Origin of the sequence: Geobacillus sp. LEMMY01 (genome assembly GCF_002042905.1) — a bacterium.
GTDB lineage: Bacteria > Bacillota > Bacilli > Bacillales > Anoxybacillaceae > Geobacillus > Geobacillus proteiniphilus.
The window spans coordinates 1-56514 of sequence record NZ_MVKA01000010.1; the positions used below are offsets into that span (position 1 = coordinate 1).

Below are 56514 nucleotides of genomic sequence, written 5' to 3' on the forward strand. Positions count from 1 at the left end.
CTKGATGAAGGATAGGACCCACAAAATCAGCCGTCAAATCGTTCGTTTTGCCCTCGCCAACGGTGTTGGCGTGATTCGAATGGAAGAGTTGACGGGGATTCGCAAGCGGGCAACATCGGCCAAAGAAGCGGGACGAAGCCTTCACTCTTGGGCGTTTCATCAACTGCAAATGATGATTGCCTATAAAGCCGAAATGGCGGGCATTCGGGTCGAGTGGGTGAAGCCGACCTACACGAGCCAAACGTGTAAATGTGGACATCGGGAAAAGGGAAATCGCAATGGCATCCACTTTCAGTGTAAAAAATGCGGATACACCCTCCACGCCGACTTAAATGGCGCCATCAACATCGCCAAAGCGATTTCGGGCTTCGCCGCCTAACCTAGCGCACTGGTCACAGGTGCGCCGCCCATTGGGGTACATCTTAACCCGATGGGACGGGGTGATGGCACACCCCTGAACTTGGGCGTTGTCCGAACCAGAAATGGATGAGGGCGTGAGCGACCCAAGAATCCCACGTCCTTTAGGCGTGTGGAGTGTCAAGTCGAAAGTGATTCGGTATTGCGATCTTGAAGAATTGGAAGGATAGATGCCAATGACGAACATTGTGTTTATGGGAACACCTGACTTTGCCGTGCCGATTTTGCGCCAGCTTCTTCATGACGGCTACCGCGTTGCAGCGGTCGTCACCCAGCCGGATAAGCCAAAAGGGCGGAAGCGCGAGCTCATTCCGCCCCCGGTGAAAGTGGAAGCGGAGCATCACGGCATCCCGGTGCTGCAGCCGACGAAAATTCGCGAGCCGGAGCAATACGAACAAGTGCTGGCGTTTGCGCCCGATTTGATTGTAACGGCGGCGTTCGGGCAAATTTTGCCGAAAGCGCTGCTTGATGCACCAAAATACGGCTGCATCAACGTCCATGCCTCGCTTCTGCCCGAGCTGCGCGGCGGGGCGCCGATCCATTACGCCATTTGGCAAGGGAAAACGAAAACGGGCGTCACGATCATGTATATGGTGGAGCGGTTGGACGCCGGCGACATGTTAGCGCAAGTCGAAGTGCCGATTGCCGAAACGGATACGGTCGGCACGCTCCATGATAAATTGAGCGCCGCCGGGGCTAAACTACTATCAGAAACGCTTCCACTTTTATTGGAAGGAAAAATTACGCCCGTTCCGCAAGATGAGGAGAAAGCGACGTATGCGCCGAACATTCGCCGCGAGCAGGAGCGGATCGATTGGACGCAGCCCGGCGAAGCCATTTACAACCATATTCGCGCCTTCCATCCGTGGCCGGTCACGTATACAACGCAGGATGGGCACATTTGGAAGGTTTGGTGGGGTGAAAAAGTGCCGGCGCCCCGTTTGGCGCCGCCGGGCACGATTTTGGCGCTCGAGGAAAACGGCATTGTCGTGGCCACCGGCAATGAGACAGCCATTCGCATCACCGAATTGCAGCCGGCCGGAAAAAAACGGATGGCGGCGGGCGAATTTTTGCGCGGCGCCGGCAGCCGGCTGGCGGTCGGCATGAAGCTAGGAGAGGATCATGAACGTACGTGAACTTGCTTTAGATACGCTGTTAGCCATTGAACAAAAAGGAGCGTACAGTCATTTGCAATTAAACGAAGCCATTCAAAAAGGACGCCTTGACGGGCGCGATGCGGCGCTGTTGACCGAGATTGTCTACGGCACGGTGCAACGGCGCGATACGCTCGATTATTATTTGGCGCCGTTTTTGCGCAAGGCGCGCCGGCTTGAGCCGTGGGTGCGCGTGCTTCTTCGGTTGACGCTGTATCAAATGGTGTATTTGGACCGTGTTCCCGACCGCGCCGCCGTCTTTGAAGCGGTTGAAATCGCCAAACGGCGCGGCCATCGCGGCATCGCTTCACTTGTCAACGGCGTATTGCGGGCCATCGGCCGCGAGGGGCTGCCGTCGATCGAGGCGGTTGATGACGCGGGCAAGCGGCTCGCCCTTGCCACCAGCCATCCCGAGTGGCTCGTCCGGCGCTGGATCCAGCAATATGGTTATGAAGAAGCGGCGCGCATGTGCGAGACGAATTTGCGCCCGCCGCAATCAACGGCCCGCGTCAACCGGCTGCGTGCGACTGTCGAAGAAGCACTCGAGCGGCTGCGCGCTGAAGGGATGCAGGCAATCCCTGGCCATGTCGCTCCGGAGGCCATCCGGGCGGAAAAAGGGAATTTGGCTCATACGGAGACGTTTCGCGCCGGTTGGCTGACGATTCAAGATGAAAGCTCAATGCTTGTCGCTCGAGCGCTCGACCCAGCCCCCGGCGAGCGGGTGCTTGACTGCTGCGCGGCGCCGGGCGGGAAAACGACCCATATCGCCGAGCGGATGGACGGGCGCGGCGAGGTCGTTGCTGTTGATATCCACGAACATAAGGTAAAGCTGATCGAACAGCAGGCCAAGCGGCTCGGTCTTGACAACGTTGCGACGCTCGCCCTTGACAGCCGCCGGCTCGGCGAGCGGTTTGCCCCGGAATCGTTTGACCGCGTTTTGGTCGATGCGCCGTGCACTGGATTCGGCGTCATTCGCCGCAAACCGGAGATCAAATATACGAAAGGGAGAGACGATGTCGCCGCGCTTGTCGAGATTCAGCAAGCCATTTTGCGGGCGGCCGCCCCGCTTTTGAAAAAAGGCGGTACGCTTGTCTACAGCACATGCACGGTGGAGCGCGAGGAAAATGAAGAAGCCATCGCCCGCTTTTTAGCGGATCATCCGGACTTCTTCCTCGACGCCAGCCTTCCCGAGCGGATGCCGGAACCGGTGCGGCCGCATGTGAAAGGCGGCATGCTTCAGCTGCTGCCGCATCATTTTGACTCTGACGGGTTTTTTATCGCCCGACTGCGAAAGAAGGTGTAAAAGCATGGAAATGGCTCGTCCGGCTGCCCGCCGCTCTGTCGGCGAAACGCAGCCTCCGTTGCCATCGATTTATTCGCTCACGCTAGACGAATTGAAGGAATGGCTGGTCGCTCAAGGCGAAAAGCCGTTTCGGGCCACGCAAATTTACGAGTGGCTGTATCAAAACCGCGTCACCGATTTTGCCGACATGACGAATTTGCCAAAGCGGCTGCGCGAACAGCTAGCGTCATCATTTTCGATCACGACGTTGAAAACCGTGGTCAAACAAACGTCTAAAGACGGAACGATCAAATTTTTGTTTGAGCTCCATGACGGCTATTCGATCGAGACGGTGCTCATGCGTCATCACTACGGCAATTCGGTGTGTGTCACGACGCAAGTCGGCTGCCGCATCGGCTGCACGTTTTGCGCTTCGACGCTCGGCGGACTGAAGCGTCATTTAGAGGCGGGCGAGATCGTCGCCCAAGTCGTGCAAGTGCAAAAGGCGCTCGATGAAACGAATGAACGCGTCAGCAGCATCGTCGTCATGGGCATCGGCGAGCCGTTTGACAACTACGATGCGCTCATCAAGTTTTTGCGCATCGTCAATCACCCAAAAGGGTTGAACATTGGCGCCCGCCATATCACCGTTTCCACCAGCGGCATCATCCCAAAAATTTACCAATTTGCCGATGAAGGAATGCAAATCAACTTCGCCATTTCGTTGCATGCACCGACGAATGAGCTGCGGACGAAACTCATGCCGATCAATAAAGCGTACCCGCTGCCCAAGTTGATGGAGGCGGTTCGGTATTACATTGAAAAAACCGGCCGGCGCGTGACGTTTGAATACGGATTGTTTGGCGGGGTGAACGACCAGCTTGAGCACGCCGAGCAGTTGGCCGAGCTGATTAAAGGGCTGAAATGCCATGTGAATTTGATTCCGGTTAACTACGTGCCGGAGCGCAACTATGTGCGCACGCCGCGCAGCCAAATTTTCGCCTTTGAACGGGCGTTGAAAAAACATGGAATCAATGTCACCATTCGCCGCGAACATGGACACGACATCGATGCCGCCTGCGGACAGCTTCGCGCGAAGGAGCGAAAAGAGGAGACGAGGTGAATCGGATGCGAGCCGTTTTCCGAACTGACATCGGCCAAATTCGCGAACATAACGAAGACAGCGGCGGCGTATTTGTCAATCAAAGCGGCCAATATTTAGCGGTCGTCGCTGACGGGATGGGCGGCCATCGCGCCGGTGATGTGGCCAGTTCCATGGCGGTGGCGTATTTGCAGGAGCGATGGGAGAAAGAGAGTGGCCTTGCTTCGCCGGCTGAGGCGGAGCAATGGCTCAAGACGCAGATTGCGGCGGCGAACGAACAATTGTTTCACCATGCCCGTTCCCACCCGGAATGTCAAGGAATGGGGACGACGGTCGTCGCCGCCGTTTGCGCTAATTCGTTTGCGACGGTTGCCCATATCGGCGACAGCCGCTGCTACGTGCTCAACAAAAGCGGAATTCAGCAGCTGACCGACGACCATTCGTTGGTCAATGAGCTCGTCAAAAGCGGGCAACTTTCCAAAGAAGCGGCTGAGCATCATCCGCGCAAAAACGTGCTGTTGCGGGCGCTCGGCACGGAACCGGCGGTGAAAATCGACGTTAAAACAGTGGCGCTCGACGAGGACGACATGTTGCTGTTATGTTCGGACGGGTTGTCCAATAAAGTGCCGGAAGCGGACATGATACATATTTTGACGGGTGCCGGCACGCTGGAAGAGAAGGCGGAGGCGCTTATCCAGCTCGCCAACGGGCGGGGCGGAGAAGACAACATTTCGCTGGCGGTCATCGATGTTTCAGCGGAACGTGAAGGTGGGTGATCGGCGTGCTCATTGGAAAGCGATTGAATGACCGCTATAAAATCATCAGCCTCATCGGCGGCGGCGGTATGGCCAACGTGTATTTGGCCCGCGATATGATTTTGGAGCGCGATGTTGCTGTCAAAGTGCTCCGCCTTGATTTTGCCAATGATGATCAGTTCATCAAACGGTTCCGCCGCGAGGCGCAAGCGGCGACGAGCTTAAACCATGAACATATCGTCTCCATTTATGACGTCGGCGAAGAGGAAGGCGTCTATTACATCGTCATGGAATATGTGCGCGGCGCGACACTGAAGCAATACATCCAGCAGCACGCTCCGCTTCCGGTCGAACGGGCGCTTGGCATCATGGACCAGCTGACATCAGCGATCGCCCATGCCCATGAGAACGGCATCATCCATCGCGACATTAAACCGCAAAACATTTTGCTTGATGAGCACGGCAATGTGAAAGTGACCGACTTCGGCATCGCTGTGGCGATGAGCGGCACGACGATCACGCAGACCAACTCGGTGCTCGGTTCGGTTCATTATTTGTCGCCGGAGCAGGCGCGCGGTGGCATCGCTACTGAAAAATCGGATATTTATTCACTCGGCATTGTCATGTTTGAACTCGTCACCGGTCGGCTGCCGTTTTCCGGCGAATCAGCCGTTTCGATCGTGTTGAAGCACTTGCAGGCGGAAACGCCGTCGCCGAAGGCGTGGAATCCGGACATCCCGCAAAGTGTGGAAAACATTATTTTAAAAGCGACGGCGAAAGACCCGTTTTACCGCTATGCATCCGCGCGCGAAATGAACGAGGACATTCGGACAGCGCTGGATCCAAGGCGGCGCAACGAGCCGAAATTTACCATACCCGATGACGATGAGGAAGCGACGAAAGCCGTTCCGATGATCAAACATGTGGAAAGCGCGGCGTTGGAGCAAGAGACGCTTGTGTACGAAGAAAAAACGAGCGAACCGGTTCATACGATCGACGAACCGAAACCGAAGCGGAAGCGGGTATGGATTGCATGGCTTGTGGCTGCCTTGCTGTTCATGGGAGCTGTCGGCGTCAGCGCGGTCACATGGATTCCGGACCTCATTTTTCCAAAAGAAGTGACGATGCCGAACGTGGTCAACAAAAACTATGATGACGCTGTTGAACAGCTGTCGTCTCTCGGTTTGGAAATCAAAGATACGATCGATGTGGAAGATGATCAAATCGAAGAAGGAAAAGTCGTGCGCACCGATCCGGAAGCCGGCATGACGGTGAAGAAAGGGGCCGGCGTCATTATTTATAAAAGCATTGGAAAAAAGAAAATCGAATTTCCAAGCTTCATTGGCGATGATATTGCTGCGGCGGAGGAGGAGCTGCGCGCCGAAGGGTTTGCCCGCATCACACGCAGCGGCCGCTACAGCGACAAGCCGGAAGGGACGATTTTGGATCAATACCCGTACGCCGGTGATGAAGTCGTGCCTGATGAAACGGAAGTGATGTTCACCGTCAGCCTCGGGCCGGAGAAGGTCACCGTTAAAGATTTGACCGGCTATACGGAAAAAAGCGTGCGCGACTACGGCGCGGATCAAGGGCTGCGCATTGACGTGAAGTACGAGTATTCAGACGAGGTGCCGGAAGGGCTTGTCATTTCGCAAACTCCAGCGGCGAACGAGCAGGTAAAAAAAGGGGAAACCATCACTGTCGTCATTTCCCGCGGGCCGGAGCCGAAGCCGTCCAAAACGGTGGTGAAAGAGATTATGATCCCGTATGAACCGGCGATGCCCGGGCAAATTGTTGAAGCCCAGCTTTACATCCAAGATGCCACCCACAATATGTCAACGCCATACAAAACATACCGGCTGACGGCGCCAGCGACCGAGATGGTCGAGTTTGAAATTCCATATGGGGAGACCGCTTATTACCGCGTCATTGTCAACAATGTCGTCAAAGAGGAAGGGTCGATCCCATACCCAAGAAAATGACGGGAAAAAGGGGTGAGGCTATGGCGGAAGGACAAATCATTAAAGCGTTAAGCGGATTTTATTACGTCTTGTCCGAAGGCCGCGTGTTCCAATGCCGCGGGCGCGGTGTGTTCCGCAAGAAAAAAGTGACGCCGCTCGTCGGCGACCGCGTCGTTTTTCAGGCGACGAGCGAAACGGAAGGCTATATTTTGGAGATTGGCGAGCGGCAAAATGAGCTTGTGCGGCCGCCGATTGCCAACGTCGAGCAGGCGATTTTAGTCTTTTCGGCTGTAAGCCCGGACTTCAGCGCCAAGCTGCTCGACCGCTTTCTTGTCTTGGTTGAATCGAAACGCATCACGCCGATTATTGTCATCAGCAAAATCGATTTGTTGGATGGCGAATCGAAAGAAGAGATCGCCCGCTACGTGCATGATTACCGGCGCATCGGCTACGACGTGATTGAAACGTCAGCAGTGACCAAGGGCGGCCTCGATGAACTGGCGTTGCGCCTTCGCGGCCGCGTCTCCGTCGTCGCCGGGCAGTCCGGCGTCGGCAAATCGTCCCTATTAAACGCGCTCCGTCCGGATTTGCGGTTGAAAACGGGCGACATTTCCACCCATTTAGGGCGCGGCAAGCATACGACCCGCCATGTCGAACTGCTTGAGGTCGCCGGTGGGCTTGTCGCCGACACCCCAGGGTTTAGTGCACTTGAGTTCGACCAGATCGAGCTTGACGAATTGCCGCATTATTTTCCTGAATTCCGAACATACGGGGAAGGGTGCAAGTTCCGCGGCTGCCTTCATATCGCCGAGCCGAAATGCGCTGTGCGTGAGGCGGTCGAGGCTGGGGAGATTCCATCGTACCGCTATGACCACTACGTTAGTTTTGTTGCCGAAATGAAAGAACGAAAGCCGAGGTATTGAACATGATTCGAATTGCGCCATCGATTTTATCAGCCGATTTCGCCCGCCTGGCTGAGGAAATTCGTTCGGTCGAGGAAGGCGGGGCGGATTGGATTCATGTCGATATCATGGACGGGCATTTCGTGCCGAATTTGACGTTCGGTCCGCCGGTCGTGGCCGCCATTCGACCGGTGACGAAGCTGCCGCTTGACGTCCATTTGATGATCGCCGACCCGGACCGATACATTCCGGCGTTTGCGAAAGCGGGCGCGGATGTGATTTCCGTCCATGTTGAGGCGTGCATGCATTTGCATCGGACGATTCATTTTATCAAAGAACAAGGCGTCAAAGCCGGGGTGGTGCTCAATCCGCATACACCGGTCGAGATGATCCGCCATGTGATCGCTGATGTCGATCTCGTCTTGTTGATGACGGTCAATCCAGGGTTTGGCGGACAGGCGTTCATTCCGGCGGTCGTGCCAAAAATCCGTGAGGTCGCCCGGATGGCCAGCGAACAAAACAAAGAGGTCGATATTGAGGTCGACGGCGGCATCAATGCGGAAACGGCGCCGCTTTGCGTGGAAGCCGGGGCGAGCGTGCTTGTCGCCGGCTCGGCCATCTACAATGAACGGGATCGAGCCGCCGCCATTCGCACGCTTCGCGAAGCGTGCGCCAACTAGCCAAAAGGCAGCGCCGCTTTTGCCATCTTATCGAGCCGCAGGGTGATGAGAGCAAAGAAAAGGACGGAAGATGGCCGCCTCGGCCCTTGCCGAAAGGGGGAAACGCATGTGTTGATTCATATTGTCGGCGGCGGTCCGCGCCACCTTCTTCCCGATTTGCGCTCGTATGATGGGAGCGATGTGCAGTGGGTCGGCGTCGACCGCGGCACGAAAGCGCTGCTGGATTTCGGACTCCGTCCGGTGCGGGCGTTTGGCGATTTTGATTCGCTGCCGGCAGAGGAGGTCAAGCGGCTAAGGGAGATGCTGCCGGAGCTTGACATTTGGCCGGCGGAAAAAGACAAAACGGATATGGAGATCGCCCTTGACTGGGCGGTTAGGCAGACAGATGGGGCCATCCGTCTGTTTGGGGCGACCGGCGGGCGGCTTGACCATTTGTTTGGCAACGTTGAGCTGCTGTTAAAGTACGCCGGGCGGCCCATTGAACTCATCGACCGGCAAAACGTGCTCACCGTCCATCTGCCCGGCGTGCATACGGTCGCGCGCGACGAGCGATACCGCTATGTGTCATACATCCCGATTTCCGAAACGGTGGCAGAGCTTACGCTTATCGGATTTAAATATCCGCTAACAAACTGTCATATTTCCCGCGGTTCGACATTATGTATTAGTAACGAACTTATCCAATCTTCCGGTACTTTTTCGTTTTCAGAAGGCATATTAATGATGATAAGGAGCAGCGATTTTGCCGGCTGCCCGTAGTCGCGCTTGGCTTATGACGGAATATAATGGATAAGGAAATGGCGGGAAGCTCGTTATGATCGGTGTGAGGAGGGAATCGGGATGAAGTTTTATACGATCAAGCTGCCGAGATTTTTAGGCGGAATCGTGCGGGCGGTGTTGAACGCATTTAAAAAAGGATAAGAAAAAAGCACCATTTTTGGTGCTTTTTTGTTGCCGCCGAACAAAAGGAGGGTTGCAACCTTTTGGGGCGGCTTCTTTTCGTTAGGCCGTTAGACGCGTTTCACTTTTCCAGATTTCAGCGCGCGCGCCGAAACCCAGACGCGTTTCGGTTTGCCGTCAACTAAAATGCGCACTTTTTGCAAGTTGGCTTTCCATGTGCGGCGGCTGGCGTTCATGGCATGCGAACGCGAGTTGCCGAACGATTTCTTCTTGCCGGTCACAAAGCATTTCGCCATCGTTTTTCCCTCCTTGCTTTCACATCCCTCTAAAAACACTATTATAATTTACCATACAACCGTAGGGATTGCAATAGACGTGCGGTTTTCTTTCAAGAAACTGTCCTTGACATATATTTCAGTTTTCGGCTAAATAATACTAGTGGGCGGACGGGAAGCGCTTTGAAAACAGAAAGCGTTATAGTACAATAGGGGTAGCTGTGCGAGATACGCAAAGGGGGAACGAGCATGTCGATCGAATGGCAAACGAAATACGGGCGCATCGAAGTTGCCAATGAAGTAATTGCGATGATCGCGGGGGGAGCAGCCGTCGATTGCTACGGCATTGTCGGAATGGCGTCGAAAAACCAAATTCGCGATGGGCTGTCGGAAATTTTGCGCCGGGAGAATTTTTCCAAAGGGGTTATTGTCCGCGAAGAAAACGGCGAGGTACATATCGATATGTACATCATCGTCAGCTACGGAACGAAAATTTCCGAAGTCGCCCATAACGTGCAGTCGAAAGTGAAGTACACGCTCGATCAGACGCTCGGGCTGGTGGTTCAGTCGATCAATATTTACGTTCAAGGGGTTCGGGTGTCAAACCCGTAGTAAGGAGGAGTTAGCCGGTGACAATGAGGACGCTTGACGGAAGACGATTTGCCGATATGGTGCAGCAAGGGGCCGCACATTTGGCGAACAACGCCAAGACGGTCGATGCGCTGAACGTCTTTCCGGTTCCAGATGGCGATACAGGAACGAACATGAACTTGTCGATGACGTCCGGGGCGAAAGAAGTGAAGGCGAACGCCTCCGACCATATCGGCAACGTCGCCGCGGCGCTGGCGAAAGGGCTGTTGATGGGGGCGCGCGGCAATTCCGGCGTCATTTTGTCGCAGCTGTTCCGCGGATTTGCCAAGGCGGTGGAAGGCAAACAGCAAGTGAACAGCTTCGAATTCGCCGCCGCTTTGCAGGCTGGGGTTGATACAGCTTACAAGGCGGTGATGAAGCCGGTTGAGGGGACGATCCTCACCGTTGCCAAAGAAGCGGCGCGCAAGGCGGTGGAGGTGGCAAAAAAAGAACGCGACGTGATCGCCGTGATGGAAGCGGCGCTCGCCGAGGCGAAAGCGGCGCTGCAGCGCACGCCCGAATTGCTTCCAATCTTAAAGGAAGTCGGTGTCGTCGACAGCGGCGGTCAAGGGCTCGTATACATCTATGAAGGGTTTCTTGCTGCTCTGAAAGGGGAAATCGTGAGCGCCGCACGCGCTGAGGCGCGGATGGACGATTTAGTGAAAATGGTGCACCATCAAAGCGCGCAAAGCCATATTCATACCGATGAGATCGAGTTTGGCTACTGTACGGAATTTATGGTCCGTTTTGAGCCGGACAAGCTGGCCGAGCACCCGTTTTCCGAAGAAACGTTCCGCCGCGAGTTAAGCCAGTTCGGCGACTCGTTGCTCGTTGTCGCTGATGACGAGCTCGTTAAGGTGCACATCCATTCGGAAACGCCGGGTGAGGTGCTGACATACGGTCAACGCTACGGCAGCTTGATCAATATTAAAATTGAAAACATGCGCGAACAACATGCCAACATCGTCGGCAAGGAGGCAAAAACGCTGCCTGGTGTTGCCAAAGAGGAAGCAAAGCCGTACGGTATCGTCGCCGTCGCCATGGGCGCTGGCGTGGCTGAACTGTTTCGGAGCATCGGTGCACACGCCATCATTGAAGGTGGGCAAACGATGAACCCGAGCACGGAAGAAATCGCTGACGCCATCCGCCTCGCTAACGCGGAAACGGTGTTTGTGCTGCCGAACAACAAAAACATTGTGATGGCGGCAAAACAAGCGGCGGAGCTTTCCGAACAGCGGGTGATCGTCATCCCGTCGAAAACGGTTCCGCAAGGTCTGGCGGCGTTGCTGGCGTTCAATCCGGCGCAATCGGTCGAGCAAAACGAGCGGGCGATGACGGCGGCGCTGTCGCGAGTGAAAACGGGGCAAGTGACGTTTTCCGTGCGCGATACGACGATTGACGGCATCGAGATTCAAAAGGGCGATTACATGGGGTTATTGGATGACCGCATTATTGCCGCTGACAAAGACAAACTCGCCGTAACGAAGCGGCTGCTTGATGCGCTCATTGATGAAGAAAGCGAAATCGTGACCATTTTGTACGGCGAAGACGCAACGGAGATCGATGTGGAAACAGTCGTTGCCTATTTGGAAACGAAACATGACGGGGTCGAAGTGGAAGTGCATAACGGAAAGCAGCCGCTGTATCCATTCATCATTTCCGTCGAATAATATGTTAGAATAATAGAAGGGAGCATTCCCTTCTATTTTTCTTATTTTTCTGTTTTGTGGAGGAATAGCGGAGATGAAATACAAAAGCGTCTTTGATATCATTGGCCCGGTGATGGTCGGGCCGTCAAGTTCACATACGGCCGGGGCGGTGCGCATCGGTTTGGTTGCGCGCAAGTTGTTTGGCCGAAAGCCGACGTGGGCGCGCATTTCGTTTTACGGCTCATTTGCCGAAACGTATCGGGGGCATGGCACCGACGTTGCCATTGTCGCCGGGCTGCTCGGGTTTGACACGTTCGATGAACGTCTTCCGAATGCGCTTGAGATCGCCCGTGAGGAAGCGGTGGACGTTTCGTTTTCTGCCGAGGAAGCGATTCCGCATCATCCGAATACGGTGCGCCTGCGGATTGGCGATGACGAAGGCGAGCTTGAGCTCGTCGGCATTTCGATCGGCGGCGGCAAAATCGAAATCGTCGAATTGAATGGGTTTGCCTTGAAGCTGTCCGGTCACCATCCGGCGCTGCTCATTATGCATAACGACCGGTACGGGACGATTGGGGCGGTGGCTTCGGTGTTGGCGAAACAGAAAATCAACATCGGCCATATGGAAGTGTCGCGCAAGGAGAAAGGGAAAGAGGCGCTCATGGCGATCGAAGTCGATCAGCCGCTGACCGATGATCTCATTGGCGAGCTTGAGCAACTGCCGAACATCATCCAAGTGGCCAAACTCGTTGATTAGGAAGAAAACGGTTTCGTGTCTGTTAGCATTTGGATAGACATCGCTGTAATGGAGAGAGGATAGGTGAGCATGAATGTTTCGCAATGTGGCTGAACTTGTGGCGTTGGCCGAAAAGGACAACATCAAAATCGCTGAAGTGATGATCCGTCAAGAAGTGGAAGTGAGCGGGCGAAGCCGGGAAGAGATTATCGCCCAAATGGATCGCCATTTGGCCGTCATGGAGCGTGCCGTCGAGAAGGGGCTGCGAGGGGTTGTATCCCGTTCCGGACTGACGGGCGGCGATGCGGTGCGGATGCAACGCTATATTGCAGGCGGCCGTTTTTTGTCCGGAGAGACGATTTTAGACGCCGTCAGCAAAGCCATGGCGACCAACGAAGTGAACGCGGCGATGGGCGTCATTTGCGCCACGCCGACGGCTGGGGCGGCCGGCGTCGTCCCGGGGACGCTGTTTGCCGTGAAAGAGAAGCTGCGGCCGACAAGAATGGAAATGATTGAGTTTTTGTTTACAGCCGGGGCGTTTGGCTACATTGTCGCCAACAACGCCTCGATTTCCGGCGCCGCCGGCGGCTGTCAAGCCGAGGTTGGGTCGGCGGCCGGCATGGCCGCCGCGGCGCTGGTTGAGCTGGCCGGTGGGACGCCGAGCCAAGCGGCCGAAGCGATGGCCATCGCCTTAAAAAATATGTTGGGATTAGTATGCGACCCGGTTGCTGGCCTGGTCGAAGTGCCGTGCGTCAAGCGGAACGCGATGGGGGCGGCGAACGCCATGATCGCTGCGGATATGGCGCTAGCCGGCATTAAAAGCCGCATCCCGTGCGATGAAGTGATTGAAGCGATGTATCGCATCGGTGCAGCCATGCCGGTGGCGCTCAAAGAAACGGCGCAAGGGGGGTTGGCCGCGACGCCGACTGGCCGCGCCATTGCGGCCCGCATTTTCGGCGCTTCTGCGGCATCGAAGTGAACGAAGCGATGCAACAGCCGGTGGCGGCGGTCAAAGGCATCGGTGAAGAGACGGCGGCGGCGCTTGCCGACATCGGCATCGCGACGGTCGGTGAGCTGCTTGCGTACGCCCCGTACCGCTATGATGATTACGAACAAAAAGATTTGGCCGCCGTCCGCCATGAAGAAAAAGTGACAGTGGAAGGGAAAGTATACAGCGCCCCGCTGTTGACGTATTACGGAAAGAAAAAATCGCGCCTTTCCTTCCGCATGCTGGCCGATCGCTACTTGATCACCGTCGTTTGTTTCAACCGTCCCTATTTGAAGGAAAAAATCGCCCTGAACGAGACGGTGACGGTGATCGGCAAATGGGACCGGCATCGGCAAACGATCAACGCCTACGAGCTTCGGTTCGGACCGGCTCCGGAGACCATCGGCATCGAGCCGGTTTACTCCGTGCGCAGCCCGCTGACGGTGAAAACGATGCGCCGGTTGATGAAAGCGGCGTTCGAACAGTTTGGCGAGCACATCCCCGACCCGCTGCCGCCCGCTTTGCGCCGCGCTTATCGCCTTGTCGACAAACAAGAAGCGCTCCGCGCCCTTCATTTTCCGCGCACGCGCGAAGAGTTGCATCAGGCGCGGCGCCGGCTCGTCTATGAGGAGTTTTTGTTGTACCAGTTGAAAATGCAGGCGCTCCGTCGGTTGATGCGCGATGAGCGGCGCGGCGTCGTTCACTCGTTTTCTGAAGAGCGGCTTTCGTCCTTTCTTTCCGGATTGCCGTTTGCTTTGACGAACGCCCAGCGCCGCGTCATCGGCGAAATTTTGGCGGACATGCGCTCGCCGCGGCAAATGAACCGGCTTTTGCAAGGCGACGTCGGTTCTGGCAAGACGGTCGTTGCCGCTGTCGCCCTTTACGCCGCCGCTTTGTCCGGGTTTCAAGGAGCGCTGATGGTGCCGACGGAAATTTTGGCTGAACAGCACGCCCGCTCGCTCGCCGAGCTGTTTGCCGATACTGATGTGACTATCGCGCTCTTGACAAGCTCAGTGAAGGGAAAGCGGCGCAAAGAGGTGCTTGCCGAACTGGAAGAAGGAACGATCGATATCGTCGTAGGCACGCACGCCTTGATTCAAGAAGGAGTGCAGTTTCGCCGGCTCGGCCTTGTCATTACGGACGAGCAGCATCGGTTTGGCGTCGAACAGCGCCGCATTTTGCGTGAGAAAGGGCATGCACCGGATGTATTGATGATGACGGCGACGCCGATTCCGCGCACACTCGCCATTACAGCGTTCGGCGACATGGACGTATCGGTGCTCGATGAAATGCCGGCCGGACGAAAAAAAGTCGAGACGTATTGGGTGAAGCATCATCAGTTCGCCCGCGTGCTCGATTTTATCGAAAAGGAATTGCGCCGCGGTCATCAGGCGTATGTCATCTGTCCGCTCATTGAGGAGTCGGACAAATTGGATGTGCAAAACGCTATCGATGTCCATAGCCAACTTGTCCATTATTATCGCGGGAAATATGAGATCGGCCTTATGCACGGCCGGCTGTCGGCCGACGAAAAAGAACGCGTCATGCGGGCGTTCAGCGAAAACCGCATCCATGTGCTCGTCTCGACGACGGTCGTTGAAGTCGGCGTGAATGTACCGAATGCGACGGTGATGGTCATTTACGACGCCGAACGGTTTGGCCTCGCCCAGCTCCATCAGCTGCGCGGGCGGGTTGGGCGCGGCGACGCCCAGTCGTACTGCATTTTGATCGCCGACCCGAAATCGGAAGTCGGCAAAGAACGAATGCGCATCATGACGGAAACGGCCGATGGGTTTGTGTTGGCCGAAAAAGATTTGGAGCTGCGCGGTCCGGGCGATTTTTTCGGTACAAAACAAAGCGGGCTCCCGGAATTCCGCTACGGCGATCCAGTGCATGATTACCGTATTTTGGAAGTCTCCCGCCGCGATGCCGCCAAACTCGTTTCCTCGGCCGCGTTTTGGCGCGATGAGGCGTACGCCGGGCTGCGCGCTGAGCTGGAAGCGTCCGGCATACTCGACGGGGAAAAGCTAGATTAATAGACAGGAAGGAGGCGTTTTCGCATTCGCGCCCCGTTGTTTTTTATGGTGATTGATTCACTTTTTGGCTAGTTTGCGCCTATATTTTCACCCCTCGGATGGGGGAAGCAAGAGATGCCTGTCCGACGGTTTCGTTTGTGGGCCTTGAGGATAGAGCGGAAAGCCGTTTGGCGGGGGCGTCGGATCCACAGCGGCCGACAGCATGTGGCCGCTTTTCATTTTTTGTGCTTGCATTTCGTTTTTTGATATTATATATTACTTTTAGTACCTAGTCATAAAATCGGACGGTGTCACGAATCAATGAGAAAAAGCAAACGCGAACGGCAACGGTTGTTGCAGGAGACGATCCGGGAAAACCCGTTTATCACCGATGAAGAGCTCGCCGAAAAATTTTCGGTCAGCGTGCAGACGATCCGCCTTGATCGGCTTGAGCTGTCGATTCCCGAACTGCGTGAGCGCATCAAGAATGTCGCCCGCCAGTCGTTCGCTGATAAAGTGCGGGCGTTGCCGCTTGAAGAAGTGATCGGCGACATTATTGACATCGAGCCGGATGCGAGCGCCATTTCGATCTTCGATGTGAAAGAGGAGCACGTCTTTCGGCGCACCCGCATCGCCCGCGGCCACCATTTGTTCGCTCAGGCCAACTCGCTCGCCGTCGCCGTCATCCATGATGAACTGGCGCTGACAGCGAAAGCGACCATTCGTTTTGTGCGCCAAGTGAAAGAAGGGGAGCGGGTCGTAGCCAAAGCGAAAGTGACCGGCAAAACGGCGCACGGGCGCACAATCGTCGAGGTGAACAGCTACGTCGGCCAGGAGCTCGTCTTTTCCGGGACGTTTGAAATGTACCGTTCAAACATAGAGAAAAAGGATGGGGACAGCAATGAATATCGCGGTTGATGCCATGGGCGGAGACCATGCCCCGGGCGAAATCGTGCGCGGGGCGCTGAGAGCCGCCGCCCATTTCCCTGACATCGAGATTACGCTGATTGGCGATGAAGCGAAAATTCGCCCGCATGTGACGAGTGAAGAGCGCATTTCGATCATCCACACCGAGGAAGTGATCGAAGCAGATGATGAGCCGGTGCGGGCGGTGCGGCGCAAAAAAAATTCGTCGATGGTGCGCATGGCGGAAGAAGTGAAAGAAGGGCGCGCCGCTGCCTGCATTTCCGCCGGCAATACCGGGGCGCTCATGGCGGCCGGACTGTTTGTCGTCGGGAGGGCAGCCGGCATCGACCGCCCGGCGCTCGCCCCGACGCTGCCGACGTTGGATGGGCGCGGCTTTGTCTTTCTGGATGTCGGCGCCAACGTCGATGCAAAGCCGGAACATTTGCAGCAATACGCTTTGATGGGGCATGTGTACGCGAAGAACGTGCGCGGCGTCGAAAACCCGCGCATCGGCTTGCTGAACGTCGGAACGGAAGACCAAAAAGGAAACGAAACAACGAAACGGGCGTTTGCCTTGCTCAAGGAAACGAACCTTCATTTCATCGGCAATGTTGAAGCGCGCGACCTGCTGCAAGGAGTGGCTGATGTTGTCGTCGCCGACGGCTTTGCCGGCAATGTTGCGTTAAAAACGATTGAAGGGACGGCCTTGGCGCTCTTTTCCTTGCTCAAGCAGACGCTGACAAGCGGCGTCGCGGCGAAGCTGGCCGCCGCCGTCCTCAAACCGAAGCTCGCCGGGCTGAAAAAGATGATGGACTACTCGGAGTATGGCGGCGCGGCGCTGTTTGGCTTAAATGCTCCGGTCATTAAAGCGCACGGGTCGTCCGATGCCAATGCTATTTTCCATGCCATCCGCCAAGCGCGAGAGATGGTGGCTCATGATGTCATCGGTACGATCAGAGCGGAGCTGGAACGGGCATAATCGGTAAAGGAGGAATCAAAAATGGGGAAAATCGCCTTTTTATTTCCGGGCCAAGGCTCGCAGACGGTCGGCATGGCAAAAGACGCCGCCGACCATGACGACCGCGCCCGTGCCGTCATCGCGGAGGCTGACGAGCGGCTTGGATTCGCGCTTTCCAAGCTCATGTTCAACGGGCCGCAAGAAGAGCTGACGTTGACATATAACGCCCAGCCGGCGCTGCTAGCCGCCAGCATCGCCTTATGGCAGCTCGTTGACGGCGCTGGCCTTAAGGCTGACTATGTCGCCGGCCACAGCTTAGGCGAATATACGGCGCTTGTCGCCGCCGGCGCCATGTCGTTTGCCGATGCCGTTTACGCGGTGCGCCGCCGCGGCGAGCTGATGGATGAAGCGGTGCCGGCCGGTGAAGGGACGATGGCGGCGGTGCTTGGGATGGACGCCGAGGCGCTCGAAGCGGTGACAAATGAAATCGCCGCCCAAGGCGACCCGGTCGAGCCCGCCAACTTCAACTGCCCGGGACAAATCGTCATCTCCGGCTCGAAAGCCGGAGTGGAAAAAGCGGCGCAGCTGGCGAAAGAACGCGGCGCCAAACGCGTCATTCCGCTTGAGGTGAGCGGTCCGTTCCACTCCGCTCTCATGAAGCCGGCGGCAGAAAAACTGAAAGCGGTTCTTGACAGTTTGGTGATTCGTGACGCCGCCATTCCGATCATCGCCAATGTGACCGCCGAGCCGGTGACGAAAAAAGAGGACATCGCCCGCCTTCTCATTGAACAACTGTACTCGCCGGTGCGCTGGGAGCAGTCGGTGCGCACGCTTCTTTCGCTTGGCGTCGACACGTTTGTCGAAATCGGTCCGGGAAAAGTGTTGTCCGGCCTTGTGAAAAAAATCGACCGCAACGCCCGCGTTTATGCGGTGAACGACCTCGCTTCCTTCGAAGCGACCGTTGCGGCGCTGAAAGGGGAATAAAGCGATGCTCGAAGGAAAAATTGCGCTCGTCACCGGGGCGTCGCGCGGCATTGGCCGGGCGGTCGCTCTGGAGCTTGCCCGCCAAGGGGCGAACGTTGCCGTCAACTACGCCGGCAACGAGGCGAAAGCGAATGAGGTTGTCGAGGCCATCCGCTCGCTCGGCCGCGAAGCGATCGCCGTGCAGGCGGACGTCGCCCGCGCTGAAGATGTTGAGCGCATGGTGAAAACGACGATTGACCATTTTGGCCGCCTCGATATTTTGGTCAACAACGCCGGCATTACGCGCGACAATTTATTGATGCGGATGAAAGAAGAAGAATGGGATGCCGTGATGAATACGAACTTAAAAGGGGTATTTCTTTGTACGAAGGCGGCAACGCGCCCGATGATGAAACAACGCTATGGGCGGATCGTCAACATCGCTTCGATCGTCGGCGTGATCGGCAATCCAGGGCAGGCGAACTATGTCGCCGCCAAGGCCGGCGTCATCGGGCTGACGAAGACGGCGGCGCGCGAACTCGCCAGCCGCAACATCACCGTTAACGCCGTCGCACCAGGATTTATTACGACCGATATGACCGAAGCGCTCAGCCCGGAGCTGAAGGGGGAAATGTTAAAACAAATTCCGCTTGCTCGCTTCGGTGAGCCGGATGACGTCGCCCGCGTCGTCGCTTTCCTCGCTTCCGACGCCGCGAGCTACATGACCGGACAGACGCTTCATGTTGACGGCGGCATGGTCATGCCATGACAAAACGCCGCTAGTATTTTTCTCTTCCATCGACTATAATCATGAAGGGAGGTGAACACAATGGCAGACGTATTGGAACGTGTAACGAAAATCATCGTTGACCGGCTGGGGGTTGACGAATCGCAAGTGACGCTTGAGGCGTCGTTTAAGGACGACTTGGGCGCTGACTCGCTCGACATCGTCGAACTCGTCATGGAACTTGAAGACGAATTCAACATGGAAATTTCCGATGAAGAGGCGGAAAAAATCGTCACAGTCGGAGACGCTGTGAACTACATAAAAAGTCGTCTGTAATGCCGCTTTTTTGCAAAGTCCCGTTGCTTCGAACGGGGCTTTCTCTGCTTTTTCAGGGATGCTCGGCGGGCCTTGCGGAAAAAGCGCACGATTCCCGCTCGCTTAGCGGACCGGAGAACGGATATAATAGAAGAAGACAAGGCCATTTTGTTCTGGAACGAAGTCGGAGGGCATTTTTATGTCAAAACAAAAAGATAAAGAGCGCATCTATGAAAAGAGGCGGGCGAAGTTTCAAGAGCTGCAAAAAAAAATCGGCATCACCTTTCGAAACGAAAAGCTGTTGATTCAAGCGTTCACCCATTCATCGTATGTGAATGAGCATCGGCGGCGGCTTCACGAAGACAATGAACGGCTTGAGTTTTTAGGTGATGCCGTGCTGGAGCTGACCGTTTCTCAATATTTATTTCAAAAGTTCCCGCATATGAGCGAGGGGCAATTGACGAAGCTGAGGGCGGCCATCGTCTGTGAGCCGTCGCTTGTGAAATTTGCCAACGCCCTGTCGTTCGGCGAGCTCGTCTTACTCGGCAAAGGCGAGGAGCTGACCGGCGGGCGGACGCGTCCGGCGCTCTTGGCAGACGTCTTTGAGGCGTTCATCGGCGCTTTGTATTTGGATCAAGGAATGGATGCGGTCATCCGCTTTTTGGAGCAAACGATGTTTCCGAAAATTGATGAAGGTGCTTTTTCTCATGTGATGGATTTTAAAAGCCAGCTGCAGGAATTGGTGCAGCGGGACGGCAGCGGAACGCTTGAATACGCCATTTTGGAGGAAAAAGGTCCGGCCCACAACAAGGAGTTTGTCGCCCGCGTAGCGTTAAACGGCCAAGAGCTTGGCATCGGCGTCGGCCGCTCGAAAAAGGAAGCCGAACAGCATGCGGCGCAAATGGCGCTCGAAACGTTGCGGGCTGCCGACCAGCAGTGAAGGCTGGCGCTGTTACGTCAGTCTTTTTTCTGTGAACGTGCGAGGGGATGGAGAGCAAACGCTGCTCATGGGTGTTTCGATGAACATGCGCGCCTTGAGCGGGGGAAGAAAGGCGTTTTTTTCGATAGTTCGTATGGTAGGATGAAAAGATCGAACGTCCCGGTTCCCCAAAATGGCTCCGGGGTGTTTGTGGTGGATCACAGTGGAAAGATGGTGAGGCGTCATACCATGTTCCTGAAACGATTGGATGTGATCGGCTTTAAATCGTTCGCTGACCGTGTATCGATCGAGTTTGTCCCTGGTGTGACGGCGGTCGTCGGTCCGAACGGGAGCGGCAAAAGCAATATTACCGATGCGATCCGTTGGGTGCTCGGTGAGCAATCAGCGAAATCGTTGCGCGGGGCGAAAATGGAAGACGTCATCTTCGCCGGCAGCGAATCGCGCAAGCCGCTCAATGTGGCTGAAGTGACGATCACACTCGACAATGAAGACGGCTTTTTGCCGCTTGAGTACCAGGAAGTGAGCGTGACCCGGCGCGTCTATCGCTCGGGGGAGAGCGAGTTTTTCATCAACCGCCAGCCGTGCCGTTTGAAAGACATCGTCGATTTGTTTCTCGATTCCGGGCTCGGCAAGGAGGCGTTTTCCATCATCGGCCAAGGCCGGGTCGAAGAGATTTTAAGCAGCAAACCGGAAGAGCGGCGCACGATTTTTGAAGAAGCGGCCGGCGTGTTGAAGTACAAGCTGCGGAAAAAAAAGGCGGAGGCGAAGCTAGCGGAGACGCAAGACAACTTGCACCGCGTCAACGATATTTTGCACGAGCTCGAACAGCAGCTTGAGCCGCTCCGCATGCAGGCGTCGCTCGCCAAAGAGTTTTTGGAAAAACGCGAAGAGCTCGAGCGATTTGAAGTGGCGCTGATGGTTCACGACATCGAGCGGCTGCGCGGGCAATGGAATGAGTTGAAGGAAGCGCTTGATGGGCACCAGCGGGACGAAGTGGCGCTGGCGGCGGCGTTACAGAAAATGGAAGCCCAAATCGAACAGCTGCGCGATCAAATGACCGCCATTGACGAATCGGTCGACGGTTTGCAGCAAGTGCTGCTTTTAGCCAGCGAAGAGCTTGAGAAGCTCGAAGGGCGGAAAGAAGTGTTGAAAGAGAGGAAAAAGCATGCCGCGAGGCGAAAAGCGCAGCTGGACGACATAACGGCTGCACTGGCTGCGAAACGGCGCCGCTTGACGGAGCAGCTGCATGCCGAGCGGGATGAACTCGCCCGGCTTGAGGCGGCCGCCGCAGCACTCGAGCGGGAGCTGAAAGAAAAACAGGCTTTGCTTTCGGCGCATGAAGCCGACATTGAAGAAGAAATCGAGCGGCGAAAAGGTGATTACATCGACCTTGTTCATGAACAGGCGGCGTTGAAAAATGAACGTGCACATGTGGAGCAGGCGCTTGGCAAGCTGCATGCCAAACGGACGGCGCTCGATGAAGCGAACCGCCGCCATCTCGCCGAACGTGAACAGCTCGAGCAGAAGCGGGCGGCCTTATGGGCCGAGCAGACCCGCCTCGAACAGGCGCTGGCGGAAGCGCATAATAGACAAGCCGCTCTCGCCGCGGCGCTCGCGGCGCAAAAAACGGAGCTCGAGCAGCACGAAGCGCAGCTGCATCAGGCGCGCCAATACCGGCAGCAAACCAAAGCGCGCCAGCAATGGTTGGAAGAGATGCAACATGACTACGCCGGCTTTTTCCAAGGGGTGAAGGAAGTACTAAAGGCGCGCGACCGGCTGCCCGGCATTCATGGCGCCATTGTCGAGCTCATTCGCGTGCCGGACCGCTATGAAACGGCGATTGAAACAGCGCTCGGCGGGGCGATGCAGCATATCGTCGTTGACAGCGAACAGGCGGCGCGGCAAGCGATTCACTATTTGAAAACGAACGGCTACGGGCGCGCGACGTTTTTGCCGCTTGACGTCATCCAAGCGCGCGCGCTTTCCGAACGGGAGCGGGCGGCGATTGACCGCCATCCGGCGTTTGTCGGCATTGCGAGCGAGCTCGTCGAATACGACCGCACCTATAGGGCGGCGATCGCCCATTTGCTCGGCCATGTCATCGTGACAGCCGATTTAAAAGGCGCGAATGAGCTGGCTAAGCTTCTTCAGTACCGTTATCGTCTCGTGACGCTGGACGGCGATGTCGTCAGCCCCGGCGGGGCGATGACCGGCGGCGGAGCGGCGAAAAAGACCGTGTCGCTGTTAAGCCGGAATCGCGAGCTGGAAACGCTAGCCGCTAAGCTTCAGGAAATGGATGAAACGATCGCTCGGCTTGAGCGGGCTGTTGCGGCGAAACGACGCGAGCAGGCGGAGCGGGAAGCGCAGGCGGCTGCGCTGCAAGAGGAGATCGCGGCGCTGCAAGAAGCGTTGCAAAGACAAAAGGACGAGCAACGCGAGCTCGAATGGCAGAAAAAACGGATCGACGAGCGGCTCGCTTTGTATGATGAGGAAAAAGCGAACGATGAGCGCGAAATGGCAGAACTGAACCGCCGCCTCGGCGCCATTGACAGGCAGCTTGAGCAGCTTGCCGAGAAACTGCAGGCGATCGATGCCGACATCAACCGGCTGCAGGCGCAAAAACAGACGGAGCAAACGACGAAAGAGACGCTCCAGGCAGTGATCACCGAGCAAAAAATCGCCTTGGCGGAAACGAAAGAGCGCGTGAAACATGCGCGCCGGAAAGTCGAAGAGCTCGAAACGGAGCTTGCCGAAACCGCCCGCGAGCTTGAGGAGGCTGAACAAGAACGGGCCGCCTTGGACGCAGAAATGGAGGCGCCGGCATGGAATGAGGCAGAGCTTGAACAGCAACGACAGCAAAAGCTCGAGGACAAGCAAAAAACGATTGAACTGATCGCAAGCCGCCGCGAACAGCGGCTCGACTGCCAACGGCAGCTCGAGCATTTGGAGCGGGAATGGAAGGAAGCAAAGCGGCAGCATAAACAGCTCGCTGATGTCGTGAAAGACGAAGAAGTGAAGTTGAACCGGCTTGACGTGGAGCTTGAGAACTTGCTTGTCCGTCTGCGCGAAGAATATGGGCTGTCGTTTGAAGCGGCTCGCTCCGCGTACCCGCTTGAGATCGGCGCCGATGAGGCGCGCAAGCGGGTGAAGCTGATCAAGCGCGCCATGGAGGAGCTCGGCACCGTCAACTTGGGGGCGATCGATGAATACGAACGAGTTTCCGAACGGCACCGCTTTTTAAGCGAGCAAAAAGCCGATTTGGAAGAGGCGAAGGCGACGCTCCACCAAGTCATTGATGAAATGGACGATGAAATGAAAAAACGGTTTTTCGCGACGTTTGAACAAATCCGCGCCCATTTTGGCGAGGTATTTGGCGAGCTGTTCGGCGGCGGGCGCGCCGATTTGCGGCTGACCGACCCGAACGACTTGCTTGAGACTGGGATCGACATCGTCGCTCAGCCTCCGGGGAAAAAGCTGCAACATTTAAGCTTGCTTTCCGGCGGCGAACGGGCGCTGACGGCGATCGCCCTCTTGTTTTCGATTTTAAAGGTGCGTCCGGTGCCGTTTTGCGTCCTTGATGAAGTCGAAGCGGCGCTTGATGAAGCGAACGTGCAGCGGTATGCCCAATATTTAAAACGGTTCAGCCGCGACACGCAGTTTATCGTCATCACCCATCGAAAAGGGACGATGGAAGAAGCGGACGTGCTGTACGGCGTCACGATGCAAGAATCGGGCGTCTCAAAGCTCGTTTCCGTCCGTTTGGAAGATTCGAAGGAGCTCGTGCGGTCATAATGGAAAGGAGGCGCTTTGGATGGGTTTTTTTCAAAAATTGAAAGAAAAATGGACAAAGCAAGCGGATGCCGTAACCGAAAAGTTTAAAGAAGGGCTGTCAAAAACGCGAAATTCGCTCGCCGGGAAAGTGAACGACCTCATCGCCCGCTATCGGAAAGTGGATGAAGAGTTTTTTGAAGAGCTTGAGGAAATTTTGATCGCCGCCGATGTGGGCGTCACGACCGTCATGGAACTTGTCGATGAGCTGAAAATGGAAGTGAAGCGCCGCAACATTCAAGACCCGGCGCAAATGCGCGACGTCATCGCCGAAAAGCTCGTTGACATTTACCGCGCCGGCGCCGATGACAAAGAACTTTCCGCTTTGAATATACAAGAAGGCGGGCTGACGGTCATTTTGTTCGTCGGTGTCAACGGCGTCGGCAAAACGACAACGATCGGCAAGCTCGCCCATAAGCTGAAATCGGAAGGGAAATCCGTCTTGTTGGCCGCTGGCGACACGTTCCGCGCCGGGGCGATCGAGCAGCTCGAAGCGTGGGGCGAGCGCGTTGGGGTCGACGTCATTAAGCAGGCGGCCGGCTCCGATCCAGCGGCGGTCATGTATGATGCGATTCAAGCGGCGAAAGCGCGCGGCGTTGACGTATTGTTATGCGACACGGCCGGGCGGCTGCAAAACAAAGTGAATTTAATGAAAGAGCTCGAAAAAGTGAAACGCGTCATCAGCCGCGAAATTCCGGGCGCTCCGCATGAAGTATTGCTTGTGTTGGATGCGACGACCGGGCAAAACGCGATGAGCCAAGCCAAGCTGTTTAAAGAAGCGACCGATGTGACCGGCATCGTGTTGACGAAGCTTGACGGCACGGCGAAAGGCGGCATCGTGCTCGCCATTCGCAACGAGATGGCCATCCCGGTGAAACTCGTCGGCCTCGGCGAGAAGATGGACGATTTGCAAGTGTTCGATCCAGAACAGTACGTCTACGGATTGTTTGCTGATTTGCTGGAATCATAAACAAGCCAACAGAGGGTGCTCCCAAAGGTGTTGTGCGCTCGTTTGCCCGTTCTCGCTTGACACTCTACGGAAAAGACGGTACACTACATTTTTGTAAAGGTATTTTACTTAACAATGAGGGAGGGAGAGTCCGGTGCTGGAAAAAACGATGCGCATGAACTATTTATACGATTTTTACCAAGCGCTGTTGACGCCGAAACAGCGCAACTATATGGCGCTTTACTACTTGGACGACTACTCCCTCGGGGAAATTGCCGAACAATATGAGGTGAGCCGCCAGGCGGTGTACGATAACATCCGGCGTACAGAAGCGATGCTGGAACAGTATGAAGAGAAGCTCGGGCTGCTGCGAAAATATGAACGGCGGCGGCAGATCATCGAGCGGCTGAAAGACTACATCAGCCGGCACTACGGCGCTGACGCCGAATTGGCGGCGCTCGTCAATGAGCTTGACGAACTCGACTAGGGAGGGAAACCGCCATGGCGTTTGAAGGATTGTCTGAACGTTTGCAGCAGGTGATGAACCGCATCCGCGGCAAAGGGAAAGTAACCGAAGCGGATGTCAAAGAGATGATGCGCGAAGTGCGCCTTGCCCTGCTCGAAGCGGACGTCAACTTTAAGGTCGTCAAAGATTTTATTAAACGGGTGAGCGAGCGGGCTGTCGGGCAGGAAGTGATGAAAAGCTTAACGCCGGGACAGCAAGTGATCAAAATCGTCAAGGAAGAACTGACGGCGTTAATGGGCGGCGAGCAAAGCCAAATTGCTGTTGCCAAGAGGCCGCCGACCGTCGTCATGATGGTCGGGCTGCAAGGGGCCGGGAAGACGACGACGACCGGGAAGCTGGCCAACTTGTTGCGCAAGCGGCATAACCGGAAGCCGTTGCTTGTGGCCGCCGACGTTTACCGCCCGGCGGCGATCAAGCAGCTCGAGACGCTTGGCAAGCAGCTGAACGTGCCTGTCTTTTCGTTAGGCGAGCACGCCAATCCGGTTGAAATCGCTAAACAGGCGCTCGAGCGGGCGAAAGAAGAGCATTATGATTACGTGCTCATCGACACGGCCGGCCGCCTCCACATTGATGAGGCGTTGATGGATGAGCTGAAGGAAATGAAAGAAGCGGTCAAGCCGGATGAAATTTTCCTCGTCGTTGACGCCATGACCGGGCAAGATGCCGTCAATGTCGCACAAAGCTTCCATGAGCAGCTCGGCATCACCGGCGTCATTTTGACGAAGCTGGACGGCGACACGCGCGGCGGGGCGGCGCTGTCGATCCGCGCCGTGACGGGAGCGCCGATCAAGTTTGCTGGGATGGGCGAAAAACTTGACGCTTTGGAGCCGTTCCATCCGGAGCGAATGGCGTCGCGCATTTTAGGCATGGGCGATGTCCTGACGCTCATCGAAAAAGCGCAGGCGGCCGTCGACGAAGAGAAGGCGAAAGAGCTCGAACAAAAAATGCGCACGGCCACCTTCACGCTTGACGACTTTTTGGACCAGCTCGGCCAAGTGCGCAAGCTCGGACCGCTTGACGAACTGATTAAAATGTTGCCGGGCGCCAACAAAATCAAAGGGCTCGCCAACATTCAAGTCGATGAAAAGCAAATTGCTCGCGTCGAGGCGATCATCCGCTCGATGACGAAAGAAGAGAAAATGCATCCGGAAATCATCAATGGCAGCCGGAAACGACGGATCGCCAAAGGAAGCGGCACGACTGTGCAGGAAGTGAATCGGCTTTTGAAGCAGTTTGACGACATGAAAAAAATGATGAAAATGATGACGAATATGCCAAAAGGGAAAAAGAAAGGATTCCGTTTTCCATTTATGTAAATGAAGATCTGTTAAGCGAAAAACCTTTACAAACGGAAAAAGAATTGTTAATATACTATCTTGTGTGAACTATATACGGAGGTGCGTACTGACTATGGCAGTAAAAATTCGTTTAAAACGCATGGGGACAAAGAAAAAACCGTTCTATCGCATCGTGGTAGCTGATTCGCGCTCGCCGCGCGACGGTCGTTTTATCGAAACGATCGGCACGTACGATCCGGTCGCTGAGCCGGCGCAAGTGAAAATCGATGAGGAATTAGCGCTCAAATGGCTGCAAAACGGCGCCAAACCGTCGGATACGGTGCGCAGCTTGCTGTCGAAGCAAGGCATTTTAGAGAAGTTCCATAACTCATATTTCGCAACCTTTGCATAATATACAAAAAACAACCTGGATATTCGCATAAAAATAATTTTTTATACAAAAATTGTAAAATAATTAATTTTTATTCGGTCAAATCGGGCTTATTTCGAATTTTTATTCAGGGTGCGAAATGTGAGCCATAACTTGAAATACGGCAAATAAGCGAGATGCACATGAAGCCGCTCATTGAAACGATCGTCAAGGCGCTTGTCGATCATCCGGAGGCGGTGGCGGTTGAGCGCCGCGAAGAAGAGACGGCTGTCATCTACGAGCTGTCCGTGCATGAAGACGACACTGGCAAAGTGATCGGCAAACAAGGGCGGACGATCCAGGCGATTCGCACGGTCGTTGCCGCCGCCGCGGCCGGATCGCCAAAGCGGGTTGTTGTGCAAGTGAAAGACAAAGGGTGAGGATGTTCCTCTCCCTTTTTTGATATGATGCCAAAGGGCGCGGAAATGGCCCGGGTGCCGTTCATTCCGTGTCAAAAAAGGGGGAAGAGGATGAAGCTCATTCAAACGGTTGAGGTGCGGCAAATCGTCACTGAACGGAGCAAACAAGAGCTTGCCGCCGCGTTTTTGGCGCGCAAGCAGCAGCTCGAGCGCGAGTGCGACCAGCTTCGTTTTGAACAGAAACGAATGGAGAAAAGCGGAAACTATCCGCCCGCTTTAGTGAAACAATATTTTGCCAAAGAGATCGACGAGCGGATGGAGAAAATGAAACTGCTTGAGTTTCAGCTCGAACAATTACATATGCTACCGTTAGGGAGCGAATTGAAAGAGCGGGAAGTCGAGGCGCTCGTTGAGGTGAACGTCGGCGACCGTTGGGAAGAGGTGACAAAAACGCGCGCCATCATCATTGAAGACGGCGTCGTCAAAGAGATTCGCTAAGAAGGGATGAAAGCGATGGAACGATGGTTTAATGTCGGAAAAATCGTCAATACGCACGGCATCCGCGGCGAAGTGCGCGTCATTTCGCGCACCGACTTTCCTGAAGAACGGTATAAAAAAGGAAACAAGCTGTACATTTTCCGCGAACGGGACACGGAACCGATTGAAGTCACGGTGAAAAGCCACCGCGTCCATAAATCGTTTGACTTGTTGTCGTTTGAAGGCTATGACAGCATCAACGACGTTGAACGGTTTAAGGGGGCGATTCTGAAGGTGCCGGAAAGCCAGCTCGGCGAACTCGCGGAAGGGGAATATTATTTCCACGAGATCATCGGCTGCACTGTCGTGACAGAAGGCGGGGAGACCATCGGCGCGGTAAAGGAAATTTTGACTCCAGGGGCGAACGACGTCTGGGTCGTCCGGCGCGAAGACGGATCGGAAGCGCTCATTCCGTACATTGACGAGGTCGTTTTGCACGTCGATCCGGAGCGGAAAACGATCATCATCCGGCCGATGGAAGGGCTGCTCGAATGATGCGGATCGATATTTTAACGTTGTTTCCCGGCATGTTTTCCGGGGTGTTGAACGAGTCAATTTTAAAGAAGGCGCAAGAAAAAGGGGCCGTCGACATCCGCCTTATTGATTTTCGCGAGTTTGCCGACAACAAGCATAAAACGGTCGACGATTATCCGTACGGCGGCGGCGCCGGCATGGTGCTCAAGCCGCAGCCGATTTTTGACGCGGTGGAACACGTGACGGCTGGATCGCCTGGCGCCCGCATCATTTTGCTTTGCCCGCAAGGCGAGCGCTACACGCAAAAAAAGGCGGAAGAGCTGGCGAAAGAAACGCATTTGGTGCTCATTTGCGGCCATTACGAAGGGTATGACGAACGTATCCGCCAATATTTAGCAACCGATGAAATTTCGATCGGCGACTATATTTTAACAGGTGGGGAACTCGGCGCCATGGTCATTGTCGACAGCGTCGTCCGTCTTCTCCCCGGGGTGCTCGGCAATGAGGCGTCGCCGGTCGATGACTCGTTCAGCTCCGGATTGCTTGAGTATCCGCAATACACAAGACCGGCCGATTTCCGCGGCATGAAAGTGCCGGATGTATTGCTGTCAGGCAACCATCAGCTCATCGCCGAGTGGCGCGAGAAGGAATCGCTCCGGCGCACGTTTTTGCGCCGTCCGGACTTGCTCGATGAATATCCGCTTACAGACAAGCAAAAGCAATGGCTGAAAGAGTGGGAAAAGGAGCGCGAATAGCTATTGCCTGAGTCAACAGTTTATGCTATCATGTCTTTTGTGTGACCTTAAGCGATCTGCTTGAGGACGGAAAACGATGTTCCGCTGCAATGAAGAGATCATTGGCATGAACATCTGTGGAAGGAGTGGATCATGATGCATCATTTAATCCAAGAGATCACGAAAGAACAACTGCGGACGGATTTGCCGGATTTCCGCCCGGGCGACACGGTGCGGGTTCATGTGAAAGTCGTCGAAGGCAACCGCGAACGCATCCAAGTGTTTGAAGGGGTCGTCATTAAACGGCGCGGAGCGGGCATCAGCGAAACGTTCACCGTCCGCAAAGTGTCCTATGGCGTCGGCGTTGAGCGCACATTCCCGGTGCATACGCCGAAAATCGCCAAGCTGGAAGTCATCCGCCGCGGGAAAGTCCGCCGCGCGAAATTGTACTACTTGCGCGAACTTCGCGGCAAAGCGGCGCGCATCAAGGAAAATACGAACGCAGCGCAATAATGGACAACGGTGGATCGTAGCGGAAAAGGAGCTTGCTTTCAAGCTCCTTTTTTCACTACCGTCAATGATGATTTACGGTAGTGATCCACGACTGCAAACTTTGATTTAGGTGGGTGGACAATGGAACAGAAAAAAAGCGAATGGCGCGAATGGATGAAAGCGATCGTCGTTGCCGTCTTGCTCGCCGGGGGCATCCGCTACTTTATTTTCGCTCCGATCATCGTCGACGGCTATTCGATGATGCCGACATTACATAACCATGAGCGGATGATCGTCAATAAACTGGCGTATAAAATCGGCATGCCGCACCGTTTCGATATCATTGTTTTTCACGCCGAAGAAGGGAGAGACTATATTAAGCGGGTCATCGGCCTGCCGGGCGACCGAATTGAATACAAAAATGATACGCTCTATATCAATGGCAAGCCGTATGAAGAGCCGTATTTGGACGAGTATAAAAAGCAGTTGTCCGACGGCGGTCCGCTGACGGAATCGTTCACTTTGGAGGAACTGACCGGGCGAAGCACGGTGCCGCCGGGGCATTTGTTTGTCATGGGCGACAATCGCCGTTTCAGCAAAGATAGCCGCCATATCGGCTTCATTCCGATGTCAAAAGTCGTCGGCAAGGCGAATCTTGTGTATTGGCCGTTGGCTGACGCCCGGATTGTGAAATAAACGAGGCAGGTGATGCCAATGACAGTGATTCAATGGTTCCCCGGCCATATGGCGAAGGCCAAGCGGGAAGTGCAAGAAAAATTAAAGTTGATCGACGTAGCGTTTGAGCTGCTTGACGCCCGTGTGCCGATGTCCTCGCGCAACCCGATGATCGACGAGATTCTCGGACAAAAGCCGCGCCTCATTTTGCTCAATAAGGCTGATATGGCCGATGAGGCGGTGACCGAACAGTGGATCCGCTATTTCCACGATCAAGGGCGGCTGGCTTTGCCCATCGATGCTCAAAGCGGAACAGGAGTCCGGCAAATCGCGGCGGCAGCGAAAGAGATGGTGAAAGACAAATTCGAGAAAATGCGGGCGAAAGGGATTAAAAACCCGCGCCCGGTTCGGGCGCTCATCGTCGGCATCCCGAACGTCGGCAAGTCGACGCTGATCAACCGGCTCGCCGGCCGCCATATCGCGAAAACCGGCGACAAGCCGGGGGTGACAAAAGCGCAGCAATGGATCAAAGTCGGCAAAGAAATGGAGCTGCTTGATACCCCAGGCATCCTATGGCCGAAATTTGAGGATGAGGACGTGGGCTACAAGTTGGCGGTGACCGGCGCCATTAAGGACGAAATTTTAAACTTGCAGGATGTCGCCGTCTATGCGCTCCGCTTTTTGTCGACTCACTATCCCAACCGGCTTGCGGAGCGCTACGGCCTTGATGACATTCCTGATGACATCGTCGCCTTGTTTGACGCCATCGGAAGGCGGCGCGGCTGCTTGACGTCAGGCGGCGCTGTTGACTACGATAAAGTGGCTGATATCGTTTTGTATGACATCCGCACGGAAAAATTAGGCCGCTTAAGCTTTGAAACGCCCGCTTCACGGACGTAGCGCGTCCGGCGGGCGTTTTTTGCCGGCGGTGCTTTACGGTCGGCCAAACAGAGCCGATAGTATAAGTAGAAGAGGGAGAGGAGCATGAAGCGGTATACGGTGAAAGACATTGAAGCGCTGCTTCCGAAGCTTGGCGCGGACGACCCGCGCTGGGAGATGCTGCGGCAGGATGAGCGAAAAAGCGTGCAGGCACTTCTTGCCCGTTTTGAAAGGCAGAAAGCGCGCCGGCACGCCATCGAGCAGCGGTGGGAAGAACTGATGCGTTATGAGCGGGAACTATACGCCGCTGGCGTTAGACGGATCGCCGGCATTGATGAGGCCGGGCGCGGCCCGCTGGCCGGCCCGGTCGTCGCCGCCGCGGTCATCTTGCCGAAAGACGCCTATTTGCCGGGGCTTGACGACTCGAAGCGGCTGACGCCGGAAAAGCGCGAGGCATTGTTTGCGCAAATTGAAGCGTGCGCCGTCGCCATCGGCATCGGCATCGTCAGCGCGGCGGAGATCGATGAAAGGAATATTTACGAAGCGACAAGGCAAGCGATGGCGAAAGCGGTGAACGCCCTTTCCCCGCCGCCTGAACATTTGCTCGTTGATGCGATGGCGGTGCCGTGCCCACTGCCGCAACAGCGCCTCATAAAAGGAGACGCCAACAGCGCTTCGATCGCCGCTGCGTCGGTCATCGCCAAAGTGACGCGCGACCGGTGGATGAAAGAACTGGATCGCCGCTATCCACAATACGGGTTCGCGCGCCATATGGGCTACGGAACGCCGGAACATTTCGAGGCGATCCGCCGCTATGGCATTACGCCTGAGCACCGTCGTTCGTTCGCACCGGTGAGGGAGGTGCTGAAGGCGAGCGAGCAGCTCTAGAAGAAGGGATGGGACGAAATGGTCGAGCGCATGGAGCGGACGATGCCAACGACCGCTGTCCGCGACGCGACATCCAGCCGGCGGTTTCAGCCGGGGCAGGCCGTCGTTGGCCGAGTGGAGCGGGTCGAGGAGATGGAAACCGGGGAGCGGGCGGCACTCGTCCGCGCTGGCGGACAGCTTGTGCGCGCCCGTTTGGAGGCGCCGCTTGCCGTCGGACGTTTGTATTTGTTTGAAATTCACGAACGACAAGGAACAATGTATTGGAAAGCCATTCCCCTTTCCGAACTGGCGTCTGCTCCGTCAGGTGAAGAGGCGGTGCGCCGGTGGCAAAAAGCGTGGAAACTGCCGGATGCGGCGCTGCCGGTGCTCCGTCAAGCGCTGAAAGCTGGCGCGGCTGCAACGAAAGAGGAAATTGCCGCACTGACTGAAGCGGTGAAAGAGACCGGCCAGCCGGACGCGGCCGAAGACGTGCTCGCCCATTTGTTTCGCCGCCGGCTGCCGCTCTCTTCAGCCGTGTTTCGCGCGCTATGGGCAGCTAAAACCGGGGTGCCGCTCGCTGATGGTTTGGGGAAACTGAAAGCGGCCATTGCCGCCCTTTCCGCCCATCCGGCGGCGCTTGAGCTCAGCCGGGCGATGGAGAAGTTTCTTTCACCGCCGCTGTCCGCTTACGAGGCGGCCGTGCGTTTGTTGCTGTCGGAGGAGGAAGAGGCCGAAACGGCCCGCGCGCTTCTTGCCCGCCTTGGGCTCGCCCCGTTGCCGGAGGCCCGCCGCTTGGCGCTTCGGGAGGCGGTGCAACGCCGCCGGTTTGCCGATATCATTCGGCAGCTCGACTTGACGGACGAGGAGGCGTTTTTGGAACGGTGGGCCGCTCTCGATGCTGCCTATCAAAGCGGGGCGCTGCCCGCCGCGGAGGCGAAGTTGTGGGCGGCCGCTCGAGCGACGAAAGATCCGGCGCTGTCGCTGTTTTGCTGGCTGAGGCGAGCGGCCGGGCGGCTTGGGCTTGAAGACGAGGCGGCGCTCGTCCGTGTTGGGAAAATCGAGGATTTGCCTTCTGCCCCGTCGTTGAAACGGCTGCTTCTTCGCTTTCTTCATGAACCGGGGAGCGAAGGGGCCAAGCGGGCGGCCGAAGCGCTTCTCGACCAGCTCGATGGCATGGCCATCGCGGCTGGCGGCGATGGGCTCATTGAGCACGTATGGCTTTCGTTTCCATTGCCGCTTGGCGGCCGCAGCAGCGATTTTGCTGTGTGCTGGCAAGGAAGGAGGAAACAAGGCGGGCCGCTTGATGCCGATTACAACCGCATTGTTTGTTGCCTGACGCTTGAAGAGCTGGGAGAGGTGATCGTCGATATGCGCGTGCAAAGACGGATCGTCCACATCTCCATTTTTCACGATGATCCGCGGTTGGCGGTTGTTGCCGCTCGGATGGCTCCGCTTGTCAAAGAGCGGTTTCAGGCGCACGGCTATGCGCTTTCAGGCATTGATGTAAAGGCAACGCGTTCCGCCCCTCCTCCGCCTTCCGTTTTTCTGTTTGCCGACAGTTGCAGCGAGGTGGATTGCCAAGCATGAACGAGGAGCGGAAAAAAGCAGTCGCCTTGTCTTACGATGCGGCACTTGACGCAGCTCCGATCGTCAAGGCGAAAGGGGTTGGCAAGGTCGCCGAAGCGATCATCGCCACCGCCCGGCAACACGGCGTGCCGATTCGCCAAGATCCGACGCTTGTTGAGCTGCTGGGCAAAGTGGAGATCAACGAAATGATCCCGGAGGAGCTGTACGCCTTAGTGGCTGAATTGTTCGCGTTTTTGTATCGGCTTGATCAAGAAGCGAAAGAAGAAAGGGTGGGGGAGGGATAATTTTCCTATTCCCCGCTTTCTTAATTTTGCGGCGAAACGGTGGACAAGCGCGAAATGTTAGGTATAAAATGAAAGCGCTAAGACTTTTTTGATTTTATACATAGGAGGTTGGCGCATGAACATTCATGAATACCAGGCAAAAGAAATTTTGCGAAGCTATGGTGTAAGCGTGCCGAACGGCCGCGTCGCGTTCACGGTGGATGAAGCGGTCGAAGCGGCGAAAGAGCTCGGCGCGCCGGTGTGTGTCGTCAAAGCGCAAATCCATGCCGGCGGGCGCGGCAAAGCGGGCGGGGTGAAAGTGGCAAAAAGCCTCGAGGAAGTCCGTACATACGCCAGCGAATTGCTCGGCAAAGTGCTTGTCACCCATCAAACCGGCCCGGAAGGAAAAGAAGTGAAACGGCTGTTGATTGAAGAAGGGTGCGACATCCAAAAAGAATACTACATCGGCCTTGTCGTCGACCGCGCCACCTCGCGCGTCGTTTTAATGGGCTCGGAAGAGGGCGGCACGGAAATCGAAGAAGTCGCGGCGAAAACGCCGGAGAAAATTTTTAAAGAATACATCGATCCAGCCGTCGGGCTGCAAGCGTTCCAAGCGCGCCGATTGGCTTTCAACATCAACATTCCGAAGCATCTCGTCAACCAAGCGGTCAAATTTATGATGGGCTTGTACCAAGTGTTTGTCGATAAAGACTGCTCGATCGCCGAAATCAATCCGCTTGTCGTCACCGGCGACGGCAAAGTGATGGCGCTTGATGCGAAGCTGAATTTCGATTCGAACGCCTTATACCGCCATCCGGATATCCTTGAATACCGCGACTTGGATGAAGAAGATCCGAAAGAAGTCGAAGCGTCGAAATATGACTTAAACTACATCGCTCTTGACGGCAACATCGGCTGCATGGTCAACGGCGCCGGCTTGGCGATGGCGACAATGGACATCATCAAATATTATGGCGGCGAGCCGGCCAACTTCCTTGATGTCGGCGGCGGCGCCAGCGAGGAAAAAGTAAGGGAAGCGTTCAAAATCATTTTGTCCGACCCGAACGTCAAAGGCATTTTCGTCAACATTTTCGGCGGCATTATGAAATGCGATGTCATCGCGAGCGGCATCGTCGCGGCGACGAAGCAAGTCGGCTTGACGCTTCCGCTTGTCGTCCGTCTTGAAGGAACGAACGTTGAGCTCGGGAAAAAGATTTTGCAAGAGTCGGGCTTAAACATTATTGCGGCCGAATCGATGGCGGACGGCGCGCAAAAAATCGTCGAGCTAGTACGTTAAGAAAGCGAGGGATACACGTGAGCGTTTTTGTCAATAAAGACACGAAAGTGATCGTGCAAGGGATTACCGGTTCGCAAGGGCTGTTCCATACGAGACAGATGATCGAATACGGCACAAAGATTGTCGGCGGCGTCACGCCGGGCAAAGGCGGCACGGAAGTCGAAGGCGTGCCGGTGTTTGACACTGTTTCGGAAGCGGTTGAAAAAACAGGGGCGAACGCCTCGGTCATTTACGTTCCGCCGGCATTTGCCGCGGATGCCATCATGGAAGCGGTTGACGCTGGACTCGACCTTGTCGTTTGCATCACCGAAGGCATCCCGGTGCTCGATATGGTGAAAGTGAAGCGGTACATGGAAGGCAAAAAGACGCGCCTCATCGGCCCGAATTGCCCGGGCGTCATTACGCCGGAAGAGTGCAAAATCGGCATTATGCCGGGCTACATCCATAAAAAAGGACATGTCGGCATTGTTTCCCGTTCCGGCACGCTGACGTACGAAGCAGTTCACCAACTGACGCAAGCCGGCATCGGCCAGTCGACGGCGGTCGGCATCGGCGGCGACCCAGTCAACGGCACGAACTTCATCGATGTGCTCAAGGCGTTTAATGAAGACGAAGAAACGTACGCTGTCATTATGATCGGCGAAATCGGCGGCACGGCGGAAGAAGAAGCGGCCGAATGGGTGAAAGCGAACATGACGAAACCGGTCGTCGGCTTTATTGGCGGGCAAACGGCGCCTCCGGGCAAACGGATGGGCCATGCCGGCGCGATCATTTCCGGCGGCAAAGGCACGGCCGCAGAGAAAATCAAAAAAATGACCGAATGCGGCATTAAAGTGGCGGAAACGCCGGCCGTGATCGGAGAAACACTCATTTCTGTGCTGAAAGAACGCGGCTTGTACGAAAAATGCAAAACGCACTAATGGTTTGGCCCCGCACGTCTTCGTGCGGGGTGTTGCGTATCATGTCTATAGATGCAATTTGAAGCTTTACCATTTGCCGCTTTTACAGAGCAATTGGATCGACTGTCGGGCGACCGAACAACGCCGCTTCTAGACCCATGTATGGGTCTGTGAAGCAGGTGGTTGTTCGGTCTTCCGTCACGCCAAGGCGTGACGAGGAAGCCTGCGGCTTGCCTCCGACAGTCGAAAAAATAGACAGGCGACTTTTCCGTCAAGGATAGTTGCACCTATATATCCATGCTGAAGGTGAAAAAAGAAAGGGGAGCAGTATGTACGATACGGTCCGCGACCGACTCATCCATCTCCATCATTGCCGCGGGGCGGGATGGAAGACGATTCATTCCTTGCTTAAGGCTGATCCGACGCTCACCGCTCCATTTTCTCTTCCTCCTAATGATCTCCGCCCGCTCATTCCGCTTTCCGACGCTCAATGGACCGCTTTTTTCCATGATTTGCATTCCATCGATGTGCAACGTGTGATAAAAACATATATGGACCGGTGCATTCATGTGGTCACCGTGTTTGATCATGACTATCCGCCGTTGCTTCGGCATATTTATGCCCCGCCGTGGGTGCTGTATGCAAAGGGGAACTCCGCTTTGCTTCAGGAGCGGAAACTGATCAGCATCGTCGGCACGAGACGGCCGACGAAGGAAGGAATCGAAGCGTTGAACAAATTGGTGCCGCCGCTTGTTGCCGCCGGCTTTACGATCGTCAGCGGGCTCGCGTTTGGGATTGACGTGTGCGCCCACCAACTCGCCGTCCAGCATGGCGGGTCGACGGTCGCGGTCATCGCCGGCGGGCTGGACCACATTTATCCGAAAGAGCATCGACCGTTCGCCACCCGGCTGATGAACGAACAGTTGGTCATCGCCGAGCATCCGCCGGCAACGCGCCCACAGGCATGGCAGTTTCCCGCGCGCAATCGCATCATCAGCGGGCTGTCGCTCGGCACGCTTGTCGTGCAGGCGAAGCGAAAAAGCGGTTCGCTCATTACCGCCGCGTATGCGCTTGAGCAAGGGCGGGAAGTGTTCGCCGTCCCCGGCCCGATCGGTTTGGCGGAATCCGCCGGGCCGAATACGCTCATTCAGCACGGGGCAAAACTAGTGCAAGAAGCGGCGGACATTTTGGCCGAATTCCCGTATGTGTAATGCACATGTTTGACAAATGCGGCAATAATCATTAATAATAATGAAGATTTCAATTTACCTCCTAGGGGTGGAAGATGGATGTCAGACTACTTAGTTATCGTCGAATCGCCAACGAAAGCGAAGACGATCGAACGATACTTGGGAAAAAAATATACGGTCAAAGCGTCAATGGGCCACGTCCGCGATTTGCCAAAAAGCCAAATGGGCGTTGATATAGACCATGGCTACGAGCCGAAATACATTACGATCCGCGGCAAAGGCCAGGTGATCAAAGAGTTGAAAACGGCGGCGAAAAAAGCGAAAAAAGTGTTTCTTGCCGCCGACCCCGATCGCGAAGGAGAGGCGATCGCTTGGCATTTGGCCCACATGCTCGATCTGGATATTCACTCTGATTGCCGCGTCGTCTTTCATGAGATCACGAAGGATGCCATTCAGCAATCGTTTCAGCAGCCGCGCGCGATCAATATGAATCTTGTTGACGCCCAGCAGGCGCGGCGTGTGCTCGACCGGCTCGTCGGCTATAACATCAGCCCGCTCTTATGGAAAAAGGTGAAAAAAGGGTTAAGCGCCGGCCGCGTCCAATCGGTGGCGCTGCGTCTCATCATCGATCGGGAACGAGAAATTCGCGAATTTCAGCCGGAAGAATATTGGACGATTCAAGCGACGTTTCAAAAAGGAGGAGAGACGTTTGCCGCCTCGTTTTACAGTATTGACGGACAAAAACGCGATTTAAAGACGGAGGCGGATGTGAAAGCGGTGCTGGACCGCTTAAACGGAACGGCATTTGTCGTGAAAACGGTGACAAAACGAGAGCGCAAGCGCAGCCCAGTGCCGCCGTTTACGACATCGTCGCTTCAGCAGGAAGCGGCGCGCAAACTGAATTTCCGGACGAAAAAGACGATGATGATCGCCCAGCAGCTGTATGAGGGAATCGATCTCGGCAGCGAAGGGACGGTCGGGTTGATCACGTATATGCGCACTGATTCAACGCGCGTCGCCGAGACGGCGCAGCAAGAGGCGGCGGCGTATATCGAGGCGACGTTCGGCGCTATGTATGTCAACCAAGAAAAGCGGAAAGAGAAGAAAAGCACGAACGCCCAAGACGCCCATGAAGCGATCCGCCCGACATCGGCATTTCGCGATCCGGACAAAGTGAAACCGTATTTGACGCGCGACCAGTTTCGGTTGTATAAACTCATTTGGGAACGGTTCATCGCCAGTCAAATGGCGGCCGCCGTGCTTGACACCATGAGCGTCGAGTTGGAAAACAACGGCGTCGTGTTCCGCGCCAGCGGCTCGAAGGTGAAATTTCCAGGGTTTATGAAAGTGTATATTGAAGGAACGGACGATCAAACGGAAGAGCAGGACCGTATCCTCCCGGATTTGGAAGAAAAGGAAACGGTTGAGAGCGAAACGATCGAATCGAAGCAGCACTTTACCCAGCCGCCGCCACGCTACACGGAAGCCCGCCTCGTCAAAACGTTGGAGGAACTCGGCATCGGCCGCCCGTCGACGTATGCCCCGACGCTTGATACGATCCAAAAGCGCAACTATGTCGTCCTTGAGAACAAACGGTTTGTCCCGACCGAGCTCGGCGAAATCGTTGTGGAGCTGATGCTCGAATTTTTCCCGGAAATTATCGATGTCGAGTTTACGGCGAAAATGGAAAAAGAATTGGACGAAATTGAAGAAGGGAAAGTGGCATGGATCAAAGTCGTTGACGAGTTTTACCGCGAATTTGAAAAGCGGTTGAAAGTGGCGGAAAAAGAAATGCGCGCAGTTGAGATTAAGGATGAGCCCGCCGGCATTGACTGCGAGGTGTGCGGCAGTCCGATGGTGTACAAAATGGGCCGTTTCGGCAAGTTTATCGCCTGCTCGAATTTCCCGGAATGCCGCCATACGAAGCCGATTGTCAAAGAAATCGGCGTCAAGTGCCCGAAATGCCGCGAAGGCAACATCGTCGAGCGCAGCACGAAAAGAAAGCGGGTGTTTTACGGCTGCGACCGTTTCCCGGATTGCGACTTCGTCTCGTGGGATAAACCGCTCGCCCGCCCGTGCCCGAAATGCGCAGGTTTGCTTGTGGAGAAAGAGCTGAAAAAAGGTGTGCAAGTGCAATGCACGGCGTGCGATTATGAAGAGCGGCTAGAAGCATGAACGGGCATTAGATACAATTCAGAATTTTGTAAAAAATAGTTGCGTTCATGCAGAAGAATATGGTACGATGTAGTAGCCGTTGCGGGGTGAGGCGATGGAGAATTCGAAACTTGCGTTACAATTGTTCATAGAATATTTACAAATCGAGAAAAATTATTCACAATATACTATTGTGTGTTACCGGCGTGACATTGAGCAGTTTTTCCGATTTATGGATGAGGAAGGAATCGGCGCGCTCGATGAAGTGTCCTACAGCGACGTCCGCTTATATTTGACGAAACTATACGAACAACAGTTGGCCAGCCGTTCGGTCGCCCGCAAAATTTCGAGTCTGCGCAGCTTTTACAAGTTTTTGCTGCGCGAAGGGCGGGCGGCCGAAAATCCGTTTGCGCTCGCGACGCTGCCGAAAAAAGAGCAAAAAATTCCTAATTTTTTATACCCGAAAGAATTAGAAGCATTGTTTCTTGTCAATGATGAAAATACCGCCCTCGGCCAGCGCAATGCGGCGCTGCTTGAGTTGCTGTACGCGACTGGCGTCCGGGTTAGTGAATGTTGTCACATTCGGCTGTCTGACGTCGATTTTGCTGCAGCGACTGTGCTCATTCACGGCAAAGGAAACAAGCAGCGCTACGTTCCGTTCGGCCGCCCGGCCCGCGAAGCGCTTGAACGGTATATTCATAGGGGCCGACGCGAACTGACAAGAAAGCTGCCGGCGGACCACCGCTATTTGTTTGTCAACGCCCGCGGCAATCCGCTCACGCCTCGGGGAGTGCGCCATATTTTGGATCGGATTGTCGAAGCAGCTGCGCTGATGCAAAACATCAGCCCGCACGTTTTGCGGCATACGTTTGCGACCCATTTGCTCAACGAAGGAGCCGATCTCCGTTCGGTGCAGGAACTGCTCGGCCATGCGCATTTGTCATCGACGCAAGTGTATACGCATGTAACGAAAGACCGGCTGCGGCGTATTTATTTGCAGGCGCATCCGCGGGCGTAACCCGCAGGCAAGGAGGGGAAAATGATGGGAGCTTTTCATGCGACGACGATTTTTGCCATCCGCCATAACGGCGCATCCGCCATGGCTGGCGACGGCCAAGTGACGTTCGGCAATGCGGTCGTCATGAAGCATACAGCGAAAAAAGTGCGGCGGTTGTTCCAAGGAAACGTGCTCGCCGGTTTCGCCGGCTCGGTCGCTGACGCGTTTACGCTGTTTGAAATGTTTGAAGGCAAGCTCGAACAATTTAACGGCAACTTGCCGCGCGCGGCGGTTGAACTGGCGAAAGAGTGGCGGAGCGATAAAGTGTTGCGCCGCCTCGAGGCGATGCTCATTGTCATGGACAAACAGCACTTGTTGCTTGTCTCTGGCACGGGCGAAGTGATTGAGCCGGATGATGGCATGCTCGCCATTGGCTCGGGCGGTCAGTATGCGCTTGCTGCTGGGCGTGCGTTGAAGAAGTACGCGGGCGGCTCGATGACCGCGAAAGAGATTGCCCAGGCGGCGCTCGAGATCGCCGCTGACATTTGCGTTTATACGAACGGCCATATTATTGTCGAAGAGCTGTAAAAAAGGAGGAGGCCGATGATGGCGGAAACGTTGACTCCACGGCAGATTGTCGAAAAGCTCGATCAGTTCATCGTCGGGCAAAAAGAGGCAAAAAAGGCGGTGGCGATCGCGCTTCGCAACCGGTACCGCCGCAGTTTGCTCGATGAAAAATTGCGCGATGAAGTGATGCCGAAAAACATTTTAATGATCGGCCCGACCGGGGTCGGAAAGACGGAGATCGCCCGCCGGCTCGCCAAACTCGTCGGTGCGCCGTTCATCAAAGTCGAGGCGACGAAATTCACCGAAGTCGGCTATGTCGGGCGCGACGTCGAATCGATGGTGCGCGATTTGGTGGAAACGTCAGTTAGGCTCGTGAAAGAACGGAAAATGAACGAAGTGAAAGACAGGGCTGAACAGCAGGCGAACAAGCGGCTTGTTGAACTGCTCGTTCCGGGCAAGCCAAAGCAGACGATCAAAAACCCGCTTGAGCTGCTGTTTGGCGGCCAAGGAACCCAAGTGGACAACAGCTACAGCCATGAGGATGAACAGGTGGAGCAAAAGCGGCGCCAAGTTGCTTGGCAGCTGGCAAACGGGCAGCTTGAAAACGAGATGGTGACGATTGAAATCGAGGAACAGGCGCCGCTATGGTTTGACTTTTTGCAAGGGGCAGGCATTGAGCAGATGGGGATGAACATGCAGGACGCCTTGAGCAGCCTCATGCCGAAGCGGCGCAAAAAGCGGCGTCTCAAAGTGAGTGAAGCGCGCAAAGTGCTCATCAACGAGGAAGCGCAAAAGCTGATCGACATGGATGAAGTGACGCAAGAGGCCGTCCGCCTCGCTGAGCAGTCCGGCATCATTTTTATCGATGAAATCGACAAAATCGCCCGCAGCGGAGGGGTGTCCGGTTCGGCCGACGTCTCGCGCGAAGGGGTGCAGCGCGACATTTTGCCGATTGTCGAAGGGTCGACCGTCATGACGAAGTACGGCCCGGTGAAAACAGACCATATTTTATTCATCGCCGCCGGCGCGTTCCATATGGCGAAGCCGTCGGATTTGATCCCTGAGTTGCAAGGCCGTTTTCCGATCCGCGTCGAGCTTGCGAAACTTTCGGTCGACGATTTCGTAAGAATATTAGTCGAGCCGAATAACGCGCTCATTAAACAATATCAAGCTCTTTTGGCAACGGAAGGTATAAGTCTTGAATTTTCTGACGATGCTATTCGTAAGATTGCCGAGGTGGCGTTTGAAGTAAACCAGACGACCGACAACATCGGTGCGCGCCGGTTGCACACGATTTTGGAAAAGCTGCTGGAAGACTTGCTGTTTGAGGCGCCGGACATCGGGATCGACAAAGTCGTCATCACGCCGCAATATGTCGAGCAAAAACTCGGCAGCATCGTCAAAAACAAAGATTTAAGCGAGTTTATTTTATGAGGAGGAGATGAAATCAATGAACTTGCTAGAGAAAACGCGGAAAATCAACGCCATGCTGCAAAAGGCAGCCGGGCGGCCGGTCAATTTTAAAGAAATGGCAGAAACGCTTTGCGAAGTGATTGAAGCCAATGTGTTTGTCGTCAGCCGCCGCGGCAAACTGCTTGGATTCGCCATTAAACAATCGATTGAAAACGAACGGATGAAGCGGATGCTGGAGGAGCGCCAGTTTCCGGAAGAATACACGAAAAACTTGTTCAACATTACGGAAACGTCTCCTAATATCGATATTAATAGCGAATATACGGCGTTTCCAGTGGAAAATCGTGACTTGTTCAAAACCGGCTTGACGACGATCGTTCCGATCAACGGCGGGGGCGAGCGGCTCGGCACGCTCATTTTGTCGCGCCTTGACCGCGAGTTTGACAATGACGATCTCATTTTGGCTGAATACGGAGCGACGGTCGTCGGCATGGAAATTTTGCGTGAAAAGGCAGAAGAAATTGAAGAGGAAGCGCGCAGCAAGGCGGTCGTGCAAATGGCGATCAGCTCCCTTTCTTACAGCGAGCTTGAGGCGATCGAACACATTTTTGAGGAGCTTGACGGAACGGAAGGGCTGCTTGTAGCGAGCAAAATCGCCGACCGCGTCGGCATCACCCGCTCGGTCATTGTCAATGCTCTGCGCAAGCTTGAAAGCGCCGGCGTGATCGAATCGCGTTCACTCGGCATGAAAGGGACGTACATTAAAGTATTGAACGACAAGTTTTTAAGCGAACTTGAAAAATTGAAATCGAGCTGAACGGCGTAGCTGCCTAAGCCCGCTGGGTATTTTGGCCCGGCGGGTTTTTGTTTTGGCAAACATCCTTGGCATCGTTTTTCTGTTATGGCATCGTCGAAAAATAGTACCAAGTTCCGGCTATACATTGGGTTTTCTTTCCCGTAAAATGAAAACTAGCAGAAATTGTCGAAAAATAGGAGAAAAGAGGGGATTCCATTGGCGCTCTTTTCAGCGACGATCGACTGGCTTGAACAAGGGCTCCGCTACGCTGCGCTTCGCCAACAGGCGATCGCCGACAACATCGCCAACGCCGATACGCCGGGCTATAAGGCGAAAGATGTGCGCTTTCAGGCTGAATTGGAACGGGCGCTTCGGCTCGAGGCCAAACGGACGAATCCGAAGCATTTTTCGTTTCCAAACGAACAAAATGGAAAAATCATCGTGACGACGGACACGACGGTGAGTTACAATCATAATGGAAACAGTGTCGATATCGATCACGAAATGTCAAAACTAGCAGAAAACCAAATTTATTACAATGCCTTAATCGAGCGGCTCAACGGCAAATTTACAACGTTGAAAACAGTGATTAAAGGAGGAAAATAACGGGTGTCTTTGTTTCAAAGTCTAAACATTTCGGCTTCGGCGTTGACCGCCCAACGGTTGCGTATGGATGTTATTGCTTCCAACATCGCTAACGTCGATACGACGCGCGCTCGTCTTGTCAACGGCGAATGGGAGCCGTACCGCCGCAAAATGGTCATCATCGAACCGCGCAGCGGGTCGTTTTCGGGCTATTTGCAGGCTGCGCTCGGCCGTGCCGACGCGGTGGACGGCGGGGTGCGGGTGCGCGAAATTGTTGATGATCCTGCGCCGTTTAAGCTCGTCTACGACCCGAATCACCCGGATGCGGGCGTGGATGGCTATGTGCGTCTGCCAAACGTCGACCCGCTGAAAGAAATGGTTGACTTGATTGGGGCGACGCGTTCGTATGAGGCGAACGTCACGGTGTTGAATGCTTCAAAAGGAATGCTCATGAAGGCGCTCGAGATCGGGAAATAGCATGCGAGGGGGATAAACGATGATTGATGGAGCAAGCCGCATTGGGCTGACGATGTCTTCCGCCGTTTCGCCCCCAGCGAAGCCGGCTGAGGCGCAAAAGCAATTCGCCGCATTTTTCAAAGAAGCGCTCAACCGCGTGAACGAAGCGCAAATTCAAGCCGATGCGCTGACGGAAAAGCTCGTCCGCGGGGAGAACGTTCAGTTGCATGATGTGATGATCGCCGCGCAAAAAGCGAGCATCGCGTTGCAGCTGACACTGGAGATCCGCAACAAAGCGATCGAGGCGTATCAAGAAATGATGCGCATGCCATTGTAGCGGCAATGAACCGCACTACATACGGAAGCCGCCGCCATCGTTGCGCTATGGCGGCAGGTACTGGATCATCGGGGGAATCATATGGGGAACAAATGGAAAGAGTGGTGGAGCCGGGCTCGCGCGTTTTGGCAGGAACGGACAAAAAAGCAGAAATGGCTCGCGCTCACTGCGGCAGCGGCTGTGCTTTTGGCCGTTGGCGTCGGCGCCTTTTTCGCCACAAGAACGGAAATGGTGCCGCTCTACAGCAATTTGTCGCCGCAAGAAGCGGGGCAAATTAAAGCAACGCTTGACCAGCGCGGCGTTCCAGCCGAAGTGGCGGACGGCGGAACGACGATCAAAGTGCCGAAAGAGCAAGTGGACGCGCTGAAAGTCGAGCTCGCTGCTGAAGGCATCCCGAACAGCGGGGTCATTGACTATTCATTTTTCGGCCAAAACGCGAGCTTCGGCATGACGGATAACGAGTTCAATATGGTGAAGCTGAAGGCGATGCAAACGGAGCTCGCCAACTTGATCAAGACGATTGACGGCGTCGAGGACGCCAAAGTCATGATCAACCTTCCGCAGCCGAGCGTATTCGTTTCCGATGAGAAAGGGGAAGCCTCGGCCTCGATCGTGCTGAAGACGAAGCCGGGCTACCAATTCAGCGACGAGCAAATCAAAGCGCTCTATCATCTCGTCGCCAAAAGTGTTCCGAACCTCTCTACAGATAATATCGTCATTATGAATCAGTTTTTTGAGTATTTTGATTTAAAAAATGACGGCGAAAATTCGACAGGAACGACATTCGCCTCGCAACAGCAAATTAAAAAGCAGATCGAGCGCGACATTCAGCGCCAAGTGCAGCAACTGCTCGGCACGATGATGGGGCAGGATAAAGTCGTCGTTTCCGTGACGGCCGACATTGACTTTACGCAAGAAAAGCGGGAAGAAAACTTAGTCGCCCCGGTTGATGAGAAAAACAATGAGGGCATTGCCGTCAGCGTTCAGCGCATTAAAGAGACGTACTCCGGGAGCGGTGCGCCGCCCGGAGGCGCCGCTGGAACGGGAGCGAACGAAGTGCCGGGCTATCAAAACGCAAACGGCGCAGCAAACGGCAACTATGAACGAACCGAAGAGACGATCAACAACGAGGTAAACAAAATCAAAAAGCAAATCGTCGAAAGTCCATATAAAATCCGCGACCTAGGCATCCAAGTGATGGTCGAGCCGCCAGACCCTAATGATCCGAACTCGCTGCCGCCCGAGACGGTCAATGACATTCAAAAACTGCTAGGAACGATCGTCCGGACGTCAATCGACAAAAGCGAAGCGCAAACGCTCACTGATCAGGACATCAACAACCGCATCGTCGTTTCGGTGCAGAAGTTTAACGGCAAGCCGACATTCACCGAATCAACGCCGGATCGGCCGGCGTGGTGGTGGTATGCGGCCGGTGCAGGAGCGCTGTTGCTCGTTGCCTTGCTGTTGTTCCTCTGGCTGCGCCGACGCCGTGAAGACGAGGAAGAGGAAGAAGAACGCTTGTTCACTCCGCCGCTTTCGACGGAGCCGGATTTGCCGGAGCCGCCGGAGACGGAAGCAGCGTTGCGCCGCCGACAGCTTGAGCGGCTGGCGAAAGAAAAGCCGGATGAGTTTGCAAAACTATTAAAAACGTGGCTATCGGAAGAGTAGGGGGAACGGCGTATGGCAAAGCGCGAACGAAAAGGCGGGTTGTCGGGCAGGCAAAAAGCGGCCATCCTGCTTATTTCTCTCGGCCCGGATGTGTCGGCCTCTGTTTATAAACATTTATCCGAGGAAGAGATCGAGAAGCTGACGCTAGAAATTTCCAACGTCCGTCAAGTGACGGCTGAACAAAAAGAGGAAGTGCTTGAAGAGTTTCGACAGCTCGCCTTGGCGCAAGATTACATCGCCCAAGGCGGCATCGCCTATGCGAAAGAAGTGCTTGAAAAAGCGCTCGGCCCGGATAAGGCGATGCAGATCATCAACCGCCTGACATCGGCGCTGATGGTGCGGCCGTTTGATTTCGCCCGCAAAGCCGACCCGATGCAGCTGTTAAACTTCATTCAAAATGAACATCCGCAAACGATCGCTCTGATTCTTTCGTATTTGGAGCCGGCACAGGCAGGGCAAATTTTATCGGCGTTGCCACAGGAAATGCAGGCGGATGTCGCCCGGCGCATCGCGCTGATGGACAGCACATCGCCGGAGATTATCAATGAAGTCGAGCAAATTTTGGAGCGGCGGCTGTCCGCGACCGTCGTGCAAGATTACACGCAAGCCGGCGGAATTGAGGCGGTCGTTGAAGTGCTGAACCAAGTCGACCGGAGCACGGAGCGGACGATTTTGGATGCCTTGGAAATCCAAGACCCGGAACTGGCCGAGGAAATTAAAAAACGGATGTTTGTCTTTGAAGATATCGTGACGCTCGATCACCGCGCCATTCAGCGCGTCATCCGCGAGGTGGACAACAACGATCTCATGTTGGCGCTGAAAGTAGCGAGCGACGAAGTGAAAAACATTATTTTCCGCAACATGTCGACAAGAATGGCCGAGACGTTCAAAGAAGAAATGGAATATATGGGGCCAGTCCGGCTGCGTGATGTCGAGGAGGCGCAATCGCGCATCGTCGCAGTGATCCGCCGTCTCGAAGAGGCCGGAGAAATCGTCATCGCGCGCGGGGGAGGAGATGATATTATTGTCTAACGTCATTAAAGCGCCGAAATTGGCGGCGCGCGCTGGGAAAAAGACGATCGTCGTGCAGCGCCATGTTTCCGATCTTCCATCGTCCGCCGACGATCGGCAGCGGGAGATGGAAGCGGTCGCCGCCGCCAAGGAAGAAGCAGCCAAGCTTCGCCGCCAGGCAGAGCAATATTACGAATCGGTGCGCGAGCAGTTGGCCCGCGAGCAAGAGGAATGGCAGCGTGAGAAAGAGCGTCTCATGCAGGAAGCGCGCGCCCGCGGGTATGAAGACGGCTATGCGGCTGGGCGCGAGGAGGCGCTTGGCGAGCACCGCGCGTTGATCGAGCAAGCCCGCCGTTTGGCGGAGCGAGCGAACACCGAATTTTACGCTCGCATCGAATCGACGGCTGAGGCGATGCTGGAGGTGGCGTTAAAAGCGGCCGAACGCATTATCGGCGCCGCGCTTGAGGGCGATCGAAACGCCTTTTTGCCGCTTGTGCACCAAGCATTGCAGGAAGTGCGCCGGCAAACGGAAGTGGCCGTTTATGTGCATCCGCACTGCTACGAAATAGTGGCAGAGCAAAAAGAGCTGCTGAAATCCGTGTTTCCGCATCGCGTCGATCTATTTATTTACCCGGACGATGCGCTCCCTGAATACGGCTGTGTCGTGGAGACGCCGTTTGGGCGCATCGAGGCGAGCGTCGATGTGCAGCTTGAGCGGCTGCGCGAGGCGCTCTACCGGCGATTGAAGGAGGGGGCGTTTTCTGAACTGGCAGGCGCTTCTTGATGAAATAGACGCCGTCGACTTGTATAAACGGTTTGGCAAAGTGTCGCGCGTCATCGGCTTGATGATGGAATCGAAAGGGCCGGAAAGCTCGATCGGCGATCTTTGTTACATCCATGAACAGAGCGGCCGCCGGAAAATTCCCGCCGAAGTCGTCGGCTTTCATGAACAGCACGTCTTGCTTATGCCGTTTTCCGCCATGTCTCATATCGCTCCCGGCTGCCTTGTCGAAGCGACCGGCCGGCCGCTTGAAGTGCACGTCGGCGATGCGCTCATCGGCATGATTCTTGATCCGCTCGGCCAACCGCTTGACGGGAGCCCGTTGCCGCCCGGGCTGAAGCCGGTGTCGGTCGAACGCGATCCGCCCAATCCGCTCGTTCGGCCGCCGATTGCCGAACCGCTTGAAGTCGGCATCCGCGTCATCGACAGCCTGCTTGCCGTCGGCAAGGGGCAACGCGTCGGCATTTTTGCCGGCTCGGGCGTCGGCAAAAGCACGCTCATGGGAATGATCGCCCGCCATACGTCGGCCGATGTGAACGTCATCGCCTTAATCGGCGAGCGCGGCCGCGAAGTGCGCGAGTTTTTAGAGCGCGACCTTGGCCCGGACGGCTTGGCCCGCTCTGTCGTCGTCGTCGCCACGTCCGACCAGCCGGCGCTGATGCGCGTCAAAGGCGCCTATACGGCAACGGCGATCGCCGAATATTTCCGCGACCAAGGGGCGGATGTCATGCTCATGATGGACTCGGTCACCCGCGTCGCTATGGCGCAGCGGGAGATTGGCCTTGCCGTCGGTGAGCCGCCGACGACGAAAGGCTATACGCCATCGGTCTTCGCCCTCCTGCCAAAGCTGCTTGAACGGGCTGGAACGAACGCTTCCGGCACGATCACCGCGTTTTATACGGTGCTTGTTGACGGCGATGACATGAATGAGCCGATCGCTGATGCGGTGCGCGGCATTTTGGATGGCCATTTTGTGTTGGAACGCCAGCTGGCGAACAAAGGGCATTACCCGGCGATTAACGTGCTCAAAAGCGTCAGCCGCGTCATGCCCCACATTATCAGCGCAGAGCACCGCGAAGCGGCAAACCGGTTCCGCCGCCTTCTGTCCACTTATATAGATTCGGAGGATTTGATTCAAATCGGGGCGTACAAACGGGGGTCGTCCCAAGAAATTGATGAGGCGATCGAATTTTATCCGCAAATGATGGCGTTTTGCCGCCAAAACATCGATGAAAAAACGACGCGCGCCGAAAGCATTGATGGGTTGTTGCGCTTGTTGTCGGTTCGGTGAGAAATCGCGCGTCATTTTCAGACGATGAAAGGGTGAACAAATGTGACGCCGACGTTTCGGCTGCAAAAAGTGCTGGCGATGAAAGAAAAAGAAAAAGAGAAGGCGCTTGGCGAATACGAGGAGGCGGTCCGCCGGTTTGAGCAGGCAGCCGAAGCGCTTTACCGCCTGCTTAAGGAAAAAGAAGAATGCGTGGCGGCTCGGGATGAACAGCTTCAAGCCGGCCTGTCCGTTGGAGACATTCGCCTTAGGCTGCAATATATGGCGAATTTAGAGCGGACGATCGACCATTATCAGCTCGTCGTCATGCAGGCGCGCGAGCAGATGCAGCGCCGGCAACAGCGTTTGATGGAATTGAATATCGAAGTGAAAAAATACGAAAAAATGCGTGAGCGCATTAAGCGGTGGGCCGAGCAGCTTGAGAGGGAAGCGGAACGCCGCCTGCTCGATGAAATGGCGGTTCAACGCTTTGCAAGGCAAGGAGAGGTATAGATGGCAGAGAGCAAAGTTGAACAGGAAATGCAGGCGAGCTGGTGGCAATGGCTGTTGTTCGTCATTGTCATTCCGAGTGCGTTTGCCGTCTCTTTTCTGTTGTTGATTTTAAACGTTGCCGGCGTTGATGTGGCCAAGGCGGCAAAGCAGTGGACAATAAAGGCGCCGTTTGTCTCCGAGTGGATCGACTGGAGCAAAAGGGAGAAAGCTTTGCAAAAAACGATTGAAGCTCAGCAGCAGACGATTGAACAGCAAAAACGAACGATCGCCGACCAACAAAAGCAAATCAAGCGGTTGAAAAACGAATTGGCGGCAAAGGAAAAGGAAATCGCCCAGCTGTCTGCGCCAAGCGAGAAAACGGACGCTCAGGCTGAGCCTGTTGACGAGCCAGCCTTGACGGAAGAAGATGTCGCCGGCATGTATGACGCCATGTCGGAAAAACAGGCGGCGGCTATTTTAGCGGAACTGCCTGAGAGCGAAGCGCTCCGTGTACTGAGCCAGATTGACGGCGACAAAGCGGCAGCCATTTTGGAACAAATGCCGGCTGGGCAGGCGGCGAAACTGTTGGCATCGTTAAGCAAAAGGGCGATGGGGAAGGAGGCGGCCGAATGAAAGTAACGATCACAGCAAGCGCGCCGCCATCCGCAGGCACTATGGCGGTGAAAAAAGAATCAGAAAACACCAGCGTGTTCGCGGCGCTGCTTGCGCACAAGCAACAAGAACGATCGCCGGTAGGGATAGAGATGGGCTTGTTTAGAGAGAGGTCGAACGGAAACAAAGAGCCAGATTTGCAAAATGTTGGAATGGAAACGGGCGCAGCCGGACAACCATCTTCAGCGGAAAAGAAGCCGGCGCAAATGGAATCATTGTGGCTTGCCCCTTCCATCGTGGCCGCTTTGGCTATCGCTCCGATTTCGGCGGCTGCAGGCGCGCCGCTTTTGGCGGCGGACGGGCAGCGAAGTGGCAAAGACGCTGATGGTCTAACATTTCCATTCACCGACGTGATGAATGAAGAAGCGACAATTGCCGCTCAGCCGGCGGCGGCTGAAGCGGGATTCGAACATGCGTTCATAAACGAAGGACGGAAAAGCGGCAATAGGGACAAAGAATCTTTTTCGCCTTCCAGCGGAAAAACAGGGATGTTTCCACCGCTCCCGAGCGACGGCGACCAGCGTCCATTCAATGAGCAAGGAGGCAAAATGCCGGTTGTCGCGCTGCCTAACGGAGCTTCTTCCGTCCGTCCGGCTGGCGAAAAAGACGTTTCGCTGCAAAAAAGGGGGGACAAGGGGCATGGCGGCGAGGCCGCTCCTTCATTCACCACTCCTCCTGCGCTTTTATCACCCTCCTCTTCATCTGTTGGGCTGATCGGCGAGATGCCGGCGTCAGCTGGCGGAAGCGTCGCTGATCAAGTCGCCCACGCGCTAAGGTCGGCGCGGTGGATGAAGTTGCCAAACGGTGTCATGCAGCTTGTCATCCGTCTGCATCCGGAACATCTCGGGACGGTGACGGTGAAAATGACAGAGGAAGGTGGAAAGCTCGCCGCCAAGCTGCTCGTGGCGAACGACGCGGTGAAAGAGTTGCTCTACGCTCATTTGCCGCAGCTTGCTCAGCAGCTTGATGCGAGTTACATCACGGTCGAAAAATGGACCGTTTGGTCGGATTATGACAGCTCCGCCATGCCGCCGTATTCCGGGAACCGCCAAGGAGGACAGCAGCAGGGCGAATCGCGGCAAAAACAAAAGCGGGAGCAATCATCTTCCTTCCCGTTTGCGCTAGACGGGATCGAAGCTGACGCATAAGGGGGAAAAGAACGAGGATGACAACGAATGCGATTGATGGCAGCTTATGGCTGGCAAACGCGGTTCAGCCGGAACGGAAAACGGGCAATCAAATTTTAGGAAAAGACGACTTTCTCAAAATTTTGCTCGCTCAGCTAGAAAACCAAGACCCGCTCAATCCGATGGAAGATAAAGATTTTATCGCGCAAATGGCGAGCTTCTCCTCGCTTGAGCAAATGATGAACATCGCCAATTTGATGCAGCAATGGATGCAAGCGTCAAGCCGCGATGCGCTTTTGCGCTACAGCGAGTGGATCGGCAAAACGGTGCACTGGCAAGACGGCGAGACGATGATGAGCGCCGTCGTTCAATCGGTCATGCAAAAAGACGGCCAAGTGACCCTTGGGCTTGATAACGGGACAACGATTGCCGCGGATGCGGTCGTGAAAGTTGAACAAAAAGGATAAAAAGGGGAGAGAAAACCGATGCTTCGTTCCATGTATTCCGGAATCGGCGCCATGCGCAACTTCCAAACGAAGTTGGATGTCATCGGCAACAATATTGCCAATGTCAATACGTACGGGTTTAAAAAAGGACGAACGATTTTCAAAGATTTGATGAGCCAGACGATTTCTGGAGCAAGCGGGCCCAATGCCGGCCGCGGCGGGACGAATCCAAAGCAGGTCGGGCTCGGTTCGCAGCTGGCGGCGATCGACACCGTCCATACGCAAGGCAGCTTGCAAACGACCGGGCGCGTGCTTGATTTGGCGATTTCAGGGGATGGATTCTTTATTCTCGGCGAGTTGAATAATGGAAATCTTATAAATCCGTTGTTTACGAGAGCAGGAAATTTTTATTTAGATAAAGAGGGATATATTGTCAATGCCGATGGCTTATATTTAGTCGGTGAAGGATATCAGAACGGGGCATTTACGGGAAAACGGGCTCGAATTCAAATTCCAACTGATGCGAAAAGCGTCAGCATCGGCGCTGATGGGGTTGTGAACTATGTAGATGCGGTTGGAAACTTGCAAGTGGCAGGGAGAATTCGACTGGCCAAGTTCCCCAACAATGATGGGTTAGAAAAAGTAGGAGGAAATTTATTTAGAGAAACAGCCAACTCAGGCACAATCATCAATCCAAATAATCAAAACGAATGGATTGCCTACCCGCCTCAAGAAAGCGGAGCGGGCTCAATCGTTTCCGGCGCGCTTGAGATGTCCAACGTCGACCTTGCCGAGGAATTCACGGAGATGATCGTCGCCCAACGCGGCTTCCAGGCGAATACGCGCATCATTACGACATCGGATGAAATTTTGCAAGAGCTTGTCAACTTGAAAAAATAGAATAGGAGGTAGGGCGTGAGCGGCGTCTTGCGCCTGCTGGCCGATGATTTCGTTAACGAAGCTCAACGGCAAACGGTTTGTGCTCAATGCGCTGTACATCGAACAAATTGAAGCGTTTCCTGATACGACCGTGACGCTGACGAACGGAAAAAAATTCGTCGTCCGCGAAACGGTCGAGCAAGTGGCCGCACGAGCAAGCGAATTTTACCGGCAGCTTGGCGTGTTTCGCTTACCGAAAGCAGGAGGATTGGACAGTGAAAGGGAATAAAGCAATCAAAACGATGATCATTGTGCTGGCGGTCATCGCTTTGGCTGGCACGGCGGCGCTTGTTGCGGTGATGAAGATGGGGAATGCGGAAAAACAAGGGGAGCCAAGCGCCGACGAGCTAGCGGAAAGCTCGATCGACATTCCGGAAATGACAACGAACTTGGCGGACGGACGGTATATTAAAATCTCATTTAAAATCCAGACCGACAGCGCCAAAGCGCGGGAAGAGGCGGAAAAACGCGACTTTCAAATTAAAGACGCGATCATCGAACAGCTCTCGCAGATGAAAGCGGCCGACTTTAAAGGAAAAGAAGGGCTGACGGCGTTGAAAGAGCGGCTGAAGCGCGAGATCAACGCGTTGATGCAGGAAGGGAGAGTGGAGAACGTCTATATTACCTCTTTTATTCTCCAGTAGCCCTGCCATCTGAAGGGGGGAAATGAAATGACAGCCGGGGAAGTATTGTCGCAAAGCGAAATTGACGCGTTGCTCGCTGCGCTTTCTGCAGGAGAAATGAGCGCGGAGGAGCTGAAAAAGGAAGAGGAAGGCCGACGCGTCAAAACGTATGATTTCCGGCGGGCGCTTCGGTTTTCTAAAGACCAAATCCGCAGCCTGACGCGCATTCATGAGAATTTCGCCCGCTTGTTGACGACGTTTTTTTCCGCCCAGTTGCGCACGTATGTGCAAATTTCGGTCGCATCGGCCGACCAAATTCCATACGAAGAATTTGTCCGCTCCATCCCGAAAATGACGATCATCAATGTCTTTGAGGTGCCGCCGCTCAACGGGCATGTCCTTTTGGAAGTCAACCCGAACATCGCTTACGCTATGCTTGACCGGGTGATGGGCGGGCGCGGCGTCGGCATGGATAAAGTGGACCATTTGACCGAGATTGAAACACGCATCATGTCCAATTTGTTTGATAAGGCGTTCACCCATTGGCGCGACGCTTGGGAATCGGTGGCGGAAGTCGACCCGCTCTTTGTCGATTTTGAAGTCAATCCGCAGTTTTTGCGCATGATCGCGCCGAACGACACCGTCGTCGTCATTTCGCTCAACACGCAAATCGGCGAAGCGCGCGGCATGATGAATGTGTGCATTCCGCATGTCGTCTTGGAGCCGATTATGCCGCGGCTGTCGGTGCATTACTGGATGCAGGCGCAAAAAAAAGAGCGTTCCCCCGAGGAAGCGAAACGGATCGAACAGCGGATCCGCGCGGCAAAATTGCCGATTATCGCCGAACTGGGAACGGCGGTCATCACGGTCAATGAATTTCTTCAACTCGAGGCCGGCGATGTCATTCAGCTCGAGCAGTCGATTCATGAGCCGCTCGTGGTCAAAATCGGCCATATTCCAAAGTTTATCGGCCAGCCGGGGAAGCGGAACAAAAAGCTGGCGGTGCAAATTTTAGCGATGATCGAGGGGGACGAAGACGACCATGATGAATGATGGAATGTTGTCGCAGGATGAAATTGATGCTTTGTTGCGCGGAATGGACAGCGACGGCCATGTTCCGGCGCTCCATGATATTCTGACTCCGCTCGAGCAAGACGCCCTTGGGGAAATCGGCAATATTTCTTTCGGCAGTTCGGCTACCGCGTTGTCAATGTTATTGAACCAAAAGGTGGAAATTACGACGCCAAGCGTGTCCATTATCGAGCGCACAAGCGTCGCCGATGAATTTCCACAGCCATATGTCGCCATCCAAGTCAACTATACGGAAGGACTGCTCGGAACAAACTTGCTTGTCATTAAGCAGCAAGACGCGGCGATTATCGCTGATTTAATGCTTGGCGGCGACGGAACGGCGGCCGATGGCCCGCTCGGAGAGATTCAGCTGAGCGCTGTTCAAGAAGCGATGAATCAAATGATGGGCTCGGCGGCGACGTCGATGTCGACCGTCTTTGGCAAGCGGGTCGATATTTCCCCGCCGACGCTCCATCTGCTTGATTTGGCGGAAGGAAAAGGGATGGAATATTTGCCGGACGAAGATTTTTTCATTAAAGTGTCGTTTCGGCTGAAAATCGGCGAGTTGATCGACTCAAGCATTATGCAGCTGTTGCCGATCGATTTCGCGAAAGAATTGGTTGCCCAATTGCTCGGCTCGTCGCTTGAGGAGCCGGGGACCGCGGAAGTCAATCCCAAGCCGTCGGCGGATGCGCGGCCGTTTAGCGAGCCGCATCCTGTTCCGACTTACGCTCAGGCGAACAGCGGTGCGGCCGTTTCAGAAGCGGCGAGCCGCGCGACGGATGAACCGCCGGCTGGGCGCGCGGACAAGGAGAGGGATGGTGCAACCGCGCGGCATATTCAAACCGCCGATTTCGTCGAGTTCGATGCCCCGCCGCTTGCGGCAACGGAGGCGCGCAATTTGGAGCTGCTGTTTGATGTGCCGCTGCAGGTGACGGTTGAACTCGGACGGACGAAGCGTTCAGTGCAGGAAATTTTGCAGCTGTCGACTGGATCGATCATTGAGCTCGATAAGCTGGCCGGCGAACCGGTCGACGTGTTTGTCAACAACAAGCTGATCGCTAAAGGCGAGGTTGTCGTCATCGATGAAAATTTCGGCGTCCGCATCACGGACATCATCAGCCAAAGCGATCGGTTAACACGGCTAAAATAAACAGGCGTTTGGGAGGTAAGGGGACATGGCAAGAGTGCTTGTCGTTGATGATGCGGCATTTATGCGCATGATGATTAAAGACATTTTGACGAAAAACGGACATGAAGTCGTCGCCGAAGCGGCCGATGGGCGGCAGGCGATCGAGAAATACAAGGAAACGCGGCCTGATGTAGTGACAATGGATATTACGATGCCGGAGATGGATGGGATTACGGCGCTCAAGGAAATTAAAAAAATCGACAGCAACGCCAAAGTCATTATGTGCTCAGCGATGGGGCAGCAGGCAATGGTGATTGATGCCATTCAAGCCGGGGCGAAAGATTTTGTGGTCAAGCCGTTCCAAGCGGACCGCGTCATCGAAGCGATCAACAAAACGATCGGGTGAGCGATCAGAGGTGGAGACTATGGCAATCTGGCGCTGGGCGGCCGTTTTGCTGGCAG

At 55.1% G+C, this 56514-nt stretch carries 63 protein-coding genes (1 of these 63 only partly in view); 62 read left to right on the top strand and 1 reads right to left on the bottom strand.

Translation table 11 applies throughout. The features are described 5' to 3' along the window. The 10 genes from B1A75_RS06400 to spoVM form a co-directional block, all read left to right on the top strand. Nucleotides 1-379 (top strand): RNA-guided endonuclease TnpB family protein (locus B1A75_RS06400; protein WP_139761713.1); only part of this gene is annotated, 379 nt, incomplete at its 5' end. A gap of 214 nt (nucleotides 380-593) precedes the next feature. Further along, on the top strand, nucleotides 594-1553 hold the full coding sequence (gene fmt / locus B1A75_RS06405; protein ID WP_042381408.1) for a methionyl-tRNA formyltransferase: 960 nt from the start codon (nucleotides 594-596) through the stop codon (nucleotides 1551-1553). Further along, complete coding sequence (gene rsmB, locus B1A75_RS06410; protein WP_042381406.1) at nucleotides 1540-2874, top strand: 16S rRNA (cytosine(967)-C(5))-methyltransferase RsmB; 1335 nt, start codon at nucleotides 1540-1542, stop codon at nucleotides 2872-2874. Before fmt ends, rsmB begins: the two co-directional genes overlap by 14 nt. A gap of 4 nt (nucleotides 2875-2878) precedes the next feature. Next, complete coding sequence (rlmN, locus tag B1A75_RS06415) at nucleotides 2879-3976, top strand: dual-specificity RNA methyltransferase RlmN (protein ID WP_042381404.1); 1098 nt, start codon at nucleotides 2879-2881, stop codon at nucleotides 3974-3976. A gap of 5 nt (nucleotides 3977-3981) precedes the next feature. Further along, a complete protein-coding gene (locus B1A75_RS06420) occupies nucleotides 3982-4731 on the top strand; it encodes a Stp1/IreP family PP2C-type Ser/Thr phosphatase (protein ID WP_042381401.1) in 750 nt (249 codons plus the stop codon). 5 nt (nucleotides 4732-4736) lie between these two features. Beyond that, entirely contained in the window at nucleotides 4737-6692 is a 1956-nt protein-coding gene (pknB, locus tag B1A75_RS06425; RefSeq protein WP_042381447.1) for a Stk1 family PASTA domain-containing Ser/Thr kinase, read from the top strand. 20 nt (nucleotides 6693-6712) lie between these two features. Further along, nucleotides 6713-7594, top strand: coding sequence for a ribosome small subunit-dependent GTPase A (gene rsgA / locus B1A75_RS06430; RefSeq protein ID WP_014195416.1), 882 nt, complete (start codon nucleotides 6713-6715; stop codon nucleotides 7592-7594). Nucleotides 7595-7596: 2 nt separating this feature from the next. After that, complete coding sequence (rpe, locus tag B1A75_RS06435; RefSeq protein ID WP_042381399.1) at nucleotides 7597-8253, top strand: ribulose-phosphate 3-epimerase; 657 nt, start codon at nucleotides 7597-7599, stop codon at nucleotides 8251-8253. Between the two features lie 108 nt (nucleotides 8254-8361). Further along, nucleotides 8362-9012, top strand: coding sequence for a thiamine diphosphokinase (locus tag B1A75_RS06440; protein ID WP_042381396.1), 651 nt, complete (start codon nucleotides 8362-8364; stop codon nucleotides 9010-9012). A gap of 81 nt (nucleotides 9013-9093) precedes the next feature. After that, nucleotides 9094-9174 carry a stage V sporulation protein SpoVM gene (gene spoVM / locus B1A75_RS06445; RefSeq protein WP_011230680.1) on the top strand — a complete coding sequence of 27 codons (81 nt, stop codon included), beginning with the start codon at nucleotides 9094-9096 and terminating at the stop codon, nucleotides 9172-9174. Nucleotides 9175-9263: 89 nt separating this feature from the next. Here the strand turns inward: spoVM and rpmB are convergent, their stop codons facing one another. Continuing rightward, nucleotides 9264-9449, bottom strand: a complete 186-nt coding sequence (gene rpmB, locus B1A75_RS06450; RefSeq protein WP_031410471.1) for a 50S ribosomal protein L28 — start codon at nucleotides 9447-9449, stop codon at nucleotides 9264-9266. A gap of 228 nt (nucleotides 9450-9677) precedes the next feature. On the opposite strand from rpmB, the gene B1A75_RS06455 reads away from it, so the two are divergent. The 52 genes from B1A75_RS06455 to fliZ all read left to right on the top strand — a co-directional run. Next, nucleotides 9678-10040, top strand: a complete 363-nt coding sequence (locus B1A75_RS06455; RefSeq protein ID WP_079935945.1) for an Asp23/Gls24 family envelope stress response protein — start codon at nucleotides 9678-9680, stop codon at nucleotides 10038-10040. A gap of 17 nt (nucleotides 10041-10057) precedes the next feature. Beyond that, nucleotides 10058-11728, top strand: coding sequence for a DAK2 domain-containing protein (locus B1A75_RS06460; RefSeq protein WP_079935946.1), 1671 nt, complete (start codon nucleotides 10058-10060; stop codon nucleotides 11726-11728). Nucleotides 11729-11801: 73 nt separating this feature from the next. Then, nucleotides 11802-12464 carry an L-serine ammonia-lyase, iron-sulfur-dependent subunit beta gene (sdaAB, locus tag B1A75_RS06465; protein WP_079935947.1) on the top strand — a complete coding sequence of 221 codons (663 nt, stop codon included), beginning with the start codon at nucleotides 11802-11804 and terminating at the stop codon, nucleotides 12462-12464. 73 nt (nucleotides 12465-12537) lie between these two features. Beyond that, nucleotides 12538-13422: an L-serine ammonia-lyase, iron-sulfur-dependent, subunit alpha gene (sdaAA, locus tag B1A75_RS06470; protein ID WP_074044727.1), complete on the top strand. Its 885-nt coding sequence runs from the start codon at nucleotides 12538-12540 to the stop codon at nucleotides 13420-13422. Next, nucleotides 13419-15467 carry an ATP-dependent DNA helicase RecG gene (gene recG / locus B1A75_RS06475; protein ID WP_079935948.1) on the top strand — a complete coding sequence of 683 codons (2049 nt, stop codon included), beginning with the start codon at nucleotides 13419-13421 and terminating at the stop codon, nucleotides 15465-15467. The genes sdaAA and recG overlap by 4 nt, the downstream gene beginning before the upstream one ends. Nucleotides 15468-15767: 300 nt before the next feature. Continuing rightward, nucleotides 15768-16364 (top strand): transcription factor FapR, encoded by a 597-nt coding sequence (gene fapR, locus B1A75_RS06480; RefSeq protein ID WP_011230687.1) that lies wholly within the window; start codon nucleotides 15768-15770, stop codon nucleotides 16362-16364. Further along, the gene (plsX, locus tag B1A75_RS06485) at nucleotides 16348-17331 is read left to right on the top strand and encodes a phosphate acyltransferase PlsX (RefSeq protein WP_042381385.1); all 984 of its coding nucleotides are present in this window, start codon (nucleotides 16348-16350) and stop codon (nucleotides 17329-17331) included. The genes fapR and plsX overlap by 17 nt, the downstream gene beginning before the upstream one ends. A 21-nt stretch (nucleotides 17332-17352) precedes the next feature. Next, a complete protein-coding gene (fabD, locus tag B1A75_RS06490; protein ID WP_042381383.1) occupies nucleotides 17353-18294 on the top strand; it encodes an ACP S-malonyltransferase in 942 nt (313 codons plus the stop codon). Nucleotides 18295-18298: 4 nt separating this feature from the next. Further along, a complete protein-coding gene (fabG, locus tag B1A75_RS06495; protein WP_042381381.1) occupies nucleotides 18299-19042 on the top strand; it encodes a 3-oxoacyl-[acyl-carrier-protein] reductase in 744 nt (247 codons plus the stop codon). A gap of 60 nt (nucleotides 19043-19102) precedes the next feature. Beyond that, a complete protein-coding gene (locus B1A75_RS06500) occupies nucleotides 19103-19336 on the top strand; it encodes an acyl carrier protein (RefSeq protein WP_011230691.1) in 234 nt (77 codons plus the stop codon). A 178-nt stretch (nucleotides 19337-19514) separates the two neighbouring features. After that, nucleotides 19515-20255: a ribonuclease III gene (rnc, locus tag B1A75_RS06505; protein WP_042381378.1), complete on the top strand. Its 741-nt coding sequence runs from the start codon at nucleotides 19515-19517 to the stop codon at nucleotides 20253-20255. Between the two features lie 228 nt (nucleotides 20256-20483). Then, entirely contained in the window at nucleotides 20484-24047 is a 3564-nt protein-coding gene (gene smc, locus B1A75_RS06515) for a chromosome segregation protein SMC (RefSeq protein ID WP_079935949.1), read from the top strand. Between the two features lie 19 nt (nucleotides 24048-24066). Beyond that, nucleotides 24067-25053, top strand: a complete 987-nt coding sequence (gene ftsY / locus B1A75_RS06520; protein ID WP_074044411.1) for a signal recognition particle-docking protein FtsY — start codon at nucleotides 24067-24069, stop codon at nucleotides 25051-25053. A 133-nt stretch (nucleotides 25054-25186) separates the two neighbouring features. After that, on the top strand, nucleotides 25187-25519 hold the full coding sequence (locus B1A75_RS06525) for a putative DNA-binding protein (RefSeq protein WP_031410455.1): 333 nt from the start codon (nucleotides 25187-25189) through the stop codon (nucleotides 25517-25519). Nucleotides 25520-25533: 14 nt separating this feature from the next. Next, the gene (gene ffh / locus B1A75_RS06530) at nucleotides 25534-26874 is read left to right on the top strand and encodes a signal recognition particle protein (RefSeq protein WP_074044412.1); all 1341 of its coding nucleotides are present in this window, start codon (nucleotides 25534-25536) and stop codon (nucleotides 26872-26874) included. Nucleotides 26875-26968: 94 nt separating this feature from the next. Further along, on the top strand, nucleotides 26969-27247 hold the full coding sequence (gene rpsP, locus B1A75_RS06535; RefSeq protein ID WP_079935950.1) for a 30S ribosomal protein S16: 279 nt from the start codon (nucleotides 26969-26971) through the stop codon (nucleotides 27245-27247). Between the two features lie 161 nt (nucleotides 27248-27408). Next, a complete protein-coding gene (locus B1A75_RS06540) occupies nucleotides 27409-27645 on the top strand; it encodes a KH domain-containing protein (RefSeq protein WP_011230698.1) in 237 nt (78 codons plus the stop codon). A 90-nt stretch (nucleotides 27646-27735) separates the two neighbouring features. Then, on the top strand, nucleotides 27736-28122 hold the full coding sequence (locus B1A75_RS06545; protein WP_011230699.1) for a YlqD family protein: 387 nt from the start codon (nucleotides 27736-27738) through the stop codon (nucleotides 28120-28122). Nucleotides 28123-28137: 15 nt separating this feature from the next. Further along, nucleotides 28138-28656 (top strand): ribosome maturation factor RimM, encoded by a 519-nt coding sequence (gene rimM / locus B1A75_RS06550; protein ID WP_074044413.1) that lies wholly within the window; start codon nucleotides 28138-28140, stop codon nucleotides 28654-28656. Continuing rightward, nucleotides 28656-29390 (top strand): tRNA (guanosine(37)-N1)-methyltransferase TrmD, encoded by a 735-nt coding sequence (trmD, locus tag B1A75_RS06555; protein ID WP_167367383.1) that lies wholly within the window; start codon nucleotides 28656-28658, stop codon nucleotides 29388-29390. Before rimM ends, trmD begins: the two co-directional genes overlap by 1 nt. A 135-nt stretch (nucleotides 29391-29525) precedes the next feature. Continuing rightward, the gene (rplS, locus tag B1A75_RS06560; RefSeq protein WP_013145772.1) at nucleotides 29526-29882 is read left to right on the top strand and encodes a 50S ribosomal protein L19; all 357 of its coding nucleotides are present in this window, start codon (nucleotides 29526-29528) and stop codon (nucleotides 29880-29882) included. 120 nt (nucleotides 29883-30002) lie between these two features. Further along, entirely contained in the window at nucleotides 30003-30557 is a 555-nt protein-coding gene (gene lepB / locus B1A75_RS06565; RefSeq protein ID WP_011230703.1) for a signal peptidase I, read from the top strand. A 12-nt stretch (nucleotides 30558-30569) separates the two neighbouring features. After that, nucleotides 30570-31436 carry a ribosome biogenesis GTPase YlqF gene (gene ylqF, locus B1A75_RS06570; RefSeq protein ID WP_013145770.1) on the top strand — a complete coding sequence of 289 codons (867 nt, stop codon included), beginning with the start codon at nucleotides 30570-30572 and terminating at the stop codon, nucleotides 31434-31436. Between the two features lie 84 nt (nucleotides 31437-31520). Then, on the top strand, nucleotides 31521-32303 hold the full coding sequence (locus B1A75_RS06575) for a ribonuclease HII (protein WP_079935951.1): 783 nt from the start codon (nucleotides 31521-31523) through the stop codon (nucleotides 32301-32303). 18 nt (nucleotides 32304-32321) lie between these two features. Then, entirely contained in the window at nucleotides 32322-33869 is a 1548-nt protein-coding gene (locus B1A75_RS06580; RefSeq protein ID WP_074044416.1) for a flagellar hook-length control protein FliK, read from the top strand. After that, a complete protein-coding gene (locus tag B1A75_RS06585; RefSeq protein WP_074044417.1) occupies nucleotides 33866-34153 on the top strand; it encodes an EscU/YscU/HrcU family type III secretion system export apparatus switch protein in 288 nt (95 codons plus the stop codon). The genes B1A75_RS06580 and B1A75_RS06585 overlap by 4 nt, the downstream gene beginning before the upstream one ends. 115 nt (nucleotides 34154-34268) lie before the next feature. Then, nucleotides 34269-35429, top strand: a complete 1161-nt coding sequence (gene sucC, locus B1A75_RS06590) for an ADP-forming succinate--CoA ligase subunit beta (RefSeq protein ID WP_011230708.1) — start codon at nucleotides 34269-34271, stop codon at nucleotides 35427-35429. A gap of 17 nt (nucleotides 35430-35446) precedes the next feature. Continuing rightward, nucleotides 35447-36349, top strand: coding sequence for a succinate--CoA ligase subunit alpha (gene sucD, locus B1A75_RS06595; RefSeq protein WP_074044418.1), 903 nt, complete (start codon nucleotides 35447-35449; stop codon nucleotides 36347-36349). Nucleotides 36350-36657: 308 nt separating this feature from the next. Next, on the top strand, nucleotides 36658-37539 hold the full coding sequence (gene dprA / locus B1A75_RS06605; RefSeq protein ID WP_020278185.1) for a DNA-processing protein DprA: 882 nt from the start codon (nucleotides 36658-36660) through the stop codon (nucleotides 37537-37539). 78 nt (nucleotides 37540-37617) lie between these two features. Beyond that, on the top strand, nucleotides 37618-39693 hold the full coding sequence (topA, locus tag B1A75_RS06610) for a type I DNA topoisomerase (RefSeq protein ID WP_020278186.1): 2076 nt from the start codon (nucleotides 37618-37620) through the stop codon (nucleotides 39691-39693). Between the two features lie 94 nt (nucleotides 39694-39787). Continuing rightward, complete coding sequence (xerC, locus tag B1A75_RS06615) at nucleotides 39788-40690, top strand: tyrosine recombinase XerC (protein WP_079935952.1); 903 nt, start codon at nucleotides 39788-39790, stop codon at nucleotides 40688-40690. 24 nt (nucleotides 40691-40714) lie between these two features. Further along, the gene (hslV, locus tag B1A75_RS06620; RefSeq protein ID WP_020278188.1) at nucleotides 40715-41257 is read left to right on the top strand and encodes an ATP-dependent protease subunit HslV; all 543 of its coding nucleotides are present in this window, start codon (nucleotides 40715-40717) and stop codon (nucleotides 41255-41257) included. 15 nt (nucleotides 41258-41272) lie between these two features. Continuing rightward, nucleotides 41273-42670, top strand: coding sequence for an ATP-dependent protease ATPase subunit HslU (gene hslU, locus B1A75_RS06625; RefSeq protein WP_139268077.1), 1398 nt, complete (start codon nucleotides 41273-41275; stop codon nucleotides 42668-42670). Nucleotides 42671-42686: 16 nt separating this feature from the next. Next, nucleotides 42687-43466, top strand: coding sequence for a GTP-sensing pleiotropic transcriptional regulator CodY (codY, locus tag B1A75_RS06630; RefSeq protein WP_011230715.1), 780 nt, complete (start codon nucleotides 42687-42689; stop codon nucleotides 43464-43466). 195 nt (nucleotides 43467-43661) lie between these two features. After that, nucleotides 43662-44051, top strand: a complete 390-nt coding sequence (gene flgB, locus B1A75_RS06635; protein ID WP_079935953.1) for a flagellar basal body rod protein FlgB — start codon at nucleotides 43662-43664, stop codon at nucleotides 44049-44051. Nucleotides 44052-44054: 3 nt separating this feature from the next. Next, complete coding sequence (flgC, locus tag B1A75_RS06640; RefSeq protein ID WP_079935954.1) at nucleotides 44055-44507, top strand: flagellar basal body rod protein FlgC; 453 nt, start codon at nucleotides 44055-44057, stop codon at nucleotides 44505-44507. A gap of 19 nt (nucleotides 44508-44526) precedes the next feature. Further along, nucleotides 44527-44823, top strand: coding sequence for a flagellar hook-basal body complex protein FliE (gene fliE, locus B1A75_RS06645; RefSeq protein ID WP_079935955.1), 297 nt, complete (start codon nucleotides 44527-44529; stop codon nucleotides 44821-44823). An 81-nt stretch (nucleotides 44824-44904) separates the two neighbouring features. Next, nucleotides 44905-46491, top strand: a complete 1587-nt coding sequence (gene fliF, locus B1A75_RS06650) for a flagellar basal-body MS-ring/collar protein FliF (RefSeq protein ID WP_079935956.1) — start codon at nucleotides 44905-44907, stop codon at nucleotides 46489-46491. A gap of 12 nt (nucleotides 46492-46503) precedes the next feature. Then, complete coding sequence (gene fliG / locus B1A75_RS06655) at nucleotides 46504-47523, top strand: flagellar motor switch protein FliG (protein WP_011230720.1); 1020 nt, start codon at nucleotides 46504-46506, stop codon at nucleotides 47521-47523. Continuing rightward, nucleotides 47507-48286, top strand: a complete 780-nt coding sequence (gene fliH, locus B1A75_RS06660) for a flagellar assembly protein FliH (RefSeq protein WP_042380531.1) — start codon at nucleotides 47507-47509, stop codon at nucleotides 48284-48286. Before fliG ends, fliH begins: the two co-directional genes overlap by 17 nt. Further along, nucleotides 48264-49574 (top strand): flagellar protein export ATPase FliI, encoded by a 1311-nt coding sequence (gene fliI, locus B1A75_RS06665; RefSeq protein ID WP_074044421.1) that lies wholly within the window; start codon nucleotides 48264-48266, stop codon nucleotides 49572-49574. The genes fliH and fliI overlap by 23 nt, the downstream gene beginning before the upstream one ends. A gap of 42 nt (nucleotides 49575-49616) precedes the next feature. Next, complete coding sequence (gene fliJ / locus B1A75_RS06670) at nucleotides 49617-50063, top strand: flagellar export protein FliJ (protein WP_079935957.1); 447 nt, start codon at nucleotides 49617-49619, stop codon at nucleotides 50061-50063. Then, complete coding sequence (locus B1A75_RS06675; RefSeq protein WP_042380521.1) at nucleotides 50064-50675, top strand: MotE family protein; 612 nt, start codon at nucleotides 50064-50066, stop codon at nucleotides 50673-50675. Continuing rightward, nucleotides 50672-51862, top strand: coding sequence for a flagellar hook-length control protein FliK (locus tag B1A75_RS06680; RefSeq protein WP_074043425.1), 1191 nt, complete (start codon nucleotides 50672-50674; stop codon nucleotides 51860-51862). Before B1A75_RS06675 ends, B1A75_RS06680 begins: the two co-directional genes overlap by 4 nt. Before the next feature lie 17 nt (nucleotides 51863-51879). After that, on the top strand, nucleotides 51880-52308 hold the full coding sequence (gene flgD / locus B1A75_RS06685; RefSeq protein ID WP_011230726.1) for a flagellar hook assembly protein FlgD: 429 nt from the start codon (nucleotides 51880-51882) through the stop codon (nucleotides 52306-52308). An 18-nt stretch (nucleotides 52309-52326) separates the two neighbouring features. Continuing rightward, nucleotides 52327-53187, top strand: a complete 861-nt coding sequence (flgG, locus tag B1A75_RS06690; RefSeq protein WP_079935958.1) for a flagellar basal body rod protein FlgG — start codon at nucleotides 52327-52329, stop codon at nucleotides 53185-53187. Between the two features lie 43 nt (nucleotides 53188-53230). After that, nucleotides 53231-53455, top strand: a complete 225-nt coding sequence (locus tag B1A75_RS06695) for a flagellar FlbD family protein (protein ID WP_011230728.1) — start codon at nucleotides 53231-53233, stop codon at nucleotides 53453-53455. Beyond that, nucleotides 53442-53870 carry a flagellar basal body-associated protein FliL gene (fliL, locus tag B1A75_RS06700; RefSeq protein ID WP_033025087.1) on the top strand — a complete coding sequence of 143 codons (429 nt, stop codon included), beginning with the start codon at nucleotides 53442-53444 and terminating at the stop codon, nucleotides 53868-53870. The genes B1A75_RS06695 and fliL overlap by 14 nt, the downstream gene beginning before the upstream one ends. A gap of 27 nt (nucleotides 53871-53897) precedes the next feature. Further along, nucleotides 53898-54902 (top strand): flagellar motor switch protein FliM, encoded by a 1005-nt coding sequence (fliM, locus tag B1A75_RS06705; RefSeq protein WP_033025088.1) that lies wholly within the window; start codon nucleotides 53898-53900, stop codon nucleotides 54900-54902. Then, entirely contained in the window at nucleotides 54892-56073 is a 1182-nt protein-coding gene (gene fliY, locus B1A75_RS06710; RefSeq protein WP_033025089.1) for a flagellar motor switch phosphatase FliY, read from the top strand. Before fliM ends, fliY begins: the two co-directional genes overlap by 11 nt. 25 nt (nucleotides 56074-56098) lie before the next feature. Continuing rightward, the gene (locus B1A75_RS06715; protein ID WP_033025091.1) at nucleotides 56099-56458 is read left to right on the top strand and encodes a response regulator; all 360 of its coding nucleotides are present in this window, start codon (nucleotides 56099-56101) and stop codon (nucleotides 56456-56458) included. A 19-nt stretch (nucleotides 56459-56477) separates the two neighbouring features. Continuing rightward, a protein-coding gene (gene fliZ / locus B1A75_RS06720; protein ID WP_033025092.1) for a flagella biosynthesis regulatory protein FliZ crosses the window boundary here: on the top strand, nucleotides 56478-56514 show its 5' end (the start). It continues 620 nt past the right edge of the window; 37 of the gene's 657 nt are visible here — the first part of the coding sequence; it begins with the start codon at nucleotides 56478-56480; its stop codon lies beyond the right edge, outside the window.

Coding starts and splice junctions, on each gene's coding strand:
- fmt (WP_042381408.1), top strand. CDS start 594: ATGACGAACATTGTGTTTATGGGAACACCTGACTTTGCCGTGCCGATT.
- rsmB (WP_042381406.1), top strand. CDS start 1,540: ATGAACGTACGTGAACTTGCTTTAGATACGCTGTTAGCCATTGAACAA.
- rlmN (WP_042381404.1), top strand. CDS start 2,879: ATGGAAATGGCTCGTCCGGCTGCCCGCCGCTCTGTCGGCGAAACGCAG.
- B1A75_RS06420 (WP_042381401.1), top strand. CDS start 3,982: ATGCGAGCCGTTTTCCGAACTGACATCGGCCAAATTCGCGAACATAAC.
- rsgA (WP_014195416.1), top strand. CDS start 6,713: ATGGCGGAAGGACAAATCATTAAAGCGTTAAGCGGATTTTATTACGTC.
- rpe (WP_042381399.1), top strand. CDS start 7,597: ATGATTCGAATTGCGCCATCGATTTTATCAGCCGATTTCGCCCGCCTG.
- spoVM (WP_011230680.1), top strand. CDS start 9,094: ATGAAGTTTTATACGATCAAGCTGCCGAGATTTTTAGGCGGAATCGTG.
- rpmB (WP_031410471.1), bottom strand. CDS start 9,449: ATGGCGAAATGCTTTGTGACCGGCAAGAAGAAATCGTTCGGCAACTCG.
- B1A75_RS06455 (WP_079935945.1), top strand. CDS start 9,678: ATGTCGATCGAATGGCAAACGAAATACGGGCGCATCGAAGTTGCCAAT.
- sdaAB (WP_079935947.1), top strand. CDS start 11,802: ATGAAATACAAAAGCGTCTTTGATATCATTGGCCCGGTGATGGTCGGG.
- sdaAA (WP_074044727.1), top strand. CDS start 12,538: ATGTTTCGCAATGTGGCTGAACTTGTGGCGTTGGCCGAAAAGGACAAC.
- fapR (WP_011230687.1), top strand. CDS start 15,768: ATGAGAAAAAGCAAACGCGAACGGCAACGGTTGTTGCAGGAGACGATC.
- plsX (WP_042381385.1), top strand. CDS start 16,348: ATGAATATCGCGGTTGATGCCATGGGCGGAGACCATGCCCCGGGCGAA.
- fabD (WP_042381383.1), top strand. CDS start 17,353: ATGGGGAAAATCGCCTTTTTATTTCCGGGCCAAGGCTCGCAGACGGTC.
- fabG (WP_042381381.1), top strand. CDS start 18,299: ATGCTCGAAGGAAAAATTGCGCTCGTCACCGGGGCGTCGCGCGGCATT.
- B1A75_RS06500 (WP_011230691.1), top strand. CDS start 19,103: ATGGCAGACGTATTGGAACGTGTAACGAAAATCATCGTTGACCGGCTG.
- rnc (WP_042381378.1), top strand. CDS start 19,515: ATGTCAAAACAAAAAGATAAAGAGCGCATCTATGAAAAGAGGCGGGCG.
- smc (WP_079935949.1), top strand. CDS start 20,484: ATGTTCCTGAAACGATTGGATGTGATCGGCTTTAAATCGTTCGCTGAC.
- ftsY (WP_074044411.1), top strand. CDS start 24,067: ATGGGTTTTTTTCAAAAATTGAAAGAAAAATGGACAAAGCAAGCGGAT.
- ffh (WP_074044412.1), top strand. CDS start 25,534: ATGGCGTTTGAAGGATTGTCTGAACGTTTGCAGCAGGTGATGAACCGC.
- rpsP (WP_079935950.1), top strand. CDS start 26,969: ATGGCAGTAAAAATTCGTTTAAAACGCATGGGGACAAAGAAAAAACCG.
- B1A75_RS06540 (WP_011230698.1), top strand. CDS start 27,409: ATGAAGCCGCTCATTGAAACGATCGTCAAGGCGCTTGTCGATCATCCG.
- B1A75_RS06545 (WP_011230699.1), top strand. CDS start 27,736: ATGAAGCTCATTCAAACGGTTGAGGTGCGGCAAATCGTCACTGAACGG.
- rimM (WP_074044413.1), top strand. CDS start 28,138: ATGGAACGATGGTTTAATGTCGGAAAAATCGTCAATACGCACGGCATC.
- trmD (WP_167367383.1), top strand. CDS start 28,656: ATGCGGATCGATATTTTAACGTTGTTTCCCGGCATGTTTTCCGGGGTG.
- rplS (WP_013145772.1), top strand. CDS start 29,526: ATGCATCATTTAATCCAAGAGATCACGAAAGAACAACTGCGGACGGAT.
- lepB (WP_011230703.1), top strand. CDS start 30,003: ATGGAACAGAAAAAAAGCGAATGGCGCGAATGGATGAAAGCGATCGTC.
- ylqF (WP_013145770.1), top strand. CDS start 30,570: ATGCCAATGACAGTGATTCAATGGTTCCCCGGCCATATGGCGAAGGCC.
- B1A75_RS06575 (WP_079935951.1), top strand. CDS start 31,521: ATGAAGCGGTATACGGTGAAAGACATTGAAGCGCTGCTTCCGAAGCTT.
- B1A75_RS06580 (WP_074044416.1), top strand. CDS start 32,322: ATGGTCGAGCGCATGGAGCGGACGATGCCAACGACCGCTGTCCGCGAC.
- B1A75_RS06585 (WP_074044417.1), top strand. CDS start 33,866: ATGAACGAGGAGCGGAAAAAAGCAGTCGCCTTGTCTTACGATGCGGCA.
- sucC (WP_011230708.1), top strand. CDS start 34,269: ATGAACATTCATGAATACCAGGCAAAAGAAATTTTGCGAAGCTATGGT.
- dprA (WP_020278185.1), top strand. CDS start 36,658: ATGTACGATACGGTCCGCGACCGACTCATCCATCTCCATCATTGCCGC.
- topA (WP_020278186.1), top strand. CDS start 37,618: ATGTCAGACTACTTAGTTATCGTCGAATCGCCAACGAAAGCGAAGACG.
- xerC (WP_079935952.1), top strand. CDS start 39,788: ATGGAGAATTCGAAACTTGCGTTACAATTGTTCATAGAATATTTACAA.
- hslV (WP_020278188.1), top strand. CDS start 40,715: ATGGGAGCTTTTCATGCGACGACGATTTTTGCCATCCGCCATAACGGC.
- hslU (WP_139268077.1), top strand. CDS start 41,273: ATGATGGCGGAAACGTTGACTCCACGGCAGATTGTCGAAAAGCTCGAT.
- codY (WP_011230715.1), top strand. CDS start 42,687: ATGAACTTGCTAGAGAAAACGCGGAAAATCAACGCCATGCTGCAAAAG.
- fliE (WP_079935955.1), top strand. CDS start 44,527: ATGATTGATGGAGCAAGCCGCATTGGGCTGACGATGTCTTCCGCCGTT.
- fliF (WP_079935956.1), top strand. CDS start 44,905: ATGGGGAACAAATGGAAAGAGTGGTGGAGCCGGGCTCGCGCGTTTTGG.
- fliG (WP_011230720.1), top strand. CDS start 46,504: ATGGCAAAGCGCGAACGAAAAGGCGGGTTGTCGGGCAGGCAAAAAGCG.
- fliH (WP_042380531.1), top strand. CDS start 47,507: ATGATATTATTGTCTAACGTCATTAAAGCGCCGAAATTGGCGGCGCGC.
- B1A75_RS06675 (WP_042380521.1), top strand. CDS start 50,064: ATGGCAGAGAGCAAAGTTGAACAGGAAATGCAGGCGAGCTGGTGGCAA.
- B1A75_RS06680 (WP_074043425.1), top strand. CDS start 50,672: ATGAAAGTAACGATCACAGCAAGCGCGCCGCCATCCGCAGGCACTATG.
- flgD (WP_011230726.1), top strand. CDS start 51,880: ATGACAACGAATGCGATTGATGGCAGCTTATGGCTGGCAAACGCGGTT.
- flgG (WP_079935958.1), top strand. CDS start 52,327: ATGCTTCGTTCCATGTATTCCGGAATCGGCGCCATGCGCAACTTCCAA.
- B1A75_RS06695 (WP_011230728.1), top strand. CDS start 53,231: ATGATTTCGTTAACGAAGCTCAACGGCAAACGGTTTGTGCTCAATGCG.
- fliM (WP_033025088.1), top strand. CDS start 53,898: ATGACAGCCGGGGAAGTATTGTCGCAAAGCGAAATTGACGCGTTGCTC.
- fliY (WP_033025089.1), top strand. CDS start 54,892: ATGATGAATGATGGAATGTTGTCGCAGGATGAAATTGATGCTTTGTTG.
- B1A75_RS06715 (WP_033025091.1), top strand. CDS start 56,099: ATGGCAAGAGTGCTTGTCGTTGATGATGCGGCATTTATGCGCATGATG.